The sequence below is a fragment of the Pseudoalteromonas neustonica genome (assembly GCF_001653135.1).
Lineage (GTDB): Bacteria > Pseudomonadota > Gammaproteobacteria > Enterobacterales > Alteromonadaceae > Pseudoalteromonas > Pseudoalteromonas neustonica.
The window spans coordinates 403701-461371 of the sequence record NZ_BDDS01000002.1 but is presented as its reverse complement, the minus strand read 5'-3'; the positions used below and the strand labels follow the sequence as shown (position 1 = coordinate 461371).

Genomic DNA, 57671 nt, shown 5'->3' with positions numbered 1-57671 from the left:
TGCTGAGAGAAAAAAGGCAGAAGATGACTTTTATCAAATTTCATTAGAAATCAATCAGAATAAAACGCAAATAGCTCAGCAGATCAATTTGGCTGAAAAAGAACATATGTGGGATAAACAAAATAAGCAGTTATCGGCGAATAAACAACAAGCACGTGAGGACGTGAGTAAAGCGAAAGAACTACTTAAAAATAAGCGACCACAAGTTGAAACTTTGCTCAGAGAAATAGAGAGCAAGTACTGTGAGGAAGTCAAAACTTACACAAGTGCGAAAACAGAAGATAATAGAGCGGCATTGCCAAAAGAGTTAAACATCGCCAAACAATTCTTTACTAATAAAGGAAATCGAAAGAAACATTCTAAATTACATCAAGTCTACAATCGTTTAGTTACTCAACATAACAAAGCTAATAAAGAGCTGCTAGATATTGAGAAAAATACGGATAATCTTGAAAAACGTTTAGCAACCATCATTGATGATCTTGAGCGTCATGAGCAAAACAAACCAAAAGCAAAAAGCTTAGATGAATCTTTTGATAAACAACTGGGGCTTAAAGATAAAAAACAGTTAAAAATTACTTGGCCTTCGGAAGATTTACCAGTTGATGATTTGCCATTAATGCAAGATAAAGGTAAACGGTACTTAGTGATAAAATCATTAGATGAATATGACATTGCGAACAAAGAGGCATCTCGATTAAAAGCAACAGTTTGTACCTTTAAAAATGGTGATGTTTATGCCTGAGCAACAAATTATTTTAACGATTGATGAGCAAGGTAAAATCAATGCTAAAACTGAAGGATTTCAAGGTGATTCTTGTATAGCAGCAGTTGTTGAACTTCTTGGTGAGCAGATCAATATCAATAATATAAAAAAGACTGATGAATATCACCAATCACAAACGGTAAAAGCAGCAAATATTGTCGAAAATAAGCGAGGTGGTTAATGAGTGCTGTTATTAAAACAACCACGCCCTTTGTATTAGAGGCTTTACTTTTTCAGGCACTTACTAAGTTAGGATATGAACCGCAATATATCTCCGTAAATAACATGCATGATTTCCATGGCCGAAATAGCGTGGAGTACGGTGACATAGTTACGAATAGGATCGATTATAATGGTCATCAGCATTTTAGGAAGCAAAACGATAGATGGGTTTTAAGGCATGATGCCGATCAATATAATGCGCGTATTTTAGGGTCGAAGCAGTATAAAAAGGTCGCTGATTTTTTATCTGAACTAGAACAAGAGTATTTGACTGAATATAAACTCTATTTAGCAGAGCTTGCTGAGTTAGAAAGAAAAGAGATCGAGGTACAAAGGAAGGCGAGAGTAGAGGCAACTCGAGAGAAAGCCATTATGCAGGCTAAGGCTCAAGGTTACAGCGTAAAAGAAAAGCACATTAATGGAAAAATCCAGCTTATATGTGTTAGGCATACTTAATTTATGCATAATACATATAAGTGTAAAAGTTCATTTAATTTAAGCCATATAGAGCCACACACGCATATATATGGGCCAGGCACTCGTTTTTCAATTTGGCTACAGGGATGTACATTAGGGTGCAAAGGCTGCTGGAATACTCAAATGTGGCCGCATAGAGAGAATACTTTTGTACATAGGGAAAAGTTATATCAACAAATTTTGAGTACGCCTGAAATTAGTGGTGTTACCTTTTTAGGAGGTGAACCGCTCGAGCAAGCTGATAACACACTTTGGTTAATCAAAAGGATAAAGGAGAAAACGGACTTAACGAGCGTTGTTTATACAGGCTTTGAACAAAGTGAACTCGAAGCCAAAGGCTACTGGCCAACTTTATATGAAAATAGTGACCTAATTATATCGGGGCGCTATCAACAATCTTTACGAAACACATATTTAAGGCTTAGAGGCTCAACAAATCAAAAGCTTATTTATCCTCTGGACTCTAGGCTTATGAAGGAAAGTGATGGCGGTAATGAGATAGAAATAGTAATAGATAGTTTAGGCTCAATTACAACTCTTGGTTATCCAGATTAAATATTGACAGCCCTTCAGAACTAAGGAAGTAATTAGGATAGGCTTGGGCATGATAGCGGTAGGGGGCCATCCTATAATGTCTAGAGAATTAGTAAATTAGTGGATTCGGACCACCGACCCTTGGACTGGGTGATCAAGAGTAGGGAGTGCTTTTTCTTTTTAGAGTTTTAATATTTAGAATTGGTACGACTGAGTGGATTCGAACCACCGACCCCTACCATGTCAAGGTAGTGCTCTAACCAACTGAGCTACAGTCGTACAATTTTTTGAATTGCTTTACGTAAATTTGGTACGACCGAGTGAATTCTAGCTACTGACCCTTGGACTGGGTGTTCAAGAGTAGGTAGTGCTTTTTCTTTCGATTGTACTTTTATTTTATATTCACATAAATTTGGTACGACCGAGTGAATTCGAGCTACTGACCCTTGGACCGGGTGTTCAAGAGTAAGGAGTGCTTTTTCTTTCGATTGTACTTTTATTTTAAATTCACTTAAATTTGGTACGACCGAGTGGATTCGAACCACCGACCCCTACCATGTCAAGGTAGTGCTCTAACCAACTGAGCTACGGTCGTATCATAAATTTAAGTTGTGTTAATTGCTTAACAACGGTCGCTAATATATAGCGTGTGCTTTAGTGAATCAAGCGGGAAACGTGTTTTTTAGTTCGTTTGCCGTTTTTTTACTCATATTGGGCTGATTTCACACGTTTTATAAAAATTTTGCCACCAAAATACATGGCTTTTAGCTGAATCCTTAAATGCTATGAGTAAATTACTAGGCTGGCTTGGACTTAACAGGGCTGCTATTTGCGGTTGCATGCTTGTAGAGTTTAGCCAAAGGGCTTGGTATAGCGGCATTAAACGCTCTAACGCTCCTGATAGTTGTGCTTGGTAAGGTTGTAATTGCGCTAAGTAATATTTTTTGAATATGTTACTCACGATCTGCGCTTGGCGTTTATTCTTCAGTGGATTACATAGCATGGTTAGATCAACGTTTGCCAAATAGTCACTGGTACTATTATTTAACTGTGTTTGCTGACGTACGGCGCTTATCAGGGCTTGATTAAAGTTATATTGGTGCAATTGTGACAAAAGTGGGTAGAGCGCTTGGGTATCTATCTGTGCATATTGCTGTTGCTTAATTTGCTGTTTCAATGTTGCTAACTGATTTAGTGCAGCTTCAGTCTCGGTAAGGCCAGCTAGGTTAGTATCTAATGTATAACTGGTGAGTTGCCATGTCCGTTTTAATTCTGGATCGTTATAAAGCAATTGATTGAACTGCACTACTAACTGCTGCTTTTTATTATTTAACTCTCCTTTAATTGCAAGATAACTTTTTGAGCTAGGTTCTAGCTTCTCTAAACAAGCGGGTGCGAGTTGAATAAATTGAATTTGATAGATTAATTGACTGGCAGGCGTTGCGAGTTTACCCAATTGACTATTACGTTCAGCAATGAGGGTATTTAGTTTGCAATGAGAAAGCTGTGCCAGTTGTAATAGACTTAATTGCTGGGTCGTTAGCGCTTCTTGCTCATAATGAATAGGCGTTAACACTATATTGTTGAGTTCGGGAGCCTGACTTAGCGGTTGTTCTAATGTATTGGCTAGGCGTTGTTGGTATTGTAGATAAACATCGCTGGGCTTATCTGTGCAGGCACTGAGTAATAAGCAGCTTAACAATGTAAATAAGTAACCAAACAGCCAAGTTTGGTTACTGTGCTGATTATCTGTTTTAAGCGTTTTTAAGTGGCTCATGTTTGAATCTATTCGCAACGGTTAGCATTAATAAAATGGCGGCAACACTTAAGCCTACAATAATACCAATCCAAAAACCATGTGGGCCCATAGCTGGCACAATTAAATCTGTGCGTGCTAAAACGTAACCTAGAGCAAAGCCAACTAACCAATACGAAATAAATGTAATGTATGAGATAGGGGTGGTATGTTTTAGGCCTCGTAATATGCCATTGGCGGCTACTTGTAGCGCATCGGGTAGCTGGTATATACACGCTAAAACCATGATTGAGGTGGCTAATGCAATTACACGGGCATCATCTGTGTATAAGTGGCTAATGATATCGCGGCCAAAAAATGTAAGAGTAGCAAGGAGTATGGCAATCATCACGGCTAAAATGTAGCTTGTGGAGGTTGCTTTTTTGAGCTGTTCATAATGATGTTGCCCATATAAATTACCAATGCGAATACTGATAGCGATAGATAAACTCAAGGGCATCATGAATAAGAGTGTTGTTACACTTGCTGCAATTTGATGCCCCGCCACGGCGACAGCGCCTAAATGAGCTATAAATAATGGAATACAGGCAAATAAAGTAACTTCAAAAAAAGTAGCCAGTGATATCGGAATTCCCACCTTTGTAATCGTCCACATGGTAGTGAATTGTGGTTTTTGAAAGTTAGCAAGCAGTGTTTTAGCATCTACTTTTTTACTTAGTTGGCAGTAAATTACTTGTGTAATGGCCATGGCCGTAAACACGAGAGCCGTGGCTATCCCGCAACCAGCACCACCTAAAGCGGGCATGCCAAACTTGCCATGAATAAAAATATAATTGGCTGGTATGTTGATCGCAAGGCCAATAAGGCTGATATAAAAAGCGGGCTTAGTCATGCCCATTCCTTCGGTAATATTACGATAGACACTAAAAAATAAAAAACCGAATACCCCCCACTTAACAAAGTGAATATAGTCATTTGCCATGGTAGCAATAGCTGCACTTGTATCAAGTTTGAAGATAATAATATCGGCAAAATAAGCAATGGAGATACCCACTATGCTTAATACACCCGCAAGGTATAAACCTTGCTGAAAATAATGGCTAATACCGTTTTTATCATTGGCGCCACTAAACTGGGCAACAATACCTGTTAGAGCTAAAAGTATTCCCTGGAGCGCGAGCATGGCCGGATTCCAAATGCCGGTTGCAATTGATAATGCAGCAAGATCAGTTGGACTAACTTGTCCTGCCATGATGGTGTCAACCACTGACATTAAAACGAGCGTTACTTGTGCTAAAAATACTGGGATCGCAAGAGATATAAGGCGTTTAGCTTCCCAATTACAAAAAGTCATATTGCATGCAAAATAAGATAAAGTGGTCTACTAGTGTAATCGATCCGTAATGAATAAAAAATTATAAACGATGAGTCTACTTTCAATAAAGTAAAAAAATATTGGTTCAGGTACACTTAACACTGAAAATTACAATGGTCAGATTTGAAAAGGTGAATAGATTTATGTTTACAGGCATAGTGCAAACTCAAGCATTGGTAGTATCAAATAACCATGAACATGGTGTGTTACGATTAGTATTATCTATACCAGTACAGTTTATTGATAAACTGGAACTGGGGGCGAGTATTGCAATTAATGGCTGTTGTTTAACCGCCGTTAAATTTTATTCATTAGATAATAGCAGTCTTGCCCATGTTTATTTTGATGTGATTGACGAGACGCTGAACCTGACCAATTTAGGTAAGCTAAAAATTGGTAGTACAGTTAATTACGAACGCTCAATGACATTCGGTACTGAGTTAGGCGGTCACATAGTCTCTGGGCATATACATTGCACAGCTAATATAAGTAACATTATTCACTCGCAAGATAATTGTAAAATGTATCTAACTTTACCTAAAAAGTGGCAAAAATACGTACTTTACAAAGGGTTTGTTGCAATTAATGGTGCTAGCTTAACGGTGGGGGAAACCGATGAAGATGGGTTTTGGTTGCACCTTATCCCTGAAACGCTTTCAATCACAAACCTTGGCAATGCAAAAAGCGGTGACGTGATAAACATTGAAGTTGACCAACAAACGTTTACGATCATTAATACCGTTGAAAACTATTTAGCTAATCAGCATTAAAAAATCTGTTCGTCATCACTGTCAATATGTAGCTCTATTTTGTTAATTGCGTAATCAATATGCATATTAAAATGAATAGGGTTACAGCAGGCGGTGCAGTCTTCAAAGTAATCTTGATCGCCATCACTTGCGTCAAGTGTTATGTGAATATGGTGGCCACAATGTGGGCAGCTGATCCGTTGTGATAGATGATTTTTCATAAATGCCTCAACCTAGCAATGCTTACATAAGTTACCAGAGCCAAGTTGATTAAAGTTGCATGTTAATATTTGGCCTATGGTGGTTTGGGTATAAAGCCTTTCATTACTTGGTATGTTTAATTAAAGAGTAACTTAAATATAGACTGTATTACTGGTTTATGACATCAACGAAAGCATATAATTGCATTTATTTCATTAATTGTTCTATTTGTTGTTTTGCTTCAGTGAGATAGTGGCCCGCAAATACATTCGCATGATTTAATATAGGGTAAAGTTGATAAATTTTCTTGCGTTGCTCATAGCCAGAAGCCAATGGGTAATGTTTGTTATAGGCGATGTAAAAAGCTTCAGGAAGGGGCGCGAACAGTTCACTCATCGCAATATCTACTTCTCGGTCACCATAATAGCAGCTGGCGTTAAATACACTGGGAATACTATGGATAAACCCTAGGTTTCCTCGCCAAAAGTCACCGTGCAATAGTGACGGACTTACGATGTGGCTGTGAAGCATACTTTTGATTAACCCTACAAAATAATTGTGGTCAACAAGCTCTATACCTTTTTCATGTAAAAGCTGTAGTTGCCAGCCAATACGTTCTTCAGCAAAAAATACATCCCACTTTTTATGCCAGCGATTAGGCTGAGCAGTTGCACCAATAAAATTGTCATGATCAAAACCAAACATGGCTTGCTGATGTTTTAAATGTAAATGAGCTAAGTGTTGTCCCATAATATGCCAGTTAGTGTGAGGCTGTTGATCAAGCGTCAGCCATTCTAAGGCAATAAAGGAGTATTCAATATTTGACCCAGTTGTAATACAGTCAGGTACCATGAACATACTTTCTTTGGTCAGCAAGTTTAAATTGTAAGCGTCATTCTCAAAGCGTTCTAAATTATTTCGATGGGCTACTTTAACAAGAAATGAGTGTGTGCCATCGCTTATTTTAAATAGCATGTCGCTGCTAGTGCTTTGAAGTTGACGCTTGTTGGTGTGCTTAAAGTCAAAATGCATGGCTTGGCTGATTTGTTCGTTAACCGTATTCCACATGAGATTGCTCACCTTTTGTACATATGTTTAAACTATGGCAAAAAGTAGTTAAATAAACAATCTCTTGAGAGTAAAATTCGTATTTAATAAATATACGTATATTGTTAAGTACTACTAAGAGGAAAAAATGATGAACAAAAGCCTTATCACTAATGTGATTGCGAGTGTTTTAGTGGTTATTGGTTATTTTTATGATCAAGCAATTGTGTTGTCTATAGGCTTGTTTGCTTTATCGGGGGCTGTAACTAATTTACTCGCTGTGCATATGTTGTTTGAAAAAGTCCCTTTTTTATATGGCTCAGGCGTTATTCAATTAAAATTTGCGGGCTTTAAGGTTGCGATAAAAAATCTTATTTTGACCGAGTTTTTTTCAGAGCAAAAGATAGCCCAATTGTTGGGTAATAAAAATATCAATGTTGATCTTCAACCTGTCATCAACGAGGTTGATTTAAACCCTGCGTTTGACAGCTTACTAGAAGTAATTGAGCAATCTCAGTTTGGCAGTATGTTAGCAATGTTTGGTGGCAGTGCTGCGGTAGAGCCTATGCGCGAAGCATTTACTGATAAAATGCGCGGTTCATTATTAAGTATGAGCGAAACTGATGATTTTAAAGCGTTGGTAAATAAAAAATTGACGCAATCAGGTATAGCGAGTGACTCGCTATATTCAACGGTCTCTGGCTTGGTCGATGATCGCTTAGATGAACTAACGCCAAAAATGGTTAAAGATATTATTCAAACCATGATCCGTGAGCATTTAGGTTGGTTGGTCGTGTGGGGGGGAGTATTTGGTGGAATGTTTGGTTTAATTGCCGCTCTACTTTAATGTAATTTAAACGTATTAAACATATGCAAATTTTTAAGCAGGCCAACAACTCGCCTGCTTAAATAAAGTAACGCATATTATTTTGAACCTGCAACAACCATAATTGTTTGTTGATCTAGTTTAGCTAAATCTTGTATTGATGTATTTGTTTCAGCTTTTAAATTTAAGAGTTTTGCTGTTCTATTAAAGCCATAAGTACCTGCAAAATTTTCCATGCTCATGTTGTTACAGCTTAGTTTATCAGTGGCTACTTTTTTACTTACGCGTAACTCTCTCATCGCCATTGAGAGCTTTATTGGTTTATTTGACGCTACTGCCATACAAATTTGTGTACCAGGGCTGTTATCCGCTGCAACAAATTGCGCAGCCTCAGTGTTAGTTGATGTAAGTGCTGCTGTGCCTAAAAGTAATGTAGTACATAATGTGGTTGTTAAAGTATTCATCATCATTCTCCAGTGTTTTTGATATAAGTTATCTTGTTGACGAGTTCATTATTGGCTAAATTTTTTAATAATGCTGTAAATGAAAATCGACAAAATGTAACACGGTATGTGGATGTGTGTATTAATATCTAAGCGCATGAAAATAAGATGTTTAATATGTGTTTTTTGACATATTTAACTAGAATTATTTTTTAACTTTTTTATTGATGTTGGTTGGTTTTCAATCTGTTTTCATTGGTTTTACACACCATTTACTTTAGAGTAAATGCACTTTATCGTGCTGTAATACTGACATATTTTAAAACCCTGTTATGATCGCCATGATTATAAAGATATCGGTCTATTAGGAGACACTGTGAGTAAAACATTGGCGAGTTATTACCAGCAAGCATATGCTTGTGAGCAGCATAATTTTAATCGTTGCTTTTATTGTGGCTGTGAAGCAACAGAGCGCGATCATTGCCCGCCATTGCATATGCTTCAAAGTATTATCGACTTAGGCGAAGAAGCTGACTTTATAACTATTGCAGCGTGTTATGAGTGTCATGCAATATTACATAATGAACGTTTAATGACGATTGATGAGCGTTTTACTAAGCTAAAAAGTAAACTCGGCACTAAATACGCAAAGCCGTTGCGAGTGTATAACATGTGGCATGAAAATGAACTTGGCGATATGAGTGATGAATTTGCGCACAGTATTAAAGCCGGTATGAAGCTCGGTGCAGAAGCCGCAGAGCGTCTTGCGTTTGGCGGCTTCAGTTATGCCACAGAGGAAGCTAAAGTAACGGTACGTGAAAAAACCGCAGAGTTTGATGTTGAAGGACTCGTTTTTTACGATTTCAAAGAAGCTTTAAATTACTGCATAAGCAACTTAAAAGTACAAAAAAGTGATTTTTATAAAATTTTGGTCGAAGATTACCAAGGTGACTTTAATAAAGCGCTGAGTCAGTACCGTCATCGTCACGATAAAGTCACAGCAGCAAAAGATGGTAATTGCTTAATTAAAGATTTTTCTAAATTACATAAACAAAATTCAGACTTTGTCACGCGAACCGTAAAGCACTTTATAACTAAAGATCCAAGCTTAACGACAGAAGGTGCATTGGAGAAACTGTATATCAACTATATTAAGAAATAATATTATTTAAACATTTAGTTGCTTACATTCATCTTATATAAATGAGGCTCTAGCTTATTTTTTGGCTTTATTGCGTGTATTTATATAAAGTAATAAAAAAACAACAGAGATAAACATGATGCAAAAATTTGCTCCTTCATTGTTGGTTGTTGCTCTTGGTGTGGCGTTAGCCGGTTGCCAAGACAGCGGACCACAAGATGAAAAAGTTACAATTAATAAAAATCCTTATCCAAGTACATATCAAGCACTTAAATCAACAAGCACCTTAATTACTAATGCGACCGTATTAACTGGTACGGGTGAGCGTTTAGAAGAAGCTGATGTATTACTTATTGATGGGAAAGTACAACAAGTTGGTAAAGATTTAACAGTACAAGTTGATAATACAATTGATGCACAAGGCAAATGGGTTACACCAGGTCTTATTGATGTACATTCGCATTTAGGTGCGTACCCAAATCCATCTGTTGAATCACACCAAGATGGTAATGAAATGACCAGCCCAAATACAGCTGAGGTCTGGGTCGAACATTCTGTTTGGCCACAAGATCCAGGCTTTAATCGTGCGCGTGAAGGTGGTATTACGTCATTACAAATCCTGCCTGGTTCTGCCAACTTATTTGGCGGGCGTGGCGTTACTTTAAAAAATGTGCCAGCGCATACTATGCAAAGCATGAAGTTCCCAGATGCACCTTATGGTTTAAAAATGGCGTGTGGTGAAAACCCTAAACGCGTATATGGTCGCAAAGGCATTTTACCATCAACACGTATGGGAAATATGGCAGGCTACCGTACAGCCTGGATTGACGCTGCTGAATATAAGCGTGAGTGGGATAAATATGACAGTGATTACGCTGCGGGTAAAAACCCTGAAGTACCGCATCGTGATATTAAATTTGATACGTTACGTGGCGTGCTAGAAGGCGAAGTAATGATCCATAATCATTGTTACAAAGCCGAAGAAATGGCAATGATGATTGATCTTTCTAAAGAGTTTGGTTACCACGCAGGCACATTCCACCATGGTATTGAAGCATATAAAATTGCAGATATGTTAGCTGATAATGGTTCGTGTGCAGCACTTTGGCCTGATTGGTGGGGCTTTAAAATGGAAGCTTACGACATGGTTCAAGAAAACGTTGCTATCGTTGATGCCGTGAAAAATTCATGTGCAGTAGTTCACTCAGATTCAGACACGACAATTCAGCGTTTAAACCAAGAAGCTGGCAAGGTGATGTTCCGCGCTAATGACAATGGTTTTAATATATCTGAAGAGCATGCGATTAAGTGGATCACTTCAAATGCCGCTAAATCATTAGGTATAGCTGATAAAACAGGCTCACTAGAAGCGGGTAAGCAAGGTGATGTGGTAATTTGGAATCAGAATCCTTTTAGTGTGTATGCAAAAGCTGAGCAAGTATTTGTAGATGGTGCAAAAGTATATGATCGCCATGACGATGCTTACCAAGCACAAAGCGATTTTATGTTAGGTCAAAAATAAGGAGTAACTAGAATGACAAAAATAACACATTCATTTGCGCTCTCGCTAGTTGCTGCTGGTTTATTAGCAAGTACTGGCGTTAACGCCGAGTCAGTGGCTATCATCAACGCAACTGTGCATACCTCAACAGAGCAAGGTATTTTACAAGGCGCGAGTATTATAATGGATGAGGGCAAAATTATTGCCATCAATCCAACAAAAGTTGAAGCAGATACCATCATTGATGCGAAAGGCCAAATTGTAACTGCCGGCTTTATCGGTAGCATGAACCAGCTAGGTTTAGTTGAAGTGGGCGCTGTGGCAGGCTCGCGTGATGCTGGTGATGATAAAGCAGGGATCGACTTTGACCCAAGCTTGGCTTTTAATCCACGCAGTAGCTTGATCCCTTACGCACGTAAAGGCGGTATAACACGTGATGTGATCACACCGCATGGTGGCGATAGCATCTTTGCAGGTTTAGCAAGCGTAGTTGATTTAAGTGGTGAATTTGATAGCGTTAAGCAAACACATGCAGCACTTGTGGTTAATCTAGGTGAGCAGCGTAAAGGCTCTCGTGCAATGTCGCTTAAAAACTTAATCGATAAGTTTGAAGCACATCAGCAAAAAGCCAGCAAAAAAGATAAAAAAGACGACGCTAAACCAAGTACAGAAGATAAAGTGCTTACTAAAGTGTTAGCAGGTGAAATGCCATTACTTGTAAGTGCATCACGTGCGTCTGACATTCTTGAGCTGCTCAAAGTAAAACAGCAATTTAAACTTAACTTGGTGATCTCTGGCGCACAAGATGCTGTGGTAGTTAAAGCACAATTAGCTGAAGCAAACGTACCTGTTATTATCAGTGCAATGGATAACTTACCTGGCAGCTTTGATTCACTCCATGCGAATCTAAATAACGCAGGCGAGCTTGAAAAAGCGGGTGTTAAAGTTATTTTTGCTATCGCAGGTGATGGCAGCCACAATGTTTATCAGCTTCGTTTTGATGCAGGCAACGCAGTTTCTTACGGGATGAGCCAACAAGGCGCATTACATGCCATCACAGCGAATGTTGCTGATGTGTTTGGTATCAATGCTGGCCGTGTTGCAGTGGGTAAAGCCGCTGATTTAGTAATGTGGAATAACGACCCATTTGAACTAAGCAGCCATGTTACAAAAATGTTTATTAATGGCGAAGAGGTAACAACCGAGTCTCGCCAAGATAAGTTACGTGACCGTTATATGGCAGAATCTGAGATGCCGCGCGCTTATACAAAATAATCTGCTTGTTCGTTTTATATAGAAAGGTCGCATTTGCGGCCTTTTTATTTTTTAGCCTAGAATTTAACTTGAAATAAGTTGCTCTATTTGTTGGTTAAACTTGTATTACGATGGATATTATCCGTCAGAAAAATCAGGCTTTCATAAAATGGCTATTCAATTACACTATTGACTGTATTGACTGTATTGACTGTATTGACTGTATTGACTGTATTTACTTTATAGGCGGTTCTTGCGTTTAACTAAACTTGTGAGCGTCTCTTTTTTTACAAAGAACACAACAATCAATAAATATTTATATTTTCCAAGCAAGTCTATACCAACTAAAAGATAAAATGCATTATTAAAATCTAAATAGATGGCAAATAATATCAACAAAAATAAACATTGTTACTTTAATCTTTTTACATAACGCAGGGTTATAAAGTTGATAATAGCCATTAGTAAGGCAATTTCGTAACGGCTAAATGCAACAGCTATACCAATTAACCCCATATTCCATATGCTTGCGGCGGTTGCTGTGCCGTAGGTCGAATTTTTATTTTTTAAAATGGCTCCACCGCCAATAAAGCCAATCCCGGTAATTATACCTTCGAGAACTTTAGACTCAGCTTCGGTTGAAGTAAGCACAGACATACCAACTAAAGCGTAACCACAAGATGCGACAGCAACAAGTGGAAAAGTGCGCAGGCCTGCACCATGATTTGAGCGCTCTCGGTCGAACGCCATAGGTAATGCCAGCATGTAGGCGATCCCTAAATGGATTAGGTTATCGATTATTTCATGCCATTGTAAGTTGAGTTCCATCTTTGATCCTATCTAATCTTAGCCCTTGATAGAGTAAGCAAAGAACGAACCAAATATAAAAACATTTATTATTAATTACTTACAATATTTTAATTATTTACTACGGATTTGAGCAAGGTAATATTTACAGACTAGCGAGGGGATATTACTTATTGGGTAGGACTGCTGTTGAATATAAAATAAAATCAAAAACCTATAAATGTTACAGGAACAAGCAAGCTACTCCTGTAACATGAATACCAATCTACATAAATATTTGAACAATTTAACGAATTAAATAGACCCCATATCTACGCTGATTGGTATAAAGCACTATTAGAGGTTAGCGAAGAGTATGTAAAAAGTGCATATGTTTATGATATTGATCGATAATATCATTGATCACAGCTTCTTTAGACCAGCCCATAACATCGTAATCTTGACCGCCTTCACGTAAATGAACTTCTGCTCGATAGTAATTATTATCACTGTCGTCATCTTCATCTTCATCTTGTGTATAAGATGGTTTTTCATATGATCGGCGTTTAACTTCGTATAAAAAGTCAATTTCCTCGCCAAGCAATACTTTTAAACTAACATGCCCGCGTTCAAGTTGCTCTAAGTCAATTTCAACATCAAGACTATGTGTTTTAAGCTCTTTAGAGACATTTTCCATTGCCGGTAACGCAATTGATTTAACGAAACGGTTTACATTGGCTTTGTTAGGAAAATCAACAATATTATTTAGTCGCTCTTGCCAACTTGCACCTTCGCTGCCTGGTAAAGTGGGGGCTATAGGGGCTATGTTCATTTGTAAACTTTCACGTTTAGCAATGTCTACCCGTAATGCTTTTATCAAGCCATACGTCGCTATTAGCAGTACAACCGCAAAGGGCAGGGCACTGGCTATAGTCATGGTTTGAAGAGCACCTAAACCGCCAACCATGAGCAAGACGGCAGCAACAACACCTTCGCCACCAGCCCAATAAATACGCTGCCACATAGGTGTGTTGTCTTTACCATTTGAACATAACATGTCGACCACCATTGAGCCTGAGTCAGACGATGTAACAAAAAATACAATAACCATACAAGTGGCAATGAATGATAAAATTCCTGACATTGGGAAGTTTTCTAAAAATGCAAAAATAGAAATCGCAACATCTTTTGAAACCGCTTCACCTAAACTGGCAACGCCTTGATTCATGATCAAATCAATGGCTGAGTTTCCAAAGAATGTCATCCACATAAGGGTAAAGCCAGTTGGAATAAAGAGTACACCCATAACAAATTCACGGATTGTACGACCACGGGAAACTCGGGCTATAAACAAGCCAACAAACGGTGCCCAAGACATCCACCAACCCCAATATAAAATAGTCCAGCCGCCCATCCATTCAGTTTTTTCGTAGGCAAATAAGTTAAAAGTATGACTGACTATATCTGAAGCATAAGATCCCACGTTTTGCACAAAAGCTTGTAACAGATAAACAGTAGGACCAAGTATCAATACAAATAGCAACATGATGACCGCAAGGCCCATGTTTAGCTCTGACAAACGGCGAATACCTTTATCAAGGCCGGTTGTGACAGAGACAATTGCCAAACCGGTGACTGCGGCAATAAGAATGACTTGGGTAACAATGCCTACAGGGACATCAAATAAGTAATTGAGTCCGGAGTTTACCTGTAATACGCCATAGCCTAAGGATGTTGCAACACCAAACACGGTACCTATAACGGCAAAAATATCAACCGCATGGCCGATCGGACCATATATTTTATCGCCAATAAGGGGGTATAGCGCAGAGCGCAGAGTTAATGGCAGGCCATGTCGGTAGCTAAAAAAAGCTAATATTAATGCGACAATCGCATAAATTCCCCATGCATGTAATCCCCAATGGAAGAAGGTGATTTTCATCGCTTCACGTGCAGCTTCAACAGTCGCAGCATCACCTGTAGGTGGATTCATATAGTGCATCACAGGTTCGGCTACGCCAAAAAACATCAGGCCTATCCCCATACCCGCACTAAAGAGCATAGAAAACCAAGTCATGTGGTTGTAGTCAGGTGTTGAATGATCAGGGCCAAGTTTAATGTTACCGTAACGCGACAAGCCTAAAAAAACGACGGTGATCAAAATAATGGCAACGGTAAGTACATAGAACCAACTGGCATTTTGCACAATGACACTTTGTAAGCCGTTAAAAAAGACATCAGCACTTTGTGGGGCTAATGCAGTAAATAGCACGAGCATAATAATCAGCGCGGAGGCTGTGTAAAATACAGGTGGATTGAGTTTGGATTTTTCTTCTGTGGTGGACATTGATATTCCCCGGAATTATTGAGTGTACATAGAAATAAAATTTCGACGAAAGTATAGCATATTCAATTAATTAATTCCTCTTACAGTTTTTAACAGTGTTTTTACTTAATTCGTTTATAGTCATGTCAGATGGAGTTTAAATTTATAGAAGGTTGTTTGTATTATGTTAAGACTTATTTTTAGTGCCTTGGTATTATGCCAATTACTAACAGGCTGTACAGTGGCGGGTGTATTAATTGATGGTACCGCTTATTCTAAAGCTGATGAGAATTATGATGCTGATCTTGCGCAATCGGGGCCGCATACCGAACCCAAAACATTTATTGTTGATGGTGATGTAAACACCCTTTCTTTTTCTGAGTTAGGGTTTCAAATAGACAGTGCTGTAGTGGGGTTTATTAAAGATCAAATTAAACCGCAGACATCGAATGTTTGCAGGCGTATTTCTCGAACAATTAAAGAATGCCAAGACGTTACAATTGAAAAACCCCATGTGAATAAAAAAATCAGCTACGCAAATGACTATGATGAAATGATAAGTGTTCGTCAATAAAGCTGCTTATAAAATAGTAGCTATGATCATAGCCTGCCTGCATATGTAGTGTAAGCGGAAAGTTTATCTGTTTAGCAACGGCTGTTAGGTTTTCTGGCTTAAGTTGATCGATTAAAAAGCTATCGGCATCACCTTGATCAACACGCATGGGTAAAAAGTCATCGCTGCTCGTATTTTTCATAAGTTCACAGCTGTCGTAATTAGCCCACATCATTTGATCATCACCTAAATACAAGCTAAAAGCTTTATGTCCCCAAGGGCAATTAATTGGGTTTGTAATTGGGCTAAATGCTGACACACTGCTGTAACTTTTTGGATTACGTAGTGCAATGACCATTGCACCATGACCACCCATAGAATGACCACTAATGGCTTTTTTAGTCGTCACGGGGAAGTGCTGCTCAACAAGCGCTGGCAATTCATGAACAATATAATCGTACATGTTGTAGTGCGTGTTATAGGGAGCCTGTGTCGCATTTAGGTAAAAGCCTGCACCTTGGCCAAAATCATAGCTGTCTTGGTCGGGGACATTATCACCGCGAGGGCTAGTATCAGGTGCAACGATTGCTATGCCAAGCTCTGCCGCTTTTTTAAGTGCACCGGCTTTTTGCATAAAGTTTTCGTCAGTACACGTTAAGCCTGATAACCAATATAACACAGGCACTTTATTGGTTTGGCTGGCCCCTGGTGGCAAAAAAATGGCAAAACGCATTTGGCAATGAGTGCTGGTGGAAATATGGCTGTACTGTTTATGCCAGCCACCATTTACTTTTGTAGCGCTTAAATTATCTAACATAACTCTCTCTTTGTTAACGGCTACACCGCAGTGCGATGCAGCCAATTAATTTAGTAATGAATAACAGTTCGAATGCTTTTACCTTCATGCATTAAATCAAACGCTTCATTTATGTCTTCAAGGCCCATGGTATGAGTGATAAAGTCATTTAGCGCAAACTCACCGGCCATGTAACGTTCAACAATGTCGGGCAGTTGTGAACGACCTTTTACGCCACCAAATGCGCTACCACGCCATACGCGGCCAGTGACTAGTTGGAATGGGCGAGTTGAAATTTCTTGACCTGCACCAGCAACACCAATGATCACCGACTCCCCCCAGCCTTTATGGCAGCACTCAAGGGCTGAGCGCATAACATCAACGTTACCAATGCACTCAAATGAGTAATCAACACCGCCGTCGGTCATTTCAACAATTACGTCTTGAATTGGTTTGTCATAATCTTTTGGATTGATTAAATCTGTAGCACCTAACTTGGTGGCAAGATCAAATTTACTGGTGTTGATGTCGACACCGATGATACGAGAAGCACCAGCCATTTTTGCACCAATAATGGCAGATAGACCAATCCCACCTAAACCAAATATCGCAACCGTGTCGCCAGCTTGTACTTTTGCAGTATTTGTAACTGCGCCCATGCCCGTTGTTACACCACAACCGAGTAAGCATATTTCTTCAAGCGATGCTGCTTTATTCACTTTAGCCAAAGAGATTTCAGGAAGTACGGTGTATTCAGAAAACGTAGAGCAACCCATATAATGATAGATTGGCTGACCGTCTTTATAAAAACGTGTGGTGCCATCAGGCATTAAGCCTTTACCTTGGGTTTCACGCACAGCTGAACATAAATTTGTTTTACCTGACGTGCACATTTTACACTCACCACATTCAGCAGTGTATAAAGGAATAACATGATCGCCTACCGATACACTTGTAACTCCTTCGCCAATTGCATAAACCACACCAGCGCCTTCATGGCCTAGAATAGCTGGGAAAATCCCTTCAGGATCAGCACCAGACAAAGTAAATGCATCAGTATGGCATACACCTGTTGCGGTAATTTTTACCATTACTTCGCCTTTTTTAGGCATCATTACATCCACTTCTTCAACTGACAGTGGTTGATTCGGGCCCCAAGCGATAGCTGCTTTAGATTTTATAAATTCAGACATAGTGACTCTCTTATATACAGTGCTTAAAAACAATAACGCTATTTTATTTGTTTCTCAAACAATGTTAATCTTCATTTTAATAAAACACTTTTACAGTATGGTAATAATGAGTCGTTGGTTAGGTATAGATGAGTTTATCGCAGTGGGTGAAGAGGGAAGTTTTACTCGTGCTAGCGTAGTATTAGGGGTTTCCGTTGCACATATTAGTCGACAAGTAACGCAATTAGAGCAACGCTTAAATACGCAATTGTTAACGCGTACGACGCGCAAAGTGGTACTGACCAAAGAAGGCGAAGCATTTTTACATCAAACTAAGCATTTACAACACGCAATGGACGATGCAACAGCGCTATTGGCAGAGCAACAAAGTACGCCAAAAGGTAAAATTAAACTCACAGCGCCTGTAATGTATGGCGAAACATTTGTAATGCCGGCGGTGCATACGTTTATGCAGCAGTATCCAGATTTAGAAGTGGTGATGTCACTGAGTAATGAGCAAGAAAATTTACTTGAAGGTGGGTTTGATTTAGCTATTCGCCTTGGTCATTTAAAAGACTCTAGTTTAAAAGCACGGCGCTTAAGTGCGCGTCATTTTGTGATCTGTTGTTCAAAAGCGTATTTAGAACGCTTCGGAGAGCCTCATACATTAGCGGAATTACAACAACATCAATGCTTAGTGGGTAATAGCAGTTATTGGCGAGTATGTGAACAAGGGCGTGATAAGCATATTAAAATAGCAGGGCGGTTACAGTGTAATAGTGGCTGGGCATTGGCGGACGCAGCAAAAAAAGGCCTTGGTATTGTTCAATTACCTAATTATTACATTGAAAAGGATTTAGCTGAGGGGAATTTAGTGCCTATCCTAACGAATAACCAACCAAAGCCTGAAGGTGTATGGGGCGTATACCCTCCACGGCAGTTTGTTGCGACTAATGTGAAAGCGCTGCTCGATCATTTAGTAGCAGCGCTTAGCTTAGTTTAGTTTATAACAGTAGAGATATCCTGCTCAACACTTTGCATACTCACAAGTGCCTTATTGAGGGCTTCGCTTCGACTGATACAAAAAGCATTTGTAGGCAGCTTATCTTTTATTTGTAGTCGTTTTAGTTGTTCACTGGTATCACGATTTGGTGAGTAAATGAAAACGTCACAATTGGCATCTAACGCATCTTGAATTGCATTTTCAATGGCTAAAGACACGGTAACATCAAGCATCTGTACATCAGACAAATCAAGCACCATGGCTTCATATTCACTAATGTGACGATGTTGGCGTGCAATTGCTTTTGATACGCTAAATATCATCGGGCCTGATAAGTAGAAAAACAGCAGTTTTCCTTGAGCTCGTTCTAGAAGTTCACGCTCTTCAACGGCAAGAGGTACATCATCGTCATCGGCGTCACTAATCGCTTTTACATGTTTGGCTTGTTCTCGGCTAAGTCGTTCGATCACTATAATATTTGAAATAAATACGCCAAGACCTACCGCCACAATTAAATCGACAAATACGGTGAGCAGCATCACACCATACATAATAGCCATTTGTAAAATACTCAGTTTGTGGGCGCGTTGAATGAAGCTCCAATCAAGAATATTAAAGCCGACATACACTGCAATACCAGCAAGTACGGCCATAGGGATCGGTTCGGTTAAACTGCCAGCCACAAACACGACAGCCATTAAGATCACAGCCCGAAGGATCCCAGCCAGAGGGGATCGCGCGCCAACTTGCACATTGACTACGGTGCCCATTGTTGCACCTGCACCAGGAAGTGCGCCAAAAAAACCAGCAACCATATTAGCAATACCTTGGCCACGCAGCTCTTTGTCTGAGTCATGTTCGGTACGGGTTAAACTATCGCCAATGACGGCGGTTAATAGGGTATCGATACAACCAAGAGTACCTAATACAAGCGCATCAATAACCATTTCAGTAAAAAGATCGGCGGTAAAAGTTGGAAATACAATACTGGGTAAGCCACTTGGAATGACACCAATACGGCGAATGTCGTCGGTAGAGAAGACTAAGATAGAGACTATAGTTACCACAACAAGGGCAACAAGTTGGGCAGGCACATACTGTCGAAATTTTTGCGGTAGGTAAAATAAAATACCGAGTGTACATAACCCTAAAAATAATTCGGAGAAATGCAAATCCATAACTAAATCAGGCAGTGCGCCCAAAGTACCCAGTACGCCGCCACCTGGGGAGGAGTGACCAAGTAATGGCGCTAACTGTAAGATAATAAGTATTACCCCAATACCAGACATAAAACCTGAAATAACGCTATAGGGCATCAGCGTAATATATTTGCCAAGCTTTAAAGTGCCGAGCATTATTTGAAAAGCGCCTGCCATCATCACAACGGTAAAGCCCATCGCGAGGCCTTGCTCAGGATAACTGGCGAGCATAGTGGTTAAAACGGCGGTCATTATTACGGTCATTGGACCGGTCGGTTCAGATATTAATGAAGTAGAACCACCAAAAAGGGCGGCAAATAAACCAACGAGGATTGCGCCCCACATACCAGCTTCAGCACCAGCACCCGAGGCAACACCAAAGGCCAGCGCTAGAGGCAATGAAATAATCGCAGTAGTCACACCACCAAATAAATCACCTTTTAAATTTACGTGTTTAAATCGCTTTAAAGACAAAACGGGGTTCCTCATCTTGTAATTTGGCGTATTTTAACTTAAAAACGCATTATCAAGTATCAGATTTTTAATTATTTTTTACACTTTTGACGATACCCAAATAAATACAGTTTATGCTAGTATGACGGCATAATTGGCATTAGATGCGATCATAAATAATTATGTTTCAACCTGTTAGCCTGTTTATCGGGCTGAGATATAGTCGTTCCTCTAAGGGGAATGCTTTTATCTCTTTTATTTCATTTTTCTCAATTGCTGGTATTGCAATTGGTTTAATGGCGCTTTTTACCGTCAGCTCAGTGATGAATGGCTTTGAAGATAACCTAAAGAGCAATATGTTGGGATTGATCCCTCATGTAGAAATCTCATCAAGTGGGCACACTCAAACTAATATGATCCAGCTACAAAAAGACGTTGTTGTGTCTGATTTTGTTAAGCAGGCGAGCTTGTATCGTCATGGCGAAGCTATTTTACAAACAAACCGTGATTTGCACGGTGTGCTGTTACAAGGCTTGTACGATGAAAATGCATCGCTTTATAAAATCAGCGATAAAGTCATTCAGGGTAATTGGCAAGTCGTAATGGCGACGCGTTATAATATTGCTCTTAGCCGTTATTTAACGCGCAAACTAGGCATTGGCTTAGGTGATAAAGTACGTGTAATTATGCCAAATGCATCAACCTACACGCCATTAGGGCGTGTGCCAAGCCAACGTTTATTTACCGTTGCAGCGATTTATGAAACTGGTTCTGAAATCGATATGGGCCTTGCATTTACAAGTGGAGAATCATTGCAACGGGTATTAAAACTCCCTGACAGCAGCGCGCCTAACTTAAGCATATCGCTAAACGACCCCTTTGAATTGGATGCATTTATTGCATCGTCAAATGCGCTTTTAAGTCAATATAAGGTGACAGACTGGCGACAATCGCAGGGCACCTTATTTGCGGCCGTCGCTATGGAAAAGCGCGTTATGTCGATGCTATTGGCGCTAATAGTATTAGTGGCTGTATTTAATATTGTTTCGGCTTTAACTATGATGGTCAGTGAAAAACAAAGTGAAGTTGCAATATTACAGACTTTAGGACTGACGCCTTCTCAAGTACAGCAAGTCTTTATGATCCAAGGCCTTTACAATGGTTTAATTGGCACAGGGATTGGCGCTGCATTCGGGTTACTATTAAGTGCATATATTAATGAAGCATTAGCTTTAATAGGTTTGAATTTATTAACAGGCATTGCTTTACCCGTAAAATTTGACGTAATGAATTTATCCCTCATTGCCATTGGTAGTATTACCATGAGCTTTTTAGCCACTTTATACCCGGCGCGTAAAGCTGCCAATGTTAGTCCTGCAGAGGTATTGCGATATGAATGATTTAGTTATTCAATGTGAGAAGTTAAGTAAAATATATCAAGATGGTGCGAGTGAAGTTGCAGTATTGAAAGGAGTGGATTTATCTCTTCAGCAGGGTGAAATGCTCGCTATTGTCGGCAGCTCAGGGTCTGGAAAAAGTACGCTTTTGCATATACTGGGTACTTTAGATGCGCAAACTAGTGGAGTGGCTAAAATTAAAGGTCAACAAGTCGCTAAACTTTCACGTGCTGAACAGGCTAAGTTTCGTAATGAGCATTTAGGTTTTATCTATCAATTTCATCATTTATTGATGGAGTTTAATGCCGTTGAAAATGTAGCGATGCCATTATTGATTAAAGGCCTTAGCGCGAAAAAGGCAAATTTAAAGGCATTGGCTATGTTAGATAAAGTCGGTTTATCGCATCGTAGTAGCCATAAACCGTCGATGTTGTCTGGCGGCGAACGTCAACGTGTAGCCATTGCTCGCGCGCTTGTAACAGAGCCTGCATTAGTATTAGCAGATGAACCAACGGGCAACTTGGACAAACAAAATGCGATTAAAATTTACGATTTGATCAAAGAACTTAATAGCAGTTTGAATACCAGTTTTGTAGTAGTAACACACGATTTAGAATTGGCTGATAAATTGGGTAAAATTGCTTATCTTGATGATGGAAAATTAGCAATCAAAGAGGCAAGTCATGTTGCTTAGTGCTTATTTGAGCAAGCGTTTTAGAGCAAGCTCAGGCGGTAAAGACGAAAAGAACGGGTTTGTTAGTTTTATTGCTAAAGCATCAACAGTCGGTATTTTACTTGGTGTTGCAGTTTTAATTATTGCGCTTTCAGTGATCAACGGATTTGAACAACAATTAGTGCATCGTCTTTTGAGTGTTGTTCCGCAAGTTGAATATGTTGCACCGAATCGTCCTATCGATAATTGGCCTGATAAAGTACAAAAGCTTACTCAGCAGCGAGATGTGGTAGGGGCCGCGCCTTTTATTAGCGTTAACGGTATGGCGCAGTACAAAAGTGAACTAAAAGCGGTTGAAGTGCGTGGCATAGATCCTACATTAGAGAGTAAAGTGTCGGCGGTTAATCAATACACGAAAGGTAAATTAGTTAGCCAGTTAGGTTTTGATGAGGTTATTTTAGGTCAACAAATCGTTAAACAGCTCGGTGTAACGCAGGGGGAGTTAATAACGTTATTGATCCCGCAAGTTAACAAAACGAGTAACGACATTTTAGCACCGAAAAGAGTTACTTTGACGCTGGCTGGGATAATTGAAATGGGCGGCCCAATCGATAGCTCTGCTGCATTTATTCACCTTGAAAAAGCACAAAGGGTATTAGGTTATGACTTACAGCAAGTCACTGGGTTGCGTTTAGCTGTAGCGGATGTCTATTATGCACATCAAATTGCGTTGCGAGTTGGCCAAACAATAGATGATTATGTGTATATTTCTAGCTGGTTTAGAACGCAGGGTAGTTTATATCAAGATATACAAATGGTTAGAACCATCGTTTATATTGTGGTGTTTTTAATTATCGCTGTCGCGAGTTTTAATATTGTCTCATCGTTAGTCATGGAAGTGCGAGAAAAACAAGCTAATATTGCTATATTAAAGACCATGGGTGCGAAAGACAGTACGATACTAGCGACCTTTATCCTTCAAGGTTTAAGCCAAGCGTTTATTGGGGTTATTTTAGGCTCTTTTATTGGTGTGATTGTCGCGTTAAATATTAGCGAGTTGTTTACTTTACTTAGTCAATTTGCTGGCAGTAACCCATTAGAAGGGGTCTATTTTATTGAATTTTTACCCAGTAAGTTAGTATGGCAAGATATTGTTGTAACGGTTATTGTTACATTTGTACTTGCGGTGTTAGCAACGATCTATCCTGCTTGGCAAGCTACCCGTGTAGACCCTGCGAAGGTACTAGGAAACTAGATCGAATACTTTAAATGGCCACATACTTTTATAAAATAATAATCAATAGTGGGATAAAGCTATCTCTGTTAGACTGTGTGGCTATTTAATAAACCAGCAAAAAATTGCTTGGTTACCAATACCTTTACTCTTGGAATTTACTTTGACTAATAATGATATCTTACGCCGCATTCGCTATACCTTTGATTTATCTGATACTAAAATGATTGAGATTTTTGCCGCGGCAGATTGTCAAGTAACGAAGGAACAAGTTGTTGCGTGGTTATGTAAAGAAGGGGATGAAGGCTATATTGAGATTACTGATACTGAGTTTGCGACTTACTTAAATGGCCTTATTAATACTAAACGTGGTAAACGTGAAGGTGAGCAGCCAGTGCCTGAGAATAAGCTCAATAACAATATGATCTTAATGAAATTACGCATAGCGTTAAACATGAAAGCTGAAGACGTTATTGATGCACTCGCCGTTACTGATTTTATTCTAAGCAAGCATGAGCTAAGTGCTTTTTCTCGTAAAGCAGATAACAAACACTTCCGTGTGTGTAACGATCAAATATTACGTAACTTCTTAACAGGCGTGCAGCAAAAAATCCGCCCAGAATCTACTGGTAACTAATCAGTATTTTTAACAAGTAACCTGAATCTAGGTTACTTGTATACTCAAATTACCTTAATATGCAGGAGCGGTTTTGTAACACGATGTTGGCTTAATGTAATTTAACCTGAATCTCACGCCGTTTTTTACATTAATTTTTGTGATAAATCGTAGCTTTTGCTCTGCCTATAAATCATAAAAGCTAATAATGCTTTTTACCTGTAAATATTCGTATATTTCTTTTAGCTCGTCTAGACTTACAACTTCATTCATCGTTAACCCATCATATGCAACTAAAGACCCGTTTGATCACCGTATTATTAATCAGCTCGCTATTGCCGCTATTAGTGGTTTTTGTTTTAGTGAGCATACAAGGCACTGAGCAAGCAGAACGTTTAAGTATCGTTGCAGCCCAAGCAAAAGTAAGTAACGCCGCAGGGATATTTGATCGATATTTTATCGAAAGAAAAGCTGAAATATCAATGTTAGCAAAAGATTCACGAATAAAGTCTATGCAATTTGTCAACATGCGCGATTATTTGATCAGTGAAAAAAAACAAGGTAGTGGCTCCTATGAAAAATTCATTGTAGGTGAAATTGATGGCAGTTTTTACAACACTGAAGGGGGAAATAGTTTTCAAAACCTAAAACGTACTTTTGATGATTCAATCGCGAACTCCAAACCCCGTTCAATTAAAAAAAGAGACTACTGGTTGACGACCGTTGGTGAAAATACAGCTAATGATCCTGTTATTTTTGTATCAGAACCCATGATCTCCTATACAACGGGAGTAAGACAAATTGTAATAAGCTCATCAATTTTAAATGACGAGAAACAAGTTGTTGGCTTGATCGGTGGCAGTATTGGTTGGAACGAAATCGAGCGTTTGATACAAGCAGTTCAAACACAGGTTATGAATTCTTTTGATGATGGCGTACGTTTTATGCTTGTATCAAATAGCGGTATTTATATGTACCACTGGGAAGCTGATAAAATAATTCAACTTTTGAAAAAAAATGAGCGCTGGGTCTTAAATAATATTGGTGAAAAGGTCAGTGTTAAGTTAAGGGTTACACAAGAGCCAAACGAAGAGATGAACCATATTGGGGTTCGTATGGTGGCTGGACATTCAGGGTTTGCAGAAATATTTAATAGTAAAACTGAAGAAAAAGAGCATATTTTCTTTTCGCCAATATCTTCGGCAGGTTATAGCATTGCTGTAGTGATCCCAAATAAACTTATATTTTCCAGAATAAAAGAGTTACAAAAAACTCTCTGGATAATTTTTTCTATTGTTTTGGTGGCAGCCTTATTTATAGCCATTCGCTTATCTGTTCGTCTGTATGCGCCAATTCATAACTTAACTCAGGCTTCACATGCTTTATCTTTAGGTGACTATAGCGTGAAGATCGCCTCATCAGGTAAAGATGAACTCGGTGAACTATCACGTGTTTTTATTAGCATGCGTGATGAGCTTTCAATGAGAGAAGGACAACTTGAAAAACGCGTAGAAGAACGTACAAAAGCATTTGAAATTGCAACGGGAAAAGCCAGTGATGCGTTAACAGCCAAAAGTCGCTTTTTAGCCAATATGAGTCATGAAATCAGAACGCCTCTCAATGGTGTTTTAGGTACTTTGCAGTTATTACAAACAGCTCCTGGACTGAAAGAAGATGAGGTGCTGTTAGTAAATACAGGGGTAACTTCAGCAACACATTTATTGTCGCTAATTAATGACATACTGGATATTTCTAAATTAGAGCAAGGAAAATTAAAAGCCGATAATTCAGTGTTTACATTACAACAGTTACAAGATGAAGTTTTCGCAATAGTTCAGCCCTTAGCTATAAAAAAGTCAATTATTATACAATGGCATAGCGATAACCACACACTTAGTGTTTACTCAGATAAAACACGCTTGAAACAGATATTGGTAAATTTAATCGGTAATAGTATTAAATTCTCACAATTAGGAAATGTGAATGTGACGATTAATACACAAAAAGAAGGTGCTGATTTAACATTGCAGTGTGTAGTGAAAGATAGTGGGATCGGGATTAAAGACGATCAACTCGCTGATATTTTTGAGCCATTTAGTCAAGCTGATAATAGTACAACACGTGTTTATGGTGGTTCAGGGTTAGGTTTAAGTTTATGTAAAGAGCTTGTAGAAATGCTTGGCGGTAAAATTACGATTCATTCAGAATTTGGTAAGGGAACTGAGGTCATTTTTAGTATTTTAACCGTTGAAAAAAATGAAAACAAAATTGAGAACACAGATCCAATGCTGGATTTTTCAAATGTGTCAGCCACAGTACTCGTTGTAGAAGATAATATGGTCAATCAATTGGTGATTAAAGCAATGCTTCTAAAGTTAAATCTAGATGTAGTAATAGCAAATGATGGCTTAATCGCTTTAGATATTCTACAGCAGCAAGATTTTGATATTGTTTTGATGGATATGCATATGCCTAATCTTGATGGAGTAAGTGCAACAAAAATTATCCGTGAAAATAAAAAATGGAAAAATCTTCCTATCATTGCGATAACGGCGAATGTAATGCAAGAAGATGTCAACGCATGTTTTCAAGCTGGAATGGATGATTACTTAAGTAAACCAATTGAGTTTAATTTACTCGCTTCATTATTATCACGCTGGTTGAAAACTTAGTTTTTAGTTCAGTTCCCGCCAGTCATTACATTGGTTTGATCACTATAGAAGCTTCTGAACCTTATTTCTCGTAACGAAGGTAAAGAGTGCGATTCACAAGCATAGCGATTAGGTCGATAAAATTTCACGAGACTCACTCAAACAAGATATTGATTGTATCAAAATAGGAACTCAGCTATGGTCTGTGTATAACCGAATTAATCTAAATGAGTTATCCATAAATTTATTCAGCATGGATGAGTAAATGTTTAAAGTCAGTTAAGAGACTAATACTTGTAGATACTTAACTTTCAAAAACAATGCGTAAAGGACAATAAATGATTAAGTATATTTTAATAATAGCAGCTGCATTTGGTGCTTATAAATTTTTCTTCTCTTCTGAAGGGCTAATTAAATCAAATATGAGTGAGATCCACTCAAGTGAGTATAAGTTTAAGATTACATTTCCTGACAAGCCAAGAGAAAAATCTGAAATCATTGATCTCCCTAATTACGGAAAATTCAAAACAGTGAGTTATTTTGTGCGTAAGCCTGAACTTGTTTGCGGTATTGTAATATCTGATTACTTAGATGCAGATGAAGTGACAGGGGATATTTATGACCAAATAGATGTTGCCAAAAGAAATCTGCTCAACAGATATGGCAGTAGCATCAATAGTGAAGAGTTTATCTCTGTTGGGGGGGTAAGTGGCTATCAATTCGATGTGACGACAAAAGATAGTAAGTTGTTGAGAATGCAAATTTTTAAGTATATGAGTAATTCATACAACCTTAGTTGTCAGTACGAAAACTCGGATGATCATAAGGGGCAAATGAATGAGTTTATGGACTCATTTGAACTAATTTAATTTATCTTACTGACATAAATTATTTAAAAATATAGCCGCTTAACAGAGTAAAGTATAAATATACTAACAATGATTTTTGGTGTTTTTCAGCTTAATTATCATACATTACTTAATGCAGCGATTACGAAGGTCGCTTTGCTGTTTTAGCGGTAGGTTTCATCGGGAATGGTATATTTATACCCAAGCTACCTCAATATGAAGAATATTATTTTTCTTTAACCCTTTAACTCTTTTACGAGAACTTTGCTACAACAGTACGTGATTTTTTACTATATTTTCAGCGCTATTTACTTCATTAGCGGCATATTCAACATTAAGAGAATGATATGCTTGAGCACCTTTACGGAACAAATGTTCAAGAAGCAAATTAGTAAAAAACTGAGGACAGAGAGATAAAGTACTTTGATAAACCAAAGACCGTCCATAATTATGCGTTTAATTGCTTCATCTAGGGAAATTTCTTATTTCTCATTTTTTGGAGGGGTTATAAACTTAAATAGAAATTTATGAATTTGCTCTGTGCAATGTCTGGTAAATGATATTTCTTATCGATTGCTCGTAACATTAAAAAAGCGCGTTTAAAACGCGCTTTTTAATTACTAAACTAAATTAGCTAGCGTCAACTACTTTGACAGGCACAGATTTTTCAGCACTGAATTTAGTGATCATTGCTTCTTCAACCGGTGTGAACGATGTTAGGTCAATGCCTTCAACCGCAGACTTATATTCTTCGATTGTAGGGAAACGGCCTAATACGCTTGCAAGTACTACAAGTGGTGTAGAACCAAGCAGTGATTCACCTTTTTTATTTGATGTATCAGCTACAACACGACCTTGAAACAGACGTGTTGATGTGGCGATTACAGTGTCACCAGGTTCAGCTTTTTCTTGGTTACCCATGCATAAGTTACAGCCTGGGCGTTCTAAGTATAAGATATTTTCATACTTAGTACGTGCCGCAGTTTTTGGTTTCGCATCGTCAAATTCAAAACCAGCGTACTTAGCCAAGATTGCCCAATCGCCTTCAGCTTTTAGCTCATCAACGATGTTGTATGTTGGTGGTGCAACAACTAATGGTGCATTAAAGACGATTGAACCGTTTTTCTTTTCAAGGTTGCGTAACATGTGAGCGATGATTTTCATATCGCCTTTATGAACCATACACGAACCAACAAACGCCAAATCAACTGGCTTGTCAGTGTAGTATGAAACAGGGCGAATAACGTCATGAGTATAACGCTTAGATACATCGTCGTTGTTTACGTCTGGATCGGCAATCATTGGCTCAACGATTTCATTAAGATCAACCACTACTTCAGCGTAGTATTTAGCTACATCATCAGGTGCAAGCGCAGGGTTTGTGCCGCTGTTGATCTCTTCGATACGTGTGTTAGCTAAGTCGATAAGACCTTGAAGTGTCTGTGCTTTATTATCCATACCTTTGTTGATCATGATTTGGATACGGCTCTTAGCCAACTCAATAGACTTGATCAACGTTTCGTCGTTAGAAATACAGATTGATGCTTTCGCTTTCATTTCTGCAGTCCAATCCGTGAAAGTAAACGCTTGGTCAGCCATTAGAGTACCAATGTGTACTTCAATAACACGGCCTTGGAATACGTTTTCACCGCCAAATTGCTTAAGCATTTGCGCTTGAGTTGCGTGAACAACGTCACGGAAATCCATGTGCTTAGCCATGCTGCCTTTAAAGGTTACTTTAACAGACTCTGGAATTGGCATTGCCGCTTCACCCGTTGCAAGTGCTAATGCCACAGTACCTGAGTCAGCACCAAACGCTACGCCTTTAGACATACGGGTATGTGAGTCACCACCAATGATAATAGCGCGGTCATCAATTGTGATGTCGTTTAATACTTTGTGGATTACGTCAGTCATTGCATGATAAACGCCTTGCGGATCACGTGCTGTGATCAGGCCAAATTTATTCATGAACGCCATTAATTTAGGGATATTTGCTTGCGCTTTGCTATCCCATACTGATGCTGTATGACAACCTGATTGATATGCGCCGTCGAGAATAGGAGAAATAACAGAGGCTGCCATTGCTTCTAGTTCTTGCGCCGTCATTGGGCCAGTTGTATCTTGTGAACCAACAATGTTTACATTAACACGTACATCAGAACCCGCGTGTAGCGGTGAGTCAGACAATACGCCTACGGCATTACGGTTGAAGATTTTTTCAACGGCTGTTAAGCCTTGACCTTCATGCGATATTTCTTTAGCAGGTGCATATACAAGCGGTATATCAATACCTAAAGTTTCTGCTGCAAATGTTTGTAGTTTTTTACCAAATACCACGGCATAAGAGCCGCCAGCTTTCATAAATTCAATTTTTTGAGCACTGAATGCAGAAGACACATCAGCAAGCTCTTTATCGCCGTTGTATAATTTCTTCTCTTTGGTATTAATCGTTAAAACTGTACCAGTAGCAACAGAATACGCTTCTTCAAGAACTGCGTCGCCGTTAGCATCTGTTACTGTGTTACCGTTAGCATCTACCTTCTTAACCCAGTTTTTAAGGTCAAGACCGATACCACCAGTTACATCAACGGTTGTTAGGAAGATTGGTGAAATACCGTTAGTTCCCGCAACCACTGGTGCAATGTTGATGAACGGAACGTATGGACTTGCTTGTTTACCTGCCCAAAGTGCGACGTTATTAACGCCAGACATACGTGATGAACCCACGCCCATGGTGCCTTTTTCAGCAATTAGCATTACTTTTGCATTTGGGTGTTTTTTCTGTAACTCACCGATTTCTTGCTGTGCTTCTGGTGTGATCATGCATTTGCCGTGTAATTCACGGTCGGCACGTGAGTGCGCTTGATTACCAGGAGATAATAAATCAGTTGAAATATCACCTTCACCAGCGATGTAGGTTACAACATCGATTTTTTCTGCAATTTCTGGCAGCTTAGTGAAAAATTCAGCTTGTGCGTAGCTTTCTAATAACTCTTTAGCAACAGGGTGGCCTGCTTTATATGCTGCTTCTAAGCGAGCAGTATCTGCATCGTATAAGAACACTTGTGTTTTAAGTACGTCAGTCGCTTGTGCTGCAATTTCTGCGTTATCAGCAAATGCTAGATCAAGTAGCATTTCAATTGAAGGGCCGCCTTTCATATGTGAAAGAAGCTCAAAAGCATATTCAGTAGTGATTTCTGTTACAGCTTCGTCACCAAGAATAATTTCTTTTAAAAACTGTGCTTTAACGCCCGCAGCACTCGTTGTTCCTGGTAATGTATTATAGATAAAGAAATGCAGAGAATCTTCACGATGCTCGTTGTTCGTATCTTTTATTTGAGTGATGATTTCAGATAGTAGCTCTGCACTATCAATTGGTTTTGGGTTTAATCCAAGTTCCGTTTTACGGGTTTGGATTTCTTCCATATATTTTGTATACAAACTCATAGAAAACTCTCGGTATTTTACTTGATATGAAGTTAAGCATTTTAACTGATTTACAGTGACTAGTAATGCCCAAATGAAAAAAGCTTTGTGCCCAACTATAATTATAGCTGGTTTTACGTTGACGGTATCTATACACAAGGTAGGATTTTATCGTACTTGCACCATAATTTGTATATATGAAATGAATATTCACTATTAATCTTGTGAATGTATGATGGTTGTAGCGCATACTCATCTAACTGTAAAAATTAAACAATGGAGGATTTTTGTTGTTCAATGTCTTCTGAACAGTTGATGCATAATGTACGTATGTGTTTAAACATCTAAATAATGATTATTTCAGCTAAAATAGGATAAAAGCTGTGATTTACGAGTTCGGAAGTTTCAGGTTAGTGCAATCATATATGAGATAAGAAGTTCTATTATGTCTCCTGATTAAATTTATATCGCTCTCGGCTTTTTTCATCAGCGATCCAGACTGTAATATCATTGAGTTTAATCAACCAGTAAGTGTTCAGATGTCGCTTTGTGTCATTTTATTTTATCAACGAAGTATCTCAAAGTATTGGCTCAGATCACTTTCTCAGCGTTCACTATCAATGGTATGCTCTTTTCTTTTAAATAAGAGATTTGCTATGGATGCTATTGAACTTTTATTAACCCGCCAATCAGATCCTCGATTGATTGCCCCAGGCCCTAATGATGATCAACTTAGTATTATTAAACAGGCGGCGCTGCGAGTGCCAGATCATGGCTGTATTGCACCATGGCAATTTATTGTTGTTGAGGGGGAAGGGCGTGAACGTTTGGGTGAGATCTATCATCAAAGTGCTATTGCAGAGCAACAAGATGAAAAAGTGATTAATCGTGCGAAAGAATTACCGCTGCGTGCCCCGATGATTATTATCGCTATTGCAAAATACCAAGCTCACCCAAAAGTTCCACGCGTAGAGCAAGTTCAAAGTGCTGGGTGTGCGGTGTTAGCTATGCAACAAGCAGCTTTCGCTCAAGGTTTAGGTGGTGTGTGGCGCACGGGTTATTTTGCACAGAGTGATGCAGTTAAAGGTGCTTTAAGCTTAACTCGTGAAGATGAAATTGTCGGGTATCTTTATTTAGGGACACCAGCAGTTGATTGTAAAAAATCTGTCCGTCATAGCCCTGAACACTTTTTTACAAATTTATAATCATTTTCACAAATGAATGAACTTTTCTCTAAAAATCTGGTCACATCATATTAAGTTTAAACGTGTTACTCTGCTTTAGCTGTAAGAAGTGCATGGATGCATTAATTGAACTATTTCTTCTGCAGTATGTTTTTTAATCTGTTGTTTTTTGTTAGTGTATGGATAGTCTTATAAAAATAACGATAAAGAAGACGAGAATGATGGGAAATTTATTTCTACGTGAAAAAGAGAAATGGTTAACGTGGTCCTTATGGGGCTTGGTTGGCGCAGCGCTGACTCTTTATATCGCAATGAGTACAAAAACACCGTATTTAGTGGCCTTTTCAGCGATGAGTATTCTTGTTTTACTGACTTGGTGGATGCAACGCAGTAAACGATTTGATTTTGGTCGAGCATTTAAAGTGTGTTTGTACGTAGTGATGTTAAGTGTATTACCGGCATTTATTTTGGTGATTATGCCAAGCGGTGACCTAAACAGATTTGATTTGATATTCCAAGTTATTAGCTTTGTTAGCTTAAGTTTATTAGCGTGTTCATTATGCTCACTAATTGCTCGTCGACCTAAGCAATATTATTGAACTGTCTTAAAATGAGTTAAAAAACCTATAATATCAATTATTTTAGGTTTTTTACATTTTAGGGGTTTACAAAGAGAGTCATTCCCACTATTATCCGCGCCGTACGGAGAGATGGCAGAGTGGTCGAATGCACCGGTCTTGAAAACCGGCATGGGTTTATAGCCCATCTAGGGTTCAAATCCCTATCTCTCCACCATATTTAAAAAGCCGCCTTATGGGCGGCTTTTTGCTATCTGGAGTTTATGATGTCTCAACAAAACCAATTAAACACGGTGCAACGGGTGGTCAAACATGTCCTGTTATGGACTGTATTTGCTTATTGCTATCACAGTGCCATCAACTTGCTCGTCAAAATGGCTATTGATGCCCAACCTGATGCTGTTTTACTTACGTCGTTTGTTTATTGTTTAGGTTTCAATATTCTCAGTGGACATTTGATCACAAAATATGACAAACATTGGCCTGTGATTGGTGCATTTTTTATTGGGGTCGTTGGTGTTGTTGTAGTACCTGCGGTATTAGTTGGTACGCATGCATTATTGAGTAGACCATTGCTTGCTGGTATTTTAATCAGCCTGCCTGCATTTACTTTTGCAATGGGCCTAATTAAGCAAAAACTCAATAAAAACTAAGCTTAAAGAAGCCCAAAAGGGCTTTTTTTTATGATAGCATAGACGCGTCTTTTAACTGATACCAGCGCATGATAGGTTGGTATAAACAAAACGTGAAACACATTATGTCAGATAATTTTACTACAGATGCTGAAAAAGCAAGTTACGGTATTGGCTTACAAATGGGTGAGCAACTTAAAGCTAATCCATTCGAAGGTTTAAACTTAAATTCAGTATTTGAAGGCATGAAAGATGCGTATGCTGGTAGCGACTTCCAAGTCGAGATCCCTGAGATCCAAGCTGCATTCGAAAAAATCAATACAGAAATTCAAGCACGTCGTGAAGAAGAGTCAAAAGTACTCTCTGCTGAAGGCATTTCATTTTTAGAAGAAAATGCAAAACGTTCTGAAATCACAGTAACTGAGTCTGGTTTACAGTATGAAGTATTAACTGCTGGTGAAGGCGCTAAGCCAACGGCAGAATCAACTGTACGTACTCATTACCATGGTACATTAATCAACGGTACTGTTTTTGATAGCTCTTATGAGCGTGGTCAACCTGCTGAGTTCCCTGTAGGTGGCGTGATCAAAGGTTGGACTGAAGCATTACAAATGATGGGCACTGGCTCAAAATGGCGTTTATATGTTCCTCATGAGCTTGCTTATGGTGAACGTGGTGCTGGCGCTGCAATTGCTCCTTTCTCAACGCTTATTTTTGATGTTGAGTTAATCGAAATTCTTTAATTAGACATTTTGATATTAAAAAGCCGCGCTAATATTTATTAGCGCGGCTTTTTGTTGTTACAAAGTAATATTATACTAATCTGCATAAACATTTGAACAATTTAACGAAGTAAATCACGCTATAACGGCGTTAAAAATTTTTAATTTAGAACCACTGGATATAAAAATTTTTGCTTAGGAAGAACCCTTTGGGCAGCGCATGTTTGGCATTTATACTGCGTTATCGCCTATTTATGGGGAACACCCACACCATAGGCGCTGCCTTGCCTAAATGCCAAACATACTGCTGCAAAATTAATCACGAAAGGTCAACACGTCCTCGTTATAACGCAATTTACTTGTCATTAAATAGACCCCATATCGACCCAGATTGGTATTAAAAGTAACCACGTACACCAATTCTAAAATTACGACCAGGTAGAGGGGCTTTATCCTTGATAAAAGAGCTGTGAACAAAGCCTAATTCATCTGTAATATTATCTATATTGATATAAAATTGTGTATCAACAGGGCCAACGGTTAATTGGTAATTTGCTTGTGCATCAAATAATGTATAGCTATCAGTTGCAGTTTCATAAGCGGTAATGTCATTTTGTTCAAAATAATGTGTGCCGGTTAAGCTAAACTGCCAATCATTAAGATTATATTGTAACTCAGAGCCTAACTTGTTCGCAGGTATACGCGGTAAGTTATTATCGTCAGAAGATAGCTTGGCCGTTGTAGAATCACCAAAAAGCTTGATCATCGCATTTGAATTTATTTTGTAATGCGCATCAAATTCTAGACCATATAATTGTGCATCTTTGCTTACAAATTGATATACAGTCATGTCACCTTCGTGACCTTCTTCTGCAGCTTCTAAACCATGCTCTTCATCGAAGACTAGACCCGTATTTTGCTGATAATAGAAATTTTCAATATCGTTATAAAAAAAGTTAACGGTATAACCAAAATCACCACTAAAGCGTCTAAAACTTAAATCAATATTAGTTGATGTTTCTTGCTTTATATCCTCTGGCTCAAAGTGAATCTCACCTTCTTCAATTTCATAGCCTAGGCCAAGTTCATAGGTGCCGGTGGCAATATGAACACCATTTGAAAGTAATTCAGCAGAAAGCGGTGCTCGTTCAGAATGAGATAAGCTTAGTGCGATACTTTGTCCTGGCGTATACTGCCAAATACCACCTGCAGAGACGCTTAAATTAGTGAAACTTTTACTGTATAGCTGTGTTTGTGCGTTTGACTCATCATGGTCATGGTCATGGTCATGGTCATGGTCATGGTCATGGTCTGCGATTGCGCTATCAATAGTGTAATCTTCTAAGCGTGCACCAAACTCAATAGTAACATCACCAATTTGCTGCTCTTCTAAAATAAAGATTGCATGACTGGTTGTTTTACTGGCTGGAGTAAATGCTTCTTCGCCATTAGCGTCATAGTCAGAATCGCTAAAGTGATAACCTACCATACCGTGCCAATTAGCAAACTTATGCTCAATGTTTAATCGTGCTTCTGTAGTTTCGTTACTAAAAATAGTACCAATAGCACCATCTTCAATTTCAGCATGACGATAGTCAGTATAACCAACACGTAAGTTAATCGTTTCTATCCAATTATTATGCAACGCATAGCTCATAAGACCTTGCCAGCGATCTTGCTCTACACGTGCATAAACTGGCGTTTCTTCACCATCTTCGTGGTCATGGCCGAGCTCATGATCGTGTTCGTGTTCATGGTGTTCATGTGCAGGGATACCGTAGTCAGTATCAATACGTCCGTAAGCCAAACCAAGAGTAAAATGTTCACCCACATAACTGGTACCAAAATTAACGGTTTGACTATCAATAAATGTGTTTTCTACAGATGTTGCGGTTTCATGTTCTTCTTCTTCTTCATGGCCGTCATGCTCTTCGTGCTCTTCTTCGGGTAAATCAAAACGCGGCGTTTGATAATCATCACCAGTACGTTTTGTACCATCAAAATGAAAATTAAAGTTGTTGTGACCTGTTTCCAGTTTTGCTGCATACGTATTAGCATTTGAAACCGTGTCATGGGTGTATTCAACAGCACCAGTTAGCTGTTCAATGTTATCAGTCGGAATTCGGTTATCAACAACATTTACCACGCCGCCGATCGCACCTGACCCATAGAGTAGGGTTGCAGGTCCACGTAAAACTTCAATTTGTTCTGCAGCTAAACTATCGTTTGAGGTCGCGTGATCAGGACCAATGCGTGACGCATCACTACTGTCTAATCCATTTTGTGTGATCTTAACGCGCGGGCCATCTAAACCACGGATAATTGGACTTGATGATACCGGACCAAAATAACTGGCATTTACGCCAGGAATTCCCTTGAGAGTTTCACCTAGGGTTGGTTTAGCTTTGTTACGTAATTCATCACCAGCAAGTACGCTCACTGGCGAAATCATTTCTAAGCTGTTTTTATGCAAAGCTGACGCATATACGACCATCGTTTCAACAGACGTTGGGGTGAGTGTAATATTTAGAGCCGAGCTAGCTTCATTTACTGCAATACGTGCATCAATGTAATTACTTTTACTTATGTGTAATTGACTATTGGCATCAACATTAATACTGAATTGACCATTGTCATCAGTTTTAATTGATTGTGTTTTCCCGTGTATATGTACATCGGCCTGACTAATTGGTTGATTATTAGTATCTAATACTTGGCCTTTGATAATGCCAGCATGAGCGGAAAATGAACTAAGGGCAGTGATTATTGCAGTGGAAATTAATGAATGTCGGATCATGGGTACTACATCGTGATGATTATGTTGTGATATAATATAACACCAACAATAAAGTGGATCAATAATGTTATACCATAACTTTTAATAATCCGCTTAAATTTTTATATCCGCTATACTTACTTTTAAGTAGCCGATCATAGGTATTTGCAATGAGTGATAAAACCCGCGTTTTTAAAGCTCGGTTTACTATTGCTGATTTGCGCCAGCAACGGAACCACCAAGAAGTGTTCACTACGGCTTTAGTTAAGAATGAGAGCTTAGAGCATTTTATTTTAAAGCTACTTGGTTACTGTCTGCTATCTTATGATAAAGATGCGGTGATAAATAAGCAATTTGATAAACTAACGCCAGACGTTAGTATTAAAGCCTTAGACGAGCATTATAAGACATGGCTAAGTGTTGATAAGCCCGATGCAGAGCAGCTAATTAAAATAGCCAAAAATGTTGATGAGCTTCTTATATTGACCGCCGCCAATACTGATTGGCTAGCGGATGTTCAGACACGATTGAGTTTCTTTTCAAACAGCCATATTATTGAAATTGATCAGCAGTTTATTGATGATATACGGGCTGGCTTAACGAAAAACTTAAGCTGGGATGTTATAATAGATGACACAAGTTTGATGATTAGCGATAAAGATCATTGCTATGAAACGAATAAATTTGATTGGCACTAAAACGTACCAATGCTTATATCTCGTCTTTTAATCATTTAAAACTCAGGGTAATACTGCCATTTGGTTTACAACAACACAGTAATACTTCGCCTTCTCTGACAAACGCTAAAGGCTCTTGGTTATAATTAACAGTTCCATCAATAAGCGTCGCCCTACAGGCACCACAATAGCCTTCGCGGCACTGATAGGGCACAGTTAATTTGTTTTGTTCTAAACAGTCTAAAAGAGAAGGGCAGCCAGTATTAAAATCAAAACACTGGCTGTCATCTGCAAGGTGAACCTTTGCAGTTTTTTGCACAGACATTAGAGATCAAAATCACCAAAGTCAGACGCATCTACTTGCGAGTCAATTTGGCCAACAAGATATGAGCTTATTTCGGCTTCCTGTGGGGCAACCTGTACATTATCAGAAACAAGCCATGAGCTGATCCAAGGAATTGGATTGCTGTTACTCGGAAATTGTGCAGGTAGGCCAACTGCAATCATACGTGCATTGGTAATGTATTCTACGTATTGACAAAGAATATCTTTATTTAAACCAATCATGGATCCATCTTTAAATAAATACTCAGCCCATTCTTTTTCCTGCTCAGCAGCATCAACAAACATTTGAATTGCTTCTTCACGACACTGTGCGGCTACAATAGCCATTTCAGGGTCATCTTTGCCATCTTGCATAATATTAAGAATATGTTGTGTACCAGATAAATGCAGTGCTTCATCACGGGCAATAAGTTTTATTATTTTTGCATTACCTTCCATTAGCTCTCGCTCAGCAAATGCAAATGAGCAAGCAAAGCTAACATAAAAGCGGATCGCTTCTAAAATATTCACTGACATCATGGCAAGGTACAAAAGTTTTTTAAGCTCAAATAAACTGATATTAACGGTTTCACCGTTAAGCACATGCTTACCTTCACCATATAAGTTGTATACGGCAACTTTATTAATTAACTCGTCGTAATATTTAGTTACCGCATCAGCACGTTCACTAATTTTTTCATTACTGACGATATCGTCAAAAATAAGTTCAGGGGCTTGAGTTACATTACGAATAATATGTGTATATGAACGGCTATGAATTGTTTCACTGAATGCCCATGTTTCAATCCAAGTTTCAAGTTCAGGAATAGACACAATTGGCAATAATGCAACATTAGGCGATCGACCTTGTACACTATCAAGCAAAGTTTGGTATTTTAAATTACTTAAAAATATATGTTTTTCGTGATCTGGCAAGGCTTGGAAATCTAAGCGGTCTTTGCTTACATCAACTTCTTCTGGGCGCCAAAAAAACGAAAGTTGTTTTTCAATTAATTTTTCGAAAATAGGGTACTTCTGTTGATCATAACGCGATACGTTAACGGTTTGGCCGAAAAACATCGGTTCTTGTAGTTGGTTATTATGGTTTCGGCTAAAAGTAGTATAAGACATAAGATCACTCAAAAAACGAACAGGATAAAGCGGGCGTAAAGCCCGCTTCAAATTTATATTTATAATCGATTAGATTTTACATGCGCCGCCTGCACAATCATCATCTTCCACTTCTGGTGTTTCGTCTTGCATATCAGAAGCACCATCACGTGTATTATGGTAGTAAAGTGTTTTAACCCCTAGTTTATATGCACCTAGTAAGTCTTGTAGTAACACCTTCATAGGTACTTTACCCCCTTCGAACTTATTTGGATCATAATTAGTGTTTGCAGAAATTGTTTGGTCAACAAATTTTTGCATAATACCAACAAGTTCTAAATAACCTTTGTTTGATGGGATATCCCATAATAACTCGTAGCTATCTTTTAGGCGCTCATACTCAGGCACAACTTGCTTTAAAATACCATCTTTACTGGCTTTTACACTGATATGCCCGCGAGGAGGCTCAATACCATTCGTTGCGTTTGAAATCTGTGATGATGTCTCTGACGGCATCAACGCAGATAACGTTGAGTTACGCATACCATACTGTTTAATATTGGCACGCAATGTGTCCCAATCTAGATGCAATGGCTCATCACAGATTTTATCTAAATCACGCTTATACGTATCTGTTGGCATAATACCTTGTGAATACGTTGTTTCGTTAAATTTAGGGCAAGCACCGCGTTCTTTTGCAAGTTCATTTGATGCTTTCATTAGGTAGTACTGAATTGCTTCAAATGTTTTGTGCGTTAATGCGTTAGCACTGCCATCAGAGTAACGCTTACCATTTTTAGCAAGATAGTAAGCGTAGTTGATTACGCCTATACCTAATGTGCGACGACCCATGGTTGCATTTTTTGCAGCGGGGACAGGGTAGTCTTGGAAATCAAGCAGATTATCAAGGGCACGTACAGCCAGCTCTGCAAGTTCTTCAAGCTCATCCAGTGACTCAATCGCACCTAAGTTAAATGCTGACAAAGTACATAAAGCAATCTCGCCTTCTTCATCATTTACATTGTTAAGCGGCTTAGTTGGTAACGCTATTTCTAAACATAAGTTAGATTGACGAATAGGCGCAACTTTAGCAATGAACGGGCTGTGCGTATTGCAGTGATCTACATTTTGTAAGTAAATACGGCCTGTACTTGCACGCTCTTGTGCAAACATTGAAAACAGTTCAATGGCTTTAATACGTTTTTTACGAATTGAGTCATCTTGTTCGTACTGCACATATAATTTATCAAATTCATCTTGATCTTCAAAAAATGCATTATATAAACCAGGCACGTCTGATGGGCTAAAGAGCGTGATGTAATCGTCTTTAATTAAACGCGAGTACATAAGTTTATTAAACTGAACACCGTAGTCAAGGTGACGTACACGGTTATCATCAACACCACGGTTGTTTTTAAGTACTAATAAATTTTCAACTTCTAAATGCCAAAGCGGGTAGAATAAAGTGGCTGCACCACCACGCACACCACCTTGCGAGCAGCTTTTAACGGCTGTTTGGAAGTGCTTATAAAAAGGAATACAACCGGTGTGGTAGGCTTCGCCATTGCGAATAGGGCTACCAAGTGCACGAATGCTACCAGCATTAATACCAATGCCTGCACGTTGCGATACGTATTTTACAATCGCGGATGATGTTGCATTGATAGAATCTAAGCTATCACCACACTCAATAAGTACACATGAACTAAATTGACGTGTCGGCGTACGTACACCGGCCATGATTGGTGTTGGTAATGAAATTTTAAATAATGAAACTGCGTCGTAAAAACGTTTAATGTAATCTAAACGTGTTTCTTTTGGGTAATCTGAAAACAGACTGGCGGCTACTAAAATGTATAAAAACTGCGCGCTCTCATAGATTTCGCCTGTAACGCGGTTTTGGACTAAATACTTACCTTCAAGTTGTTTAACCGCAGCGTAGCTGAAGTTTAAATCACGTCCATGATCAAGGTACTCGTCCAATGCATCAATTTCTTGTTCTGTGTAATCAGCCAGTAAGTGAGCGTCGTAGCGCTTGTCTTCAACTAGCTTAACAATGTGATCATATAAACGAGGTGGTTCAAATTGACCATATGCTTTTTTACGTAGGTGGAATACAGCTAAACGTGCAGCTAAGTACTGATAATCAGGAGACTCTTTAGAGATCTGATCGGCTGCCGCTTTAATGATGGTTTCATGAATGTCTTCGGTACGAATACCGTCATAAAATTGAATATGTGATTTTAATTCAACTTGCGAGACAGAGACATTTTTTAGACCCTCGGCGGCCCAAGCAATAACGCGATGGATCTTATCTAAATCAAGTGACTCTTTGCGGCCGTCACGTTTGCTTACAGATAGCTGTTGGTTCATAATTTTGCCTGTATTCCTTGAGGAAATATTTTCTAAAAAAATTTTTATTGTGTTAATGCTACTTTAACGAGAATTTAATTGTATAAGTCTTAGCCACAACATCTGGTGCTTATCAAATTCTAGGTCACAAGATAGAGTGGTCTGCGATCTTTTGCAAGGTACATAAATACCCTTGATTGTGGATAAGGTTGGGATAACATGATTGTGTTAGTGGGCATTAACCTTTGACCTTCTGATTAAAATGAAATTTATAAAAATCAACTCCAGATTGAGTAAATTATCTCATTTTAAAAATAAATTTCTGCTGCTTTTTTTATCAGCAATCAATGCACAAAAATTAACACAATCACAATATGTAGTGGTTAAAAATTAGCTAGACACTATATATGGTTAAAAGCATCAATAGGGGAGTACCAATTAAAATCAGCTTGCCAGCCTATTGCATCAGCTACACTAGGGATATATCCCCATAATGCCGTAGCGCTGTGCATGTTTGCAGCTTTGGCTGCGACAATGTCACGCTGTGCATCACCTATGTATAAACACCGAGTTGGTTCAACACCTAATAAATTAGCGGTGTGTAGTAGCGGCAATGGGGAAGGCTTGGCTACTGCTAACGTGTCACCACTGACAACCGCTTGCGCGCCTTTTAATTCAGTAATCGCTGAAACTAATGGGGTGGTCAAAAAGCTAGGTTTATTGGTCATTATTCCCCATTTAATGTTTTTTTGCCCAAGAGCAATTAATAAAGACGCTATACCAGAAAAACAGTGGCTATGCGTTGCAATATTATTTGCGTAAGCATTTAACAATTGCTGGCGTAAATCACCTTGCTTTGGGTGAGCATGCCACTGCTGGCCGAACCCGGCTTCCAGCAGCGCCATGGCACCATTAGAAGCTGCAGGACGATAGATGTCAGCCGAAACCTGTGGTTGATCATGATCAACGAGTACGCTATTAAGCGCTGCGCCTAGATCATCTGCGGTGTCCAGTAGTGTGCCATCTAAATCAAAAATAAAGGCATCATAGCTAATAACTGGCGTTGCTGTTTTAGAGTCAGCCATTACGCCAGTTTCTCAAAGTGCAAAATATAATTAACGCTGACATCGGTATTTAAGCTGTATTGCTTTGATAGCGGGTTATAGCTAAGGCCAGCGCTGGCACGTACTTTTAATCCAGCTTGCTCTGCCCATGCAATAAGTTGTGCAGGTTTAATAAATTTTTTGTGGTCGTGAGTTCCCTCTGGCACCATTTTTAATAACTTTTCTGCGCCAACAATGGCAAACAAATATGCTTTTGGGGTTTTATTTAAGGTTGAAAAAAATACATCCGCACCCGGTTTGGCTAGTTTGGCAACGGCATGGATAATAGAAGCGGGATCAGGTACATGTTCTAACATTTCCATGCAGGTAATAGTATCAAAGCGAGCAGGGTACTGCGCTGCATACTCTTCTGCTGGTATTTTTATATACTCAACATTTACACCTGTTTCTAAACTGTGCAATTTAGCCACGGTTAATGGTTCTTGACCCATATCAATACCGGTCACGTGTGCGCCCATTCGCGCCATACTTTCACTTAAAATTCCACCACCACAGCCTACGTCGAGTGTTTCTTTGTCAAACAAACCATGGGCTTTGTCGGCTATGAAGTCTAATCGTAACGGGTTGATCTCATGAAGAGGTTTAAATTCTCCATCTCGATCCCACCATCGTTCGGCAATGGCTTCAAATTTTGCAATTTCTGCGTTATCTACATTTTGATGTTCGGTCATAAAAAGCTTCCTCGTCAATCTGAGGCCATTATATAGGGGGAAATTAATAAATCGCAAAGATTTAGCGCCTGTAAATATAAATAAATTGTGGTAGCATGACTTGGTAATAATAACTAAATACCCGCAAGCGCCCAGTATGTGGCACTTTAGGGGTAAATACTGAAGGAATGTGATATCAAATGACTGATTTCGCCAATGAAATTCTGCCAGTCAATATTGAAGACGAGTTAAAAAACTCCTATTTAGATTACGCGATGAGCGTAATTGTAGGACGAGCATTACCAGACGTACGTGACGGTTTAAAACCTGTTCACCGCCGCGTTTTGTTTGCTATGAACGAGCTTAATAATGATTGGAATAAGCCTTACAAAAAATCAGCCCGTGTGGTTGGTGACGTAATTGGTAAATACCATCCCCATGGCGACAGCGCTGTGTATGACACGATCGTACGTATGGCACAGCCATTCTCATTACGTTATATGCTAGTAGACGGCCAAGGTAACTTTGGTTCAGTTGATGGTGACTCAGCAGCAGCAATGCGTTATACGGAAGTCCGTATGGCGAAAATGTCTCATGAGCTTTTGGCCGATCTTGAAAAAGAAACGGTTGATTTTGTACCTAACTACGACGGTACAGAGCAAATTCCTGACGTATTGCCTACGAAAGTTCCTAACTTATTAGTAAACGGTTCATCGGGTATTGCGGTAGGTATGGCAACAAACATTCCGCCTCATAACTTAACTGAAGTTGTGAATGGTTGTTTAGCCCTTATTCAAAACCCTGATTTAACAATCCTTGAGTTAATGGATTATATTCCGGGGCCAGATTTCCCAACTGCGGCAATTATTAATGGTAAAAAAGGCATTGAACAAGCCTATTTAACCGGTCGCGGTAAAGTGTACATGCGTGCACGTGCAGAAATCGAAGTCGACGAAAAAACTCATCGTGAAACGATTATCGTTCACGAAATCCCTTATCAAGTAAACAAAGCGCGTTTAATCGAAAAGATTGCAGAGCTGGTTAAAGATAAGAAGATTGAAGGTATTAGTGCATTACGTGATGAATCAGATAAAGACGGTATGCGTATCGTTATCGAGATCAAACGTGGTGATGTAGGTGAAGTGATTCTAAACAACCTTTATGCACAAACTCAGTTACAAACTGTGTTTGGTATGAACATGGTTGCCTTAATTAATAATCAACCTAAGTGTTTCAATTTAAAAGAAATGCTTGAAGAGTTTATTATTCACCGTCGTGAAGTTGTAACGCGCCGCACCGTATTTGATTTACGTAAAGCTCGCGATCGTGCACACATGCTCGAAGGTTTAGCGATTGCACTTGCAAACATTGACCCAATTATCGAACTTATTCGTAACTCGCCAACCCCAGCTGAAGCAAAAATTGCCTTAGCTGCGCGTCCGTGGGAACTAGGTAATGTTAAAGCCATGCTTGAAAAAGCGGGTGAAGCAAATGTAGCGCGTCCTGATTGGTTAGCTGATGACTTAGGCATTCGTGATGGTCAGTATTATATTTCTGAGCAACAAGCCCAAGCTATCCTTGATTTGCGTTTACATAAGCTAACAGGTCTTGAGCACGAAAAGATTCTAAGCGAATACCAAACGTTATTAGATTTAATTGCTGAGCTTTTATATATTCTTGCTACACCAGAGCGCTTAATGGAAGTTATCCGCGATGAGCTAGTTGAAATTAAAGCGCAATATGGTGATGAACGTCGTACGGAAATCAATGCCGCAGCGCATGATATCAGTTTAGAAGACTTGATCACTGAAGAAGACGTAGTAGTTACACTTTCTCACGAAGGTTACGTTAAGTATCAACCATTATCTGATTACGAAGCACAGCGTCGTGGTGGTAAAGGTAAGTCAGCAACGAAGATGAAAGATGAAGATTTCATCGAACGTTTATTAGTTGCAAATACGCACGATACGATTCTGTGTTTCTCAACAGCTGGTCGCTTATATTGGCTTAAAGTGTATCAATTACCGCTTGCTAGCCGAGCTGCCCGCGGTAAGCCAATTGTAAACTTACTGCCGCTTGAAGCTGACGAACGTATCACAGCAATCTTGCCGGTGCGTGAATATGCAGAAGATAAATACATCTTTATGGCAACTGCATTTGGTACAGTTAAGAAAACACCACTGACAGCGTATAGCCGTCAACGTGCTAGCGGTATTATTGCCGTTAACTTAAACGATGGTGATAGCTTAATTGGTGTAGACATCACTGATGGAAGCAACGAGATCATGCTATTCACTGATGCTGGTAAAGTTGTTCGCTTTAAAGAAGCTGAAGAATCTCCAGTATTAGATGAAAATGGTAACCCAGTACTTGATGAAAATGGTAAGCCAGAAATCAAGTTCAAAGGTGTACGCCAGATGGGTCGTACAGCAACGGGTGTTCGTGGTATTAAAATGCCTGAAGGTCAACGTGTTGTCTCATTAATTGTACCTAAGACAGATGGTGCTATCTTAACAGTAACTGAAAACGGTTACGGTAAGCGTACTTTACTTGAAGATTATCCATCGAAGAGTCGTGCGACTCAAGGTGTGGTATCAATCAAAGTAAGTGAGCGTAATGGTGCTGTTGTTGGTGCAGTTCAAGTTGATGATAACGATGAAATCATGATTATATCTAATCGTGGAACCTTAGTACGAACTCGCGTTAACGAAGTTTCTACAGTTGGGCGTAATACCCAAGGTGTTATTTTGATAAGAACTATTGACGAAGAGCAAGTAGTTGGTTTACAACGTATCGAAGAAATTGAAATCGATGAGCTTGAAGCTATCGAAGGCGAAAGCGTTGAAGTAGTCGAGATTGTTAATGATGACGCTGGGGATAACCCTCCAGCAGAATAGCATTAATAAATAAAAGCGGCTTTGGCCGCTTTTTTTTATTGTTAAAATAAAACTGAGCAATAATATCAATCCCCAGATACGGGGATAAATATACACTCTTATTGTTAAATTACTGGAATGAGGAAAGGTAATGAGTAAATATAATTTTTGTGCGGGGCCTGCAATGTTGCCGCCAGAAGTAATGGCAAAAGCACAAAAAGAATTTGTTGATTGGCAAGATTTAGGTGTGTCGGTGATGGAGATAAGCCACCGAAGTAAAGAGTTTTTAGCGCTCACAGCAAAATGTGAAGCAAGTCTACGCCGTTTGATGGATATTAGTGACGAGTTTGAAATATTATTTATGCACGGTGGTGGTCGCGGTCAATTTGCTGCAGTACCGTTAAATTTGCACCTCGATGACAAAGCCGCCGTGTATTGTGAAAACGGCGTATGGTCAAAAGGCGCAGTAACTGAGGCATTAAAATTTACACAAGTGACAGAGCTTGATGTACGTAATGATAGTGATGAGCAATTTTCAATCAAGCCAGTGAGCGAATGGCAATTCCCCGCGGATCCGTCATACATTCATTATTGCCCTAATGAAACCATTGATGGTATTGAAGTGTTTGACGTACCAAGTCATCCTACTGCACCCATAATCGCAGATATGTCATCAACGATCTTATCTCGTGAATTTGACGTCAATAAGTTTGATTTAATCTATGCTGGCGCGCAAAAGAATATTGGTCCATCAGGCTTAGCCATTGTCATCATCCGTAAAACCTTGTTAGAGCGCCAAGGCTTAGCTAAACCTGGTGTATTTGATTACGCGCTAGAGGTTAAGCAAGGCAGTATGTATAACACACCGCCAACATTTGCATGGTATTTAGCAGCGGAAGTGTTCGAATGGCTTGAGCAAAATGGTGGCGTTAAAGCCATGGAACAGCAAAACATTGCAAAAGCCGAATTACTTTATGGTTTTATTGACGAGTCGCCATTTTATAACAATAAAGTGGCAAAACACTGTCGTTCACGCATGAATGTACCATTTTGGTTAAACGATGAAAGTTTGAATCAGCAATTTCTATCACACGCTAAAGAAGCTGGTTTACTAGCCCTTGAGGGACACCGTATTGTTGGTGGTATGCGCGCGAGTATTTATAACGCAATGCCACTTGCCGGTGTACAGGCTTTAGTTGATTTCATGGCAAAGTTTGCCAAGGAGAACAGCTAATGGAGCAACTACGTTTAGAGCCAATTAATAACGTAAATGGTAGCGTGACATTACCTGGCTCAAAAAGTTTATCAAACCGTATTTTATTATTGGCAGCACTTGCTGAAGGTACAACAGTTGTTGAAAATTTATTGGACAGTGACGATATTCGCCACATGCTAGGCGCATTAAAATTATTGGGTGTAGATGTAAGTCTCAATGATGATAAAACAGTTGCAACAGTAAAAGGTGTTGGCGGGCAGTTATTAACCCCATCAGAGCCATTATTTCTTGGTAATGCTGGTACAGCGTATCGTCCTCTAACGGCCGTACTTGCTGCTGTATCAGGCGAGTACGAATTAATTGGTGAACCGCGTATGGAAGAGCGACCAATTGGTCATTTGGTTGATGCACTGCAAGTGCTTGGCGGTGATGTAACTTATTTAAAAAATAAAGATTATCCGCCACTAAAAATCGTGGGTGGACAGATTAAGGGCGGACAGGTTGAAATTGACGGCAGTATTTCAAGTCAATTTTTAACCGCGCTATTAATGGCAGCCCCCTTATTCAGTGGTGACACCAAGATCACAATTAAAGGCGCGTTAGTTTCAAAACCGTATATTGATATTACCCTCGATGTCATGGCACGTTTTGGTATTGCAGTAGCGAATGATGATTACAAAACCTTTATCGTAAAAGGCGCACAGCAATACCAAGCGATTGAACGCATTATGGTTGAAGGTGATGCGTCATCAGCCTCTTATTTCGTAGCTGCAGCTGCGATTGCAGGTGGTGAAATAGAAATCAAAGGCGTTGGTGCTAAATCAGTGCAAGGTGACATTGGTTTTGCCAAAGTGATGGAGCAGGTGGGTGCTAAAATTGATTGGTATGATGAGCGCTTAGTTGTTCGCAAAGGGCAATTGAAAGGTGTAGACATAGATGCCAACGCTATTCCTGATGCAGCGATGACACTTGCAACAGTGGCTTTATTTGCAGATGGCCCTACAGCTATTCGTAATATTTATAATTGGCGCGTAAAGGAAACTGACCGCTTACATGCAATGGCAACTGAGCTTCGTAAAGTCGGGGCTGAAGTTGTTGAAGGGGAAGATTTTATCGAAATTATCCCCCCAACACACTTTAATGACGTTGCAATTGATACGTACGACGATCACCGCATAGCCATGTGTTTTGCTATGGTAGCAGTAGGTGGAAAAGCAATTACAATTAATGATCCTAAATGTACCTATAAAACATTTCCGACATTTTTCAAGACCCTAGCGTCAGTAAGTCATTAAGGTACAGCGTTGTTGATATAAAAAGTTACATACAAAAAGCGGATAAATTTAATTATCTGACGTATAATATGGCGGTTTTATTTTGGTGTGCATTGAAGGAGGTTTAAATGCAGGCGTTATTAATGCCCGTAATCACCGTTGATGGCCCAAGTGGTTCAGGTAAAGGAACTGTTTGTCGCTTGTTAGCCGAGAAATTAGGGTGGGATGTATTAGACAGTGGTGCTATTTATCGTGTTTTATCACTGGCTGCACTTCACCATCAAATTGCATTGGACAACGAAGAGGCATTAGTGCCTTTAGCTGCCAATTTAGATGTGCAATTTTTAGTGGATAGTCAAACAAATGCTGGAAAAGTTATTCTTGAAGGCGAAGACGTATCAACTACAATACGTAATGAAGAGGTTGGTGCTGCAGCGTCAAAAGTTGCAGCGTTACCACGCGTTAGAGAGGCCTTATTACGCCGCCAGCGCGCATTTCGCACAGAAAATGGCTTAGTTGCAGATGGCCGAGATATGGGCACTGTCGTGTTTCCAGATGCGCCATTGAAAATATATTTAACCGCAAGTGCAGAAGAACGTGCTCGTAGACGTTTTGTTGAGTTGAATGAGCGCGGTCTTGATGTTACACTAAGTGGTCTATTAGAAGACATTAAAGCACGTGATGATCGCGATATGAATCGCGTTGTTGCGCCGCTTGTGCCTGCAGATGATGCAATTGAACTCGATACTAGCGAGCTTAATGCTCAGCAAGTATTTGATAAAGTTATAACTTTAATCGATATTGCAATATCTGAAGGTAAGTTTCCTAAACGAAACTAAACACATTTTATGCACCAGCAGGATGCCAGTGCTATTTTAACAACCCCATGCAGCATGGTTGCTAATTGGTAATAATATATGAGACGTATATTCGTATGTCAGAAAATTTTGCGCAGTTATTTGAAGAAAGCTTAAAGGGTTTTGAAGCAGAGCAAGGCTCTATTGTTAAAGGTACAGTTATCTCAATCGAGAACAACATTGTACTTGTAGATGCTGGTCTTAAATCAGAAAGTGCTATCCCTGCAGAGCAGTTCAAAAATGCTGCTGGTGAACTAGAAGTTGCTGTTGGCGACGAAGTAGATGTTGCACTAGATGCAATTGAAGACGGTTTCGGTGAAACTATCCTTTCTCGTGAGAAAGCTAAGCGTCACGAAGCATGGATCCGTCTTGAGAAAGCATGTGAAGAGCAAGAGACTGTTACTGGTGTTATCAACGGTAAAGTTAAAGGCGGTTTCACAGTTGAAGTTGATTCAATCCGTGCTTTCCTACCTGGTTCACTTGTTGATGTTCGTCCAGTACGTGACACAACTCACCTTGAAGGCAAAGAGCTTGAATTTAAAGTAATCAAGCTTGATCAAAAACGTAACAACGTTGTTGTTTCACGTCGTGCAGTTATCGAATCTGAAAACTCACAAGAACGTGAAGAGCTTCTTGCTAACCTTGTTGAAGGTCAAGAAGTTAAAGGTATCGTTAAGAACCTTACTGACTACGGTGCATTCGTTGACCTTGGTGGTGTTGATGGTCTACTACACATTACTGATATGGCGTGGAAGCGTGTTAAGCACCCTTCAGAAATCGTTAATGTTGGCGACGAAATCGCAGTTAAAGTTCTTAAATTCGACAAAGATAAAACTCGTGTATCTCTAGGTCTTAAACAGCTTGGCGAAGATCCATGGGCAGCTATCGCTGGTCGTTACCCAGAAGGTTCTAAACTTTCTGGTCGTGTAACTAACCTTACTGATTACGGTTGCTTCGTAGAAATCGAAGAAGGCGTTGAAGGTCTAGTACACGTTTCTGAAATGGATTGGACTAACAAGAACATCCATCCTTCAAAAGTTGTTAGCCTTGGCGACACTGTTGAAGTTATGGTTCTTGAAATTGACGAAGAACGTCGTCGTATTTCACTTGGTCTTAAGCAATGTATTGCTAATCCTTGGCAAGAATTTGCTCGTCTTCAAAACAAAGGCGATCAAGTTACTGGTAAGATCAAATCAATCACTGACTTCGGTATCTTTATCGGTCTTGACGGTGGTATTGACGGTCTTGTACACCTTTCAGACATTTCTTGGAATACACCTGGCGAAGACGCTGTACGTGAATTCAAGAAAGGCGACGAAATCACTGCTATCGTATTGCAAGTTGACCCAGAGCGTGAACGTATCTCTCTAGGTGTTAAGCAAATCGAAGCTGACCCATTCAATAACTACCTTGATGCAAACAAAAAAGGTGCTATTGTTAAAGGTAAAGTGACTGAAGTTGATGCGAAAGGCGCAACTGTTGAACTTATCGAAGGCGTTGAAGGTTACATCCGTGTAGCTGATATCGCTCAAGAGCGCGTTGAAGATGCAACTACTGTTGTTTCTGTAGGCGACGAAATTGAAGTGAAATATGTTGGTGTTGATCGTAAGAACCGCACTTTAAGCCTTTCAGTTAAAGCTCTTTTCGAAGCAGAAGAGAAAGAAGTACTAGAAAAGCTTAAGAAAGAAGAGCCAGTGTTTGAAAACGCAATGGCAGCTGCTTTCGCAAATGCACAAAAAGACTAATTAATCAGTCTTAATTGGAAGGGCAGTGTTGCCCTTCCTTTATCTCTTTTTAAGGAAACGTTATGACTAAGTCAGAATTGATAGAACAATTAGCCGAGCAACACGCACATGTCCCTGTGAAAGATGTTGAAAATGCTGTTAAAGAAATTCTTGAACAAATGGCCGGCTCATTATCAAGCTCAGATCGCATAGAAATTCGTGGTTTTGGTAGTTTCTCATTACATTTTCGCTCACCTCGCACAGGTCGTAACCCTAAAACAGGCGATACTGTTGAGTTAGAAGGTAAGCATGTACCACATTTTAAACCAGGCAAAGAATTACGCGATCGTGTAAATGCGAGTATTGCCTAGTTATTAAGTTGGAGTAGTTACTTGTTTAGGGTATTAAAAATTATTCTGGTAGCAATATGCCTAATTTTTGCATTTGTACTTGGTTCGCAAAATCCGCACTTGGTGAAAATCAATTATATTATTGCCAGTAATACGTTACCCCTCGCAATGATTATAAGTATCTGTTTTGCTTTAGGTGTCGTGATCGGTTGCTTTATAAGCTTTAAGTTGTTTTCACAATTGAAGTGGCAAAACTACCGTTTGAAAAAAAAATTAGCACCTGAAAAAAATAAAAATAAGCTCGTAGCTAATAAAGATTCTTAATTATGATTGAGCTTTTGTTTTTACTTTTGCCTGTTGCGGCTGGTTATGGCTGGATAATGGGTAAGAACAGTGCTAAAAACCAAGCTCATCAGCTAAATCGTCAGATCACGTCTGAATACAGTAAAGGCTTAAAGTTTTTACTCGACAGAGAAGAAGATCAAGGTCTTGAGCATTTAATTAACTTGCTTGAAGTATCAGCTGACTCTGTTGAACATTATTCTACACTTGCGACTATGTTTCGCCGTCGAGGCGAGCTAGACCGCGCGATAAAAATTCACGAACTACTGCTTAAACACCCAAGCCTTAATGAACAACAAGCTGCCAGTAGCCGACTTGAACTTGCCGAAGATTATATTATGGCGGGTTTGCTTGATGGCGCCGAAGAGCATTTAGTGTGGTTGATAAAAGCAAACCACAGTGATGCATTAGAACCGATACTTAATTTATATTCACAAACACGTGAATGGGAAAAAGGTATTAATATGTTCGAGGCTCACAGCGACTTATTTTCAAAGCCACAGCATTTTAAAGCCATAGCCAATTTTTATTGTGAGGCTGCGTTAATAGATAACGACCCACAAGTTATGCGCAAAGCTATTAGTCTAAATCATAAAGCAATTCGCCCTTTGTATGAATTAGGTAAGTCTGCTTATGCAAAAGAGGATTATGTAAAAGCGATTTATTATTGGCGTGAGCTGATATGTACTTTTACTTTTTTTGCTCCTTTATTTATTGATGATCTTGCTCACAGCTATAATCAGTTAAAGTTGACTGAGCAATTTCATGCGTTACTTTTACAATTGCTTGATAAGGGCGGGGTGTTGATAAAAATAAAACATTGCCAAGCATTACTTGAGCAAGGGCACACAGATCAAGCAATTAAATTTTTAACTGATAGCTTAAAGCGTCAACCTACAATTCGCGGTTTTAGTTTTTTATTACAGCTTCTTGCTAAACAAAATACAGATATTAAAGATGTGCTTGATCAAATCGATAAGTTAGTCACCTCTTATATTGCCACAAAACCAGATTTTCAATGTCAACACTGTGGTTTCACCAGCCATACAATTTATTGGGTTTGTCCATCGTGTAAACATTGGGAAACCATTGTACCAAGCCGTGGTTTAGACGGTTTTTAGTTTTCTATAAAATATTCACTTACTTCTACAATTAGTTTTAGGAAAGTTATGTCTCTCGAACATTCAAAAAAAGTTCTTATCGCCCTCGATTATGATGATCAACAAACAGCTTTAAATTTCGTTAAACAATTATCACCAGATACTTGCCGCTTAAAGGTTGGCAAAGAAATGTTTACTTACTTTGGGCCTGCTTTTGTTAAAGAACTCATTGATTTAGGTTTTGATGTATTTCTAGATTTGAAGTTTCATGATATTCCTAATACGGTTGCAAAAGCGGTAACGGCGGCTGCAAAAATGGGTGTTTGGATGGTTAATGTTCATGCCAGTGGCGGTGTTGAAATGATGACTAAAGCGAAGCAAGCACTTGAACAATTTGGTGATGAAGCGCCATTATTAATTGCAGTTACAGTATTAACAAGTATGGATAGTGCCGAATTAAAAAGACTCGGTATTGATAAAACACCTGCTGAACAGGTAGTTTATTTAGCAAAACTGGCTAAAGAGTCGGGGTTAGATGGCGTTGTGTGCTCAGCACAAGAAGCCAAACAACTAAAATCAATATTAGGAAGTGACTTTAAACTTGTTACACCTGGTATTCGCCCAGAAGGCAGCGCAGCAGGTGATCAGAAGCGGATAATGACACCAAAACAAGCTATTGACGATGGTAGTGACTATCTAGTTATCGGTCGTCCTATAACACAAGCAGATGATCCTGTTTCTGTTTTGATAAATGTTAATAATTCGATTTCTTAAAATTAACGTTTACCTATACTTTAGTACCAATGTTTTTAATTACAATTTATAACTGATCTGTTATATTAGCCTATATTAGTTTGTTGTATGGGCTTTTTATGAAATATATTATTACTTCTATTTTGTTGTTTGTTATCTATTTTTCGGTTAATAAATATGGGGTTTCTGCTAATTCATTTGATGATTCATCAAATGTGAGCGATGCATTCAATATTTATCCTGTCAATCTCGTTGACTTTAAGCTAACGCTTGTTAAATATATCCATCATGTATGCGAGAAGAATGAAGAAAGATTAACCCAAATGAAAAGTGATGTTTCAGAATGTATTTCAGCTCATGATCTTGCTAAGGATAAATGTGAGGTAAAAGTTTTACGTTTAGCGCCATTTAATATTGAAAATAAAGAAGATTTAGATGAGTATGGGCAAGATTACAAACAGTGTACCTTGCCCTATAAAAATTTAGTGGGTTAGTTTTTGTTATTTAAGCTTTTAAGCGAATTGCTTTTGCTTCTATATCAATTAAACCTTGCTTAAATAAACCACCAATCGCTTTTTTATAATTAGCTTTGCTGGTTGAAAAAACTTTTTTGATTACTTCTGGATCTGATTTATCGCCAAGTGCAATGACACCGCCCTCGGCTTTTAATTTATCCATTATTTTTTCACCAAGGTCACTTACCTTTCCCATTCCTGGTTTTTCAAGAATGACGTCAATTTTTCCGTCTTCACGTACTTTTTGAATAAAACCAGTTAAGCGCTGGCCAACAAACATGTTTTTAAACACCATGTTGTAAAAAATTACGCCATAATGTGCTTCTTCAATTAACACTTTATAGCCAATATCCGTTTTACCGGCGACAATCAATTGTACTTCTTGCAGTGGTGTATATTCTGGTTCAGTTTTATTGATGAAGCGATTAAAGTTATTTGAAGCACAAATACGGCCACTTGCATTATCTAAGTACAAACGAACTAAATAAGAATAGCCTTCTTGCATTCTAGGTTTTTGTTCGTTAAATGGTGCAAGTACATCCTTCTCAAGACCCCAATCTAAAAAAGCACCAATGCTGTTCATTTCTTTTACGCGAAGCAGGGCGTACTCACCCACTTGTGCTAATGGCTTTTTAGTTGTTGCTGTTGCTAAGTTAGCATTATCTAAGAAAATGAATACGCTGATACTATCGCCAGCTTCTAATTCATATTTGATTTCATTACTTGGTAAGAAAACCTCGCCTAGGTCATGACCATCAAGGTACGCGCCTTCGTTACTTACTTCATTAACGAATAGTGTTTGGGTGGTTCCGAGGTAACTCATAATTATTCCTGTTCTGGCTTTTTACGACGGCGCATTGGGGCATCGCCATCAATATTAAGGGGGGCTTTAATCGGTGCTTGTGGCTTTTTAGGCTTAGACTTACGCTTGGTCATTACCTTTGCTTTTGGTTTTGCTTTATCTTGCTCTTTAGCCCAAATAGCATCAGGTTTTGGTTCGCGGAGACCTTTAAATTTACCTTTAAGCCCTTCGATGGTATGAAACTCAAGTTCATCATTTAAAAAAGCTTTAATTGCTTTGTAGCTTAACCAGTCTTTAGGTCCAACGAGTGAAATTGCAGTGCCTTTAAAACCTGCACGACCTGTCCTGCCTATACGATGAACATACTCTTCAGCGTGTTTAGGTAAATCAAAATTAATTACGTGTGTGACACTGAGTAAATCAAGGCCGCGGGATGCGACATCTGTTGTAATCAAAATCTTAAAGTTTTCACGACTAAAGCTGTCCATAATCTCAAGACGTTTATTTTGTGCAAGGTCACCTGCTAAGGCTTGTGCTTTAAATCCTTTAGCATTGAGCGCATCACTTAAACGGCTTGTATCTGCACGGGTTGCTGTAAAAATAATACATTGGCCCACATCATCTTGCTTTAAAAAGTGCTCAAGCAATGCTTCTTTGTGATCAAGGTGATCAGCTAAAAATAAACTTTGCTTAATGTCTGAATGTTGTTCGTTAGCGGCACTGAGCGTAATTTGTTTTGGCTTTTTTAATAAATTACGTGATAGCGCATCAACTTGGGCATGATCAAGTGTTGCAGAAAACAATAAGGTTTGACGCAGGCGATGATCCGCTTGTTCATTGATCATTTTTAGCTGTTCGGTGAAACCTAAATCTAAAATTCGGTCTGCTTCATCAAAAATAAGTAATTCAAGGCCACTTAATTGTAATGAGCGTTTTGTTATGTGATCAGCTAAACGTCCAGGTGTTGCAATAACGAATTGTGGATCATTACGAAGAGCTTTAATTTGATCATTAAAATTCTCACCGCCTAGTATTTTTACCGCTTTAATATTAGTACCCGCAATTAAAAGTCGAAGCTGAGTAAATACTTGTGTAGCAAGTTCGCGAGTAGGCGCGACGATAAGTACTCGAGGATCGCGTTTACTGAGCGCTTTTTGCTTCATGACTCGTTGAACTGCTGGGAGTAAAAAAGCTAAGGTTTTGCCTGACCCAGTTTTAGACTGAGCGAAAATGTCATGACCTGCAAGTGCTGTTGGCACTGCATGGGCTTGAATATCTGTAGGCTGGGTGATCCCTTGATGAGCTAATTGTGTTTCAAGGCGAGTATCAATCCCAAGATCAGTAAAGTGCAAAGTGTATTTCTCCAAATGAGCAATTAATTGGGTATAAGCCAACAATAATGTCGCTATTATAGCGTAGTAGAGTGCTTGGCCGACAGTAAAAACCTGTTTATCACTGCTTTTTTTGCATTTAACCGTAAAATGCGTAAAATATGCGCCCCAATGCGCCGGATTTACGATTCGGTTACCGCCAATAACGGCTAAAGCAAAATAGGAATACCCATGACTGCAGTACATAAAGATAATGTCACCAGTGAGCACTTTGTTGTATGCGCGCTGTATAAATTTGTTGCACTCCCTGAATTTGAAGCACTTCGTCAACCACTTTTAGATGTAATGGAAGCCAATGAAGTACGCGGTACTTTATTAATTGCTGCTGAAGGGATTAATGGCACAGTATCAGCTAAGCGCGAAGGTATCGATAATTTACTATCGTGGCTTGATACTCAACCAAACCTCGATAACATTGTGAGTAAAGAGTCGTTTGATGATGAATGCCCATTTTATCGTACGAAAGTAAAGCTTAAAAAAGAAATCGTGACTATGGGTGTTGAAGGTGTTGATCCGCTCAAAGTTGTTGGCAGTTACGTCAAGCCACAAGATTGGAATGCGTTGATTTCAGATCCTGAGGTTATTCTAGTTGATACCCGAAATGACTATGAAATTGAAATCGGTACTTTCCAAAATGCCGTTGATCCAAATACTAAAACATTTCGCGAGTTCCCGCAGTGGGCAAAGGAAAACTTAGACCCTACAAAACATAAAAAAGTAGCGATGTTTTGTACGGGTGGTATTCGCTGTGAAAAATCAACGGCTTATATGAAAGAGCAAGGCTTTGAAGATGTATATCATCTCGAAGGCGGCATTTTAAAATACTTAGAAGAAGTGCCAAAAGAAGAAACAATGTGGGAAGGTGAATGTTTTGTCTTTGATAACCGCGTTGCGGTGGATCACGACTTACAAAA

The 57671-nt window shown here is 39.1% G+C and carries 53 protein-coding genes and 3 tRNA genes (2 of these 56 cut by a window edge); 34 read left to right on the top strand and 22 right to left on the bottom strand.

Annotated features, from left to right (window positions below; translation table 11 throughout):
- The 4 genes in view from A7967_RS05375 to A7967_RS05360 are tightly spaced (at most 3 nt apart) and all read left to right on the top strand, a layout consistent with a single transcriptional unit that may run on beyond the window.
- On the top strand, positions 1-745 hold the final stretch of the coding sequence (locus tag A7967_RS05375; RefSeq protein WP_054203590.1) for a coiled-coil domain-containing protein. Its footprint begins 1421 nt before the window's first position; the window shows 745 of its 2166 coding nt (coding positions 1422-2166); its start codon lies off the left edge, out of view; it ends in the stop codon at positions 743-745.
- A complete protein-coding gene (locus A7967_RS05370) occupies positions 738-947 on the top strand; it encodes a DUF2997 domain-containing protein (protein ID WP_054203591.1) in 210 nt (69 codons plus the stop codon). The genes A7967_RS05375 and A7967_RS05370 overlap by 8 nt, the downstream gene beginning before the upstream one ends.
- A complete protein-coding gene (locus A7967_RS05365) occupies positions 947-1444 on the top strand; it encodes a hypothetical protein (RefSeq protein WP_054203592.1) in 498 nt (165 codons plus the stop codon). The genes A7967_RS05370 and A7967_RS05365 overlap by 1 nt, the downstream gene beginning before the upstream one ends.
- Before the next feature lie 3 nt (positions 1445-1447).
- Positions 1448-2020, top strand: a complete 573-nt coding sequence (locus tag A7967_RS05360) for a 4Fe-4S single cluster domain-containing protein (protein WP_082355615.1) — start codon at positions 1448-1450, stop codon at positions 2018-2020.
- A gap of 181 nt (positions 2021-2201) precedes the next feature.
- Here the strand turns inward: A7967_RS05360 and A7967_RS05355 are convergent.
- The 5 genes from A7967_RS05355 to A7967_RS05340 all read right to left on the bottom strand — a co-directional run bounded on the left by A7967_RS05355 (position 2202) and on the right by A7967_RS05340 (position 5109).
- A tRNA-Val gene (locus A7967_RS05355) sits at positions 2202-2278 on the bottom strand.
- A complete protein-coding gene (locus tag A7967_RS22215) occupies positions 2269-2544 on the bottom strand; it encodes a hypothetical protein (protein ID WP_082355616.1) in 276 nt (91 codons plus the stop codon). Before A7967_RS22215 ends, A7967_RS05355 begins: the two co-directional genes overlap by 10 nt.
- Positions 2518-2594: transfer RNA gene (locus A7967_RS05350), tRNA-Val, on the bottom strand. Before A7967_RS05350 ends, A7967_RS22215 begins: the two co-directional genes overlap by 27 nt.
- A 111-nt stretch (positions 2595-2705) precedes the next feature.
- A complete protein-coding gene (locus A7967_RS05345) occupies positions 2706-3776 on the bottom strand; it encodes a DUF3080 family protein (protein ID WP_064435467.1) in 1071 nt (356 codons plus the stop codon).
- The gene (locus tag A7967_RS05340) at positions 3754-5109 is read right to left on the bottom strand and encodes an MATE family efflux transporter (RefSeq protein ID WP_054203594.1); all 1356 of its coding nucleotides are present in this window, start codon (positions 5107-5109) and stop codon (positions 3754-3756) included. The genes A7967_RS05345 and A7967_RS05340 overlap by 23 nt, the downstream gene beginning before the upstream one ends.
- A 164-nt stretch (positions 5110-5273) precedes the next feature.
- On the opposite strand from A7967_RS05340, the gene A7967_RS05335 reads away from it, so the two are divergent.
- Positions 5274-5900 carry a riboflavin synthase gene (locus tag A7967_RS05335; RefSeq protein ID WP_054203595.1) on the top strand — a complete coding sequence of 209 codons (627 nt, stop codon included), beginning with the start codon at positions 5274-5276 and terminating at the stop codon, positions 5898-5900.
- Here A7967_RS05335 and A7967_RS05330 read toward each other — a convergent pair.
- Together A7967_RS05330 and A7967_RS05325 are read right to left on the bottom strand one after the other, a co-directional pair.
- On the bottom strand, positions 5897-6100 hold the full coding sequence (locus A7967_RS05330; RefSeq protein ID WP_054203596.1) for a CPXCG motif-containing cysteine-rich protein: 204 nt from the start codon (positions 6098-6100) through the stop codon (positions 5897-5899). The two genes, A7967_RS05335 and A7967_RS05330, sit on opposite strands and share 4 nt — an antisense overlap.
- A gap of 187 nt (positions 6101-6287) precedes the next feature.
- Entirely contained in the window at positions 6288-7148 is an 861-nt protein-coding gene (locus tag A7967_RS05325) for a fructosamine kinase family protein (RefSeq protein WP_054453429.1), read from the bottom strand.
- Between the two features lie 130 nt (positions 7149-7278).
- On the opposite strand from A7967_RS05325, the gene A7967_RS05320 reads away from it, so the two are divergent.
- Positions 7279-7974, top strand: coding sequence for a DUF445 domain-containing protein (locus A7967_RS05320; protein WP_054203598.1), 696 nt, complete (start codon positions 7279-7281; stop codon positions 7972-7974).
- Between the two features lie 77 nt (positions 7975-8051).
- On the opposite strand, the gene A7967_RS05315 is transcribed toward A7967_RS05320, so the two are convergent.
- Positions 8052-8423, bottom strand: coding sequence for a DUF3718 domain-containing protein (locus A7967_RS05315; RefSeq protein WP_244507091.1), 372 nt, complete (start codon positions 8421-8423; stop codon positions 8052-8054).
- A gap of 349 nt (positions 8424-8772) precedes the next feature.
- Here A7967_RS05315 and A7967_RS05310 point away from each other — a divergent pair, with 349 nt between their 5' ends.
- The 3 genes from A7967_RS05310 to A7967_RS05300 all read left to right on the top strand — a co-directional run bounded on the left by A7967_RS05310 (position 8773) and on the right by A7967_RS05300 (position 12313).
- Complete coding sequence (locus tag A7967_RS05310) at positions 8773-9558, top strand: hypothetical protein (RefSeq protein WP_054203600.1); 786 nt, start codon at positions 8773-8775, stop codon at positions 9556-9558.
- 118 nt (positions 9559-9676) lie between these two features.
- Positions 9677-11059 carry an amidohydrolase gene (locus A7967_RS05305; protein WP_054203681.1) on the top strand — a complete coding sequence of 461 codons (1383 nt, stop codon included), beginning with the start codon at positions 9677-9679 and terminating at the stop codon, positions 11057-11059.
- Positions 11060-11071: 12 nt separating this feature from the next.
- Positions 11072-12313 carry an amidohydrolase family protein gene (locus A7967_RS05300; RefSeq protein WP_054203601.1) on the top strand — a complete coding sequence of 414 codons (1242 nt, stop codon included), beginning with the start codon at positions 11072-11074 and terminating at the stop codon, positions 12311-12313.
- 390 nt (positions 12314-12703) lie between these two features.
- Here the strand turns inward: A7967_RS05300 and A7967_RS05295 are convergent, their stop codons facing one another.
- Positions 12704-13120, bottom strand: a complete 417-nt coding sequence (locus A7967_RS05295) for an MgtC/SapB family protein (RefSeq protein WP_054203602.1) — start codon at positions 13118-13120, stop codon at positions 12704-12706.
- A 322-nt stretch (positions 13121-13442) separates the two neighbouring features.
- The gene (betT, locus tag A7967_RS05290; protein ID WP_082355617.1) at positions 13443-15425 is read right to left on the bottom strand and encodes a choline BCCT transporter BetT; all 1983 of its coding nucleotides are present in this window, start codon (positions 15423-15425) and stop codon (positions 13443-13445) included.
- A 163-nt stretch (positions 15426-15588) separates the two neighbouring features.
- Here betT and A7967_RS05285 point away from each other — a divergent pair, with 163 nt between their 5' ends.
- Positions 15589-15978, top strand: coding sequence for a hypothetical protein (locus tag A7967_RS05285; protein ID WP_054203604.1), 390 nt, complete (start codon positions 15589-15591; stop codon positions 15976-15978).
- Here the strand turns inward: A7967_RS05285 and fghA are convergent.
- Together fghA and A7967_RS05275 are read right to left on the bottom strand one after the other, a co-directional pair.
- The gene (gene fghA, locus A7967_RS05280) at positions 15932-16774 is read right to left on the bottom strand and encodes an S-formylglutathione hydrolase (RefSeq protein WP_054203605.1); all 843 of its coding nucleotides are present in this window, start codon (positions 16772-16774) and stop codon (positions 15932-15934) included. The genes A7967_RS05285 and fghA overlap by 47 nt on opposite strands.
- Before the next feature lie 50 nt (positions 16775-16824).
- Positions 16825-17946: an S-(hydroxymethyl)glutathione dehydrogenase/class III alcohol dehydrogenase gene (locus A7967_RS05275; RefSeq protein ID WP_054203606.1), complete on the bottom strand. Its 1122-nt coding sequence runs from the start codon at positions 17944-17946 to the stop codon at positions 16825-16827.
- Between the two features lie 106 nt (positions 17947-18052).
- Between A7967_RS05275 and A7967_RS05270 the strand changes: the two genes are divergently transcribed.
- Positions 18053-18928 (top strand): LysR family transcriptional regulator, encoded by an 876-nt coding sequence (locus tag A7967_RS05270; RefSeq protein ID WP_170173584.1) that lies wholly within the window; start codon positions 18053-18055, stop codon positions 18926-18928.
- Here A7967_RS05270 and A7967_RS05265 read toward each other — a convergent pair.
- Positions 18925-20616 (bottom strand): SulP family inorganic anion transporter, encoded by a 1692-nt coding sequence (locus A7967_RS05265; protein WP_054203607.1) that lies wholly within the window; start codon positions 20614-20616, stop codon positions 18925-18927. The genes A7967_RS05270 and A7967_RS05265 overlap by 4 nt on opposite strands.
- Positions 20617-20762: 146 nt before the next feature.
- Here A7967_RS05265 and A7967_RS05260 point away from each other — a divergent pair, with 146 nt between their 5' ends.
- From A7967_RS05260 to A7967_RS05235, 6 genes are all read left to right on the top strand, one after another.
- Entirely contained in the window at positions 20763-21980 is a 1218-nt protein-coding gene (locus A7967_RS05260; RefSeq protein WP_054203608.1) for a lipoprotein-releasing ABC transporter permease subunit, read from the top strand.
- Positions 21973-22671 carry a lipoprotein-releasing ABC transporter ATP-binding protein LolD gene (gene lolD / locus A7967_RS05255; protein ID WP_054203609.1) on the top strand — a complete coding sequence of 233 codons (699 nt, stop codon included), beginning with the start codon at positions 21973-21975 and terminating at the stop codon, positions 22669-22671. The genes A7967_RS05260 and lolD overlap by 8 nt, the downstream gene beginning before the upstream one ends.
- Entirely contained in the window at positions 22661-23905 is a 1245-nt protein-coding gene (locus A7967_RS05250) for a lipoprotein-releasing ABC transporter permease subunit (RefSeq protein WP_054203610.1), read from the top strand. Before lolD ends, A7967_RS05250 begins: the two co-directional genes overlap by 11 nt.
- A 142-nt stretch (positions 23906-24047) precedes the next feature.
- Complete coding sequence (locus tag A7967_RS05245) at positions 24048-24521, top strand: YehS family protein (RefSeq protein WP_054203611.1); 474 nt, start codon at positions 24048-24050, stop codon at positions 24519-24521.
- A gap of 461 nt (positions 24522-24982) precedes the next feature.
- The gene (locus A7967_RS05240; protein WP_161803875.1) at positions 24983-27172 is read left to right on the top strand and encodes an ATP-binding protein; all 2190 of its coding nucleotides are present in this window, start codon (positions 24983-24985) and stop codon (positions 27170-27172) included.
- 317 nt (positions 27173-27489) lie between these two features.
- A complete protein-coding gene (locus A7967_RS05235; RefSeq protein WP_054203613.1) occupies positions 27490-28020 on the top strand; it encodes a hypothetical protein in 531 nt (176 codons plus the stop codon).
- A gap of 609 nt (positions 28021-28629) precedes the next feature.
- Here A7967_RS05235 and A7967_RS05230 read toward each other — a convergent pair.
- On the bottom strand, positions 28630-31449 hold the full coding sequence (locus tag A7967_RS05230; protein ID WP_082355620.1) for a bifunctional aconitate hydratase 2/2-methylisocitrate dehydratase: 2820 nt from the start codon (positions 31447-31449) through the stop codon (positions 28630-28632).
- 635 nt (positions 31450-32084) lie between these two features.
- Here A7967_RS05230 and A7967_RS05225 point away from each other — a divergent pair.
- From A7967_RS05225 to bamJ, 5 genes are all read left to right on the top strand, one after another.
- The gene (locus A7967_RS05225) at positions 32085-32633 is read left to right on the top strand and encodes an NAD(P)H nitroreductase (RefSeq protein ID WP_054203615.1); all 549 of its coding nucleotides are present in this window, start codon (positions 32085-32087) and stop codon (positions 32631-32633) included.
- Between the two features lie 200 nt (positions 32634-32833).
- Positions 32834-33211 carry a hypothetical protein gene (locus A7967_RS05220; RefSeq protein ID WP_054203683.1) on the top strand — a complete coding sequence of 126 codons (378 nt, stop codon included), beginning with the start codon at positions 32834-32836 and terminating at the stop codon, positions 33209-33211.
- Between the two features lie 105 nt (positions 33212-33316).
- A tRNA-Ser gene (locus A7967_RS05215) sits at positions 33317-33407 on the top strand.
- Between the two features lie 49 nt (positions 33408-33456).
- On the top strand, positions 33457-33843 hold the full coding sequence (locus A7967_RS05210; RefSeq protein ID WP_054203616.1) for a hypothetical protein: 387 nt from the start codon (positions 33457-33459) through the stop codon (positions 33841-33843).
- Between the two features lie 104 nt (positions 33844-33947).
- Positions 33948-34565 (top strand): BamJ family beta-barrel-assembly machinery protein, encoded by a 618-nt coding sequence (gene bamJ / locus A7967_RS05205; RefSeq protein ID WP_054203617.1) that lies wholly within the window; start codon positions 33948-33950, stop codon positions 34563-34565.
- A gap of 376 nt (positions 34566-34941) precedes the next feature.
- Here the strand turns inward: bamJ and A7967_RS05200 are convergent, their stop codons facing one another.
- Positions 34942-37341, bottom strand: a complete 2400-nt coding sequence (locus A7967_RS05200) for a TonB-dependent receptor (RefSeq protein WP_064435466.1) — start codon at positions 37339-37341, stop codon at positions 34942-34944.
- 149 nt (positions 37342-37490) lie between these two features.
- Here A7967_RS05200 and A7967_RS05195 point away from each other — a divergent pair, with 149 nt between their 5' ends.
- A complete protein-coding gene (locus A7967_RS05195; protein ID WP_054203619.1) occupies positions 37491-38018 on the top strand; it encodes a YaeQ family protein in 528 nt (175 codons plus the stop codon).
- 31 nt (positions 38019-38049) lie between these two features.
- Here the strand turns inward: A7967_RS05195 and yfaE are convergent, their stop codons facing one another.
- From yfaE to ubiG, 5 genes are all read right to left on the bottom strand, one after another.
- On the bottom strand, positions 38050-38322 hold the full coding sequence (gene yfaE, locus A7967_RS05190) for a class I ribonucleotide reductase maintenance protein YfaE (RefSeq protein ID WP_054203620.1): 273 nt from the start codon (positions 38320-38322) through the stop codon (positions 38050-38052).
- The gene (nrdB, locus tag A7967_RS05185) at positions 38322-39452 is read right to left on the bottom strand and encodes a class Ia ribonucleoside-diphosphate reductase subunit beta (RefSeq protein WP_054203621.1); all 1131 of its coding nucleotides are present in this window, start codon (positions 39450-39452) and stop codon (positions 38322-38324) included. The genes yfaE and nrdB overlap by 1 nt, the downstream gene beginning before the upstream one ends.
- A 69-nt stretch (positions 39453-39521) precedes the next feature.
- Positions 39522-41804, bottom strand: coding sequence for a class 1a ribonucleoside-diphosphate reductase subunit alpha (nrdA, locus tag A7967_RS05180; protein ID WP_054203622.1), 2283 nt, complete (start codon positions 41802-41804; stop codon positions 39522-39524).
- 380 nt (positions 41805-42184) lie between these two features.
- Positions 42185-42868 (bottom strand): HAD family hydrolase, encoded by a 684-nt coding sequence (locus A7967_RS05175; RefSeq protein WP_054203623.1) that lies wholly within the window; start codon positions 42866-42868, stop codon positions 42185-42187.
- Positions 42868-43578 carry a bifunctional 2-polyprenyl-6-hydroxyphenol methylase/3-demethylubiquinol 3-O-methyltransferase UbiG gene (gene ubiG, locus A7967_RS05170; RefSeq protein WP_054203624.1) on the bottom strand — a complete coding sequence of 237 codons (711 nt, stop codon included), beginning with the start codon at positions 43576-43578 and terminating at the stop codon, positions 42868-42870. Before ubiG ends, A7967_RS05175 begins: the two co-directional genes overlap by 1 nt.
- Before the next feature lie 179 nt (positions 43579-43757).
- Here ubiG and gyrA point away from each other — a divergent pair, with 179 nt between their 5' ends.
- The 10 genes from gyrA (at position 43758) to A7967_RS05120 (ending at position 54543) form a co-directional block, all read left to right on the top strand.
- Positions 43758-46454 carry a DNA topoisomerase (ATP-hydrolyzing) subunit A gene (gyrA, locus tag A7967_RS05165; protein WP_054203625.1) on the top strand — a complete coding sequence of 899 codons (2697 nt, stop codon included), beginning with the start codon at positions 43758-43760 and terminating at the stop codon, positions 46452-46454.
- 130 nt (positions 46455-46584) lie between these two features.
- Positions 46585-47667, top strand: a complete 1083-nt coding sequence (gene serC / locus A7967_RS05160; protein WP_054203626.1) for a 3-phosphoserine/phosphohydroxythreonine transaminase — start codon at positions 46585-46587, stop codon at positions 47665-47667.
- Entirely contained in the window at positions 47667-48944 is a 1278-nt protein-coding gene (gene aroA, locus A7967_RS05155) for a 3-phosphoshikimate 1-carboxyvinyltransferase (RefSeq protein ID WP_054203627.1), read from the top strand. Before serC ends, aroA begins: the two co-directional genes overlap by 1 nt.
- 107 nt (positions 48945-49051) lie before the next feature.
- A complete protein-coding gene (gene cmk, locus A7967_RS05150; RefSeq protein ID WP_054203628.1) occupies positions 49052-49762 on the top strand; it encodes a (d)CMP kinase in 711 nt (236 codons plus the stop codon).
- A gap of 95 nt (positions 49763-49857) precedes the next feature.
- Positions 49858-51525 carry a 30S ribosomal protein S1 gene (gene rpsA / locus A7967_RS05145; protein ID WP_029216020.1) on the top strand — a complete coding sequence of 556 codons (1668 nt, stop codon included), beginning with the start codon at positions 49858-49860 and terminating at the stop codon, positions 51523-51525.
- 62 nt (positions 51526-51587) lie between these two features.
- Positions 51588-51875, top strand: coding sequence for an integration host factor subunit beta (gene ihfB / locus A7967_RS05140; protein WP_016707218.1), 288 nt, complete (start codon positions 51588-51590; stop codon positions 51873-51875).
- Positions 51876-51896: 21 nt separating this feature from the next.
- A complete protein-coding gene (locus tag A7967_RS05135) occupies positions 51897-52178 on the top strand; it encodes a lipopolysaccharide assembly protein LapA domain-containing protein (RefSeq protein WP_054203629.1) in 282 nt (93 codons plus the stop codon).
- A 2-nt stretch (positions 52179-52180) separates the two neighbouring features.
- Positions 52181-53317, top strand: coding sequence for a lipopolysaccharide assembly protein LapB (gene lapB, locus A7967_RS05130; RefSeq protein WP_054203630.1), 1137 nt, complete (start codon positions 52181-52183; stop codon positions 53315-53317).
- 48 nt (positions 53318-53365) lie between these two features.
- A complete protein-coding gene (gene pyrF, locus A7967_RS05125) occupies positions 53366-54070 on the top strand; it encodes an orotidine-5'-phosphate decarboxylase (protein ID WP_054203631.1) in 705 nt (234 codons plus the stop codon).
- A gap of 98 nt (positions 54071-54168) precedes the next feature.
- A complete protein-coding gene (locus tag A7967_RS05120) occupies positions 54169-54543 on the top strand; it encodes a hypothetical protein (protein WP_054203632.1) in 375 nt (124 codons plus the stop codon).
- Between the two features lie 10 nt (positions 54544-54553).
- Here the strand turns inward: A7967_RS05120 and A7967_RS05115 are convergent, their stop codons facing one another.
- Both A7967_RS05115 and A7967_RS05110 read right to left on the bottom strand, forming a co-directional pair.
- Entirely contained in the window at positions 54554-55387 is an 834-nt protein-coding gene (locus tag A7967_RS05115; RefSeq protein ID WP_054203633.1) for a CvfB family protein, read from the bottom strand.
- A 2-nt stretch (positions 55388-55389) separates the two neighbouring features.
- Complete coding sequence (locus A7967_RS05110; protein WP_054203684.1) at positions 55390-56718, bottom strand: DEAD/DEAH box helicase; 1329 nt, start codon at positions 56716-56718, stop codon at positions 55390-55392.
- Between the two features lie 210 nt (positions 56719-56928).
- Here A7967_RS05110 and trhO point away from each other — a divergent pair, with 210 nt between their 5' ends.
- Positions 56929-57671, top strand: the 5' portion of a protein-coding gene (gene trhO / locus A7967_RS05105) for an oxygen-dependent tRNA uridine(34) hydroxylase TrhO (RefSeq protein ID WP_054203634.1). Its footprint extends 265 nt past the window's final position; 743 of the gene's 1008 nt are visible here — the first part of the coding sequence; the start codon lies at positions 56929-56931; the stop codon falls past the right edge of the window.

Bases quoted from the DNA above. Each gene is read 5' to 3' on its own strand.
- bamJ (WP_054203617.1), top strand. From the start codon at position 33,948: ATGTCAGATAATTTTACTACAGATGCTGAAAAAGCAAGTTACGGTATT.
- A7967_RS05195 (WP_054203619.1), top strand. From the start codon at position 37,491: ATGAGTGATAAAACCCGCGTTTTTAAAGCTCGGTTTACTATTGCTGAT.
- A7967_RS05305 (WP_054203681.1), top strand. From the start codon at position 9,677: ATGCAAAAATTTGCTCCTTCATTGTTGGTTGTTGCTCTTGGTGTGGCG.
- A7967_RS05330 (WP_054203596.1), bottom strand. From the start codon at position 6,100: ATGAAAAATCATCTATCACAACGGATCAGCTGCCCACATTGTGGCCAC.
- A7967_RS05230 (WP_082355620.1), bottom strand. From the start codon at position 31,449: ATGAGTTTGTATACAAAATATATGGAAGAAATCCAAACCCGTAAAACG.
- A7967_RS05345 (WP_064435467.1), bottom strand. From the start codon at position 3,776: ATGAGCCACTTAAAAACGCTTAAAACAGATAATCAGCACAGTAACCAA.
- lapB (WP_054203630.1), top strand. From the start codon at position 52,181: ATGATTGAGCTTTTGTTTTTACTTTTGCCTGTTGCGGCTGGTTATGGC.
- A7967_RS05320 (WP_054203598.1), top strand. From the start codon at position 7,279: ATGAACAAAAGCCTTATCACTAATGTGATTGCGAGTGTTTTAGTGGTT.
- A7967_RS05285 (WP_054203604.1), top strand. From the start codon at position 15,589: ATGTTAAGACTTATTTTTAGTGCCTTGGTATTATGCCAATTACTAACA.
- aroA (WP_054203627.1), top strand. From the start codon at position 47,667: ATGGAGCAACTACGTTTAGAGCCAATTAATAACGTAAATGGTAGCGTG.
- A7967_RS05210 (WP_054203616.1), top strand. From the start codon at position 33,457: ATGTCTCAACAAAACCAATTAAACACGGTGCAACGGGTGGTCAAACAT.
- A7967_RS05340 (WP_054203594.1), bottom strand. From the start codon at position 5,109: ATGACTTTTTGTAATTGGGAAGCTAAACGCCTTATATCTCTTGCGATC.
- A7967_RS05240 (WP_161803875.1), top strand. From the start codon at position 24,983: ATGTTAGCAAAAGATTCACGAATAAAGTCTATGCAATTTGTCAACATG.
- A7967_RS05370 (WP_054203591.1), top strand. From the start codon at position 738: ATGCCTGAGCAACAAATTATTTTAACGATTGATGAGCAAGGTAAAATC.
- A7967_RS05260 (WP_054203608.1), top strand. From the start codon at position 20,763: ATGTTTCAACCTGTTAGCCTGTTTATCGGGCTGAGATATAGTCGTTCC.
- A7967_RS05360 (WP_082355615.1), top strand. From the start codon at position 1,448: ATGCATAATACATATAAGTGTAAAAGTTCATTTAATTTAAGCCATATA.
- gyrA (WP_054203625.1), top strand. From the start codon at position 43,758: ATGACTGATTTCGCCAATGAAATTCTGCCAGTCAATATTGAAGACGAG.
- A7967_RS05335 (WP_054203595.1), top strand. From the start codon at position 5,274: ATGTTTACAGGCATAGTGCAAACTCAAGCATTGGTAGTATCAAATAAC.
- nrdB (WP_054203621.1), bottom strand. From the start codon at position 39,452: ATGTCTTATACTACTTTTAGCCGAAACCATAATAACCAACTACAAGAA.
- A7967_RS05275 (WP_054203606.1), bottom strand. From the start codon at position 17,946: ATGTCTGAATTTATAAAATCTAAAGCAGCTATCGCTTGGGGCCCGAAT.
- A7967_RS05175 (WP_054203623.1), bottom strand. From the start codon at position 42,868: ATGGCTGACTCTAAAACAGCAACGCCAGTTATTAGCTATGATGCCTTT.
- yfaE (WP_054203620.1), bottom strand. From the start codon at position 38,322: ATGTCTGTGCAAAAAACTGCAAAGGTTCACCTTGCAGATGACAGCCAG.
- A7967_RS05235 (WP_054203613.1), top strand. From the start codon at position 27,490: ATGATTAAGTATATTTTAATAATAGCAGCTGCATTTGGTGCTTATAAA.
- A7967_RS05200 (WP_064435466.1), bottom strand. From the start codon at position 37,341: ATGATCCGACATTCATTAATTTCCACTGCAATAATCACTGCCCTTAGT.
- A7967_RS05220 (WP_054203683.1), top strand. From the start codon at position 32,834: ATGGGAAATTTATTTCTACGTGAAAAAGAGAAATGGTTAACGTGGTCC.
- A7967_RS05225 (WP_054203615.1), top strand. From the start codon at position 32,085: ATGGATGCTATTGAACTTTTATTAACCCGCCAATCAGATCCTCGATTG.
- nrdA (WP_054203622.1), bottom strand. From the start codon at position 41,804: ATGAACCAACAGCTATCTGTAAGCAAACGTGACGGCCGCAAAGAGTCA.
- lolD (WP_054203609.1), top strand. From the start codon at position 21,973: ATGAATGATTTAGTTATTCAATGTGAGAAGTTAAGTAAAATATATCAA.
- betT (WP_082355617.1), bottom strand. From the start codon at position 15,425: ATGTCCACCACAGAAGAAAAATCCAAACTCAATCCACCTGTATTTTAC.
- A7967_RS05295 (WP_054203602.1), bottom strand. From the start codon at position 13,120: ATGGAACTCAACTTACAATGGCATGAAATAATCGATAACCTAATCCAT.
- A7967_RS05265 (WP_054203607.1), bottom strand. From the start codon at position 20,616: ATGAGGAACCCCGTTTTGTCTTTAAAGCGATTTAAACACGTAAATTTA.
- A7967_RS05250 (WP_054203610.1), top strand. From the start codon at position 22,661: ATGTTGCTTAGTGCTTATTTGAGCAAGCGTTTTAGAGCAAGCTCAGGC.
- A7967_RS05120 (WP_054203632.1), top strand. From the start codon at position 54,169: ATGAAATATATTATTACTTCTATTTTGTTGTTTGTTATCTATTTTTCG.
- rpsA (WP_029216020.1), top strand. From the start codon at position 49,858: ATGTCAGAAAATTTTGCGCAGTTATTTGAAGAAAGCTTAAAGGGTTTT.
- A7967_RS05115 (WP_054203633.1), bottom strand. From the start codon at position 55,387: ATGAGTTACCTCGGAACCACCCAAACACTATTCGTTAATGAAGTAAGT.
- A7967_RS05270 (WP_170173584.1), top strand. From the start codon at position 18,053: ATGAGTCGTTGGTTAGGTATAGATGAGTTTATCGCAGTGGGTGAAGAG.
- fghA (WP_054203605.1), bottom strand. From the start codon at position 16,774: ATGTTAGATAATTTAAGCGCTACAAAAGTAAATGGTGGCTGGCATAAA.
- A7967_RS05325 (WP_054453429.1), bottom strand. From the start codon at position 7,148: ATGTGGAATACGGTTAACGAACAAATCAGCCAAGCCATGCATTTTGAC.
- ubiG (WP_054203624.1), bottom strand. From the start codon at position 43,578: ATGACCGAACATCAAAATGTAGATAACGCAGAAATTGCAAAATTTGAA.
- A7967_RS05365 (WP_054203592.1), top strand. From the start codon at position 947: ATGAGTGCTGTTATTAAAACAACCACGCCCTTTGTATTAGAGGCTTTA.
- ihfB (WP_016707218.1), top strand. From the start codon at position 51,588: ATGACTAAGTCAGAATTGATAGAACAATTAGCCGAGCAACACGCACAT.
- pyrF (WP_054203631.1), top strand. From the start codon at position 53,366: ATGTCTCTCGAACATTCAAAAAAAGTTCTTATCGCCCTCGATTATGAT.
- A7967_RS05300 (WP_054203601.1), top strand. From the start codon at position 11,072: ATGACAAAAATAACACATTCATTTGCGCTCTCGCTAGTTGCTGCTGGT.
- A7967_RS05315 (WP_244507091.1), bottom strand. From the start codon at position 8,423: ATGATGATGAATACTTTAACAACCACATTATGTACTACATTACTTTTA.
- cmk (WP_054203628.1), top strand. From the start codon at position 49,052: ATGCAGGCGTTATTAATGCCCGTAATCACCGTTGATGGCCCAAGTGGT.
- serC (WP_054203626.1), top strand. From the start codon at position 46,585: ATGAGTAAATATAATTTTTGTGCGGGGCCTGCAATGTTGCCGCCAGAA.